Origin of the sequence: Chryseobacterium caseinilyticum, assembly GCF_014837145.1 — a bacterium.
In the GTDB taxonomy this organism is placed as follows: Bacteria; Bacteroidota; Bacteroidia; order Flavobacteriales; family Weeksellaceae; genus Chryseobacterium; species Chryseobacterium caseinilyticum.
Genome location: NZ_JACYFS010000004.1, coordinates 346029 through 403699 on the forward strand (window position 1 = coordinate 346029; position 57671 = coordinate 403699).

The following is a 57671-nucleotide window of genomic DNA, read 5'->3' on the forward strand; positions in this document are numbered from 1 at the left end:
CTGCAGGTGTGAAAGCTAAATTTTTGAAAGAAATTATTCTTGGTGAATCCGCAGTTGCAGAAATCACTCCAACTTATGCTTTTGAATTGCTGTCTCACATGAAAGGTGGACCTTCAATCGGGGTTTTACTTGATTTGGCTTTAGGAAATGACGAAGCAACTGCAAAACAAGCTGCTGAAGTTCTTAAAACTCAGGTTTATCTTTACGATGCTGACACAGCCCGTTTAAAAGAAGCTTTCGATGCTGGAAATGTAATCGCCAAAGATATTTTGGAAAGCTATGCAAAGGCAGAGTTTTTCACCAAACTTCCTGAAGTTGCAGAAGAAATTAAAGTGGTAACGTTTATCGCCGGTGAAGGTGATATCTCGACCGATTTACTTTCTCCCGGAAACCAGGCTCACTCGCGTTCAGACAGAGAACTTCACGGAAAATGCATGATCACTCCTGAAGCTCAGGAAGAAATCAAGGCTTTACAGGCTCAGCATCCTGATGCAAGTGTAATGCTGATCGCAGAAAAAGGAACAATGGGTGTTGGTTCTTCCCGTATGTCTGGTGTAAACAACGTTGCGCTTTGGACAGGTAAACAGGCAAGTCCTTACGTACCTTTCGTCAACATCGCTCCAATTGTGGCGGGGACAAACGGTATTTCTCCAATTTTTCTTACCACAGTTGACGTAACAGGAGGTATCGGAATCGACCTTCAGAACTGGGTTAAAAAAACAGACGAAAACGGAAATCCTGTACGTAATGAGAACGGTGACATTATTTTAGAAGAAAAATATTCTGTCGCTACAGGAACTGTTTTGACCATCAATACAAAAGAAAAGAAATTATACAACGGAGAAACTGAACTGAAAGATATTTCAAAATCATTCACTCCTCAAAAATTAGAGTTTATCAAGGCTGGTGGTTCTTACGCTATCGTATTCGGTAAAAAAATCCAGACTTTCGCTGCTAAAACTTTAGGAATTACAGCTCCAACGGTTTTTGCTCCTTCAAAAGAAATTTCAATCGAAGGACAAGGTCTGACTGCTGTTGAAAAAATCTTCAACAGAAATGCAGTTGGGGTTACTGAAGGTAAATTATTGCACGCAGGTTCAGACGTTCGTGTAGAAGTAAACATTGTTGGTTCTCAGGATACAACAGGTTTGATGACTGCACAGGAATTGGAGTCAATGGCAGCAACAGTGATCTCTCCAATCGTAGACGGAGCTTATCAGTCGGGTTGTCACACAGCTTCAGTTTGGGATAAAAAAGCACAGGCCAATATCCCTAAATTAATGAAATTCATGAACGAATTCGGTGTCATCACAGCACGCGACCCGAAAGGTGAATACCACGCGATGACAGACGTTATTCACAAAGTTCTAAATGATATTACGGTTGACGAATGGGCAATCATCATCGGAGGTGACTCTCACACAAGAATGTCTAAAGGTGTTGCTTTCGGAGCTGATTCCGGAACTGTAGCGTTGGCTTTGGCAACAGGTGAAGCATCAATGCCGATTCCTGAATCTGTGAAAGTGACTTTCAAAGGAGACATGAAAGAGCACATGGATTTCCGTGATGTTGTACACGCAACTCAGGCTCAGATGTTAAAGCAGTTCGACGGAGAAAATGTTTTCCAGGGTAGAATTATTGAGGTTCATATCGGAACCCTTCCTGCTGACCAGGCATTTACATTCACTGACTGGACTGCAGAAATGAAGGCAAAAGCCTCTATCTGTATTTCTGAAGACGATACTTTGATCGAGTCACTGGAAATTGCGAAAAGCAGAATTCAGATTATGATCGACAAAGGAATGGATAATCACAATCAGGTTCTTCAGGGCTTAATCGATAAAGCAAACAAGAGAATCGAGGAAATCAGAACGGGTGACAAACCAGCTTTGACTCCGGATTCCAATGCAAAATATTACGCAGAAGTTGTGGTTGACCTGGACATCATCGTTGAGCCAATGATTGCTGACCCGGATGTAAACAACGACGACGTTTCCAAAAGATATACGCACGACACCATCAGAGACCTTACTTTCTACGGAGGTGAGAAAAAAGTGGATCTTGGTTTTGTAGGTTCATGTATGGTTCACAAAGGTGACCTTAAAATCGTTTCTCAGATGTTGAAAAATATCGAAAAGAAAAACGGTAAAGTGGAATTCAACGCGCCATTAGTTGTAGCAGCGCCTACTTACAACATCATCGACGAGTTAAAAGCTGAAGGAGACTGGGAATTTTTAGAAAAATATTCAGGTTTTGAATTCAACGACAATGCTCCAAAAGGTGAAGCACGTACTCAGTATGAAAACATGATGTACCTTGAGCGTCCAGGCTGTAACCTTTGTATGGGTAACCAAGAAAAAGCTGAAAAAGGAGACACAGTTTTGGCAACTTCTACAAGACTTTTCCAGGGAAGAGTGGTTGAAGATTCAGAACGTAAAAAAGGTGAATCTTTATTAGCTTCGACTCCTGTGGTTGTATTGTCTGCGATCATCGGAAGAATTCCAAGCATTGAAGAATACAAAGCAGCAGTTGCAGGTATTGATTTAACGACTTTTGTTCCTTCTATCAAGGAATTGGTGACTGTTGGTCATTAATAGATTTTACATTAAAGTCGAAAAATCCTTTAATTTTAATAAAAAAAGAAAGATTCTAGCCCTTCAGGACTAGAATCTTTCTTTTTTTATAGAATCAATCATATTAGCAAGATCTGGCAATAAATTATTTTCTATTCTTTTATCAATTTGATATTTGATGTTCCTTTTTCAGACTGAACCGTAACAATGTATACGCCCGTACCCGAGGAGCTAACTTCAGTTTGGTTTTTTCCTTTTCCAGAGCCTACTTTCACACCTAACATGTTATGAATGGCATAAGTAAACACTCCTTCAGCCTTAATTGTGAAAGTTTGACCAGCAGGATTCGGATAAATCACAGCATCAGCTGATTGCACATTCTGAGATGAGTTTGCTCCCGCAGTAACTACATTTGGCTTTGTTTGTGCTGCCATATCAACTCCTAAGTAAAAACTTGGATGTGGAGGCTGATTGTAAGCCGAATTTTGCCAGGCAATTGCCAGTCTATATTGGGGATCATGCATCAAAGTATATAATTTATGGGTAGTAGGTATATTGGTTGTATAAATCCTGATGGAAGTATTGTCATTTTTACGAAATATCACCTCTTCTCTCCAATCTCCAAAAAGATCAGCACTTAAACATGGGGTAGCTTTTGTGGTGTTGTTTGATGAATATCCTGTAGCAGTAAGTATATTAACGGTTTTCCCATTAATATAATCCCATTTATCTATTTTATTCGAATCTAATAATTCACGGTTCAAATCTCCATCCCACCAGATAGAAAAATTTTGTGTCGGTTTTTTATTGCTGATTAGATTTCCTTTACAATCCATTAAATAGTTTACGCCATTTGCACTTCCAAAACATTCATAACCTTTGTAACGTGGGTCAATATCTGCAGCATTACAACGTCCTATGTCCCCAGTTGAAGGTATTCCCCATAATGTAGCTCCTGTTTTTGCATCTAAAAAAACCAAACCTTTCGTTTTATATTTAGCAGGTTCTTCTAAACACTGCCATATTTCCATTCCAGGACGATCCGGATCCATGTCAGTCATATGTAAAGCATCCCCATGACCTAAAGTATTAGCAAATAACAAGGTACCATCATCATCAATAGCACTTGAACCGTTAATTATTTCGTCTTTGCCATCACCATCAACATCGCCTACAGTCATTTGATGATTCCCCATGCCTGCTGCTGCAGAATTTCCAGACGTACTGCTGTCAAAAATCCATCGTTGCGAAAGCTTACCGTTTTTCCAGTCCCACGCCACACGTACGAGTCTTGTGTAATAACCACGTCCCATTATTAGACTGGGTTTAGATCCGTCAAGATAAGCGACAGCGGCAAGAAAACGTTCAGAACGGCCTCCATAACTATCTCCCCAAGAAGGTACGCTTCCGCGTACAGGCAAATAATCGGTTGTAGCCATTGCTTTTCCTGTTTCACCATTAAAAATAGTTAGAAATTCAGGACCTGATATAACTGCACCATAAGTACTTGTTGATGTTGTACTTCCGTTTGGATTTCTGTAATCTGCTGCTGCATTTCCAATAACCACTCCAGTTCCATCTATGGTTCCGTCCGATGTCCTGCAAGCCAATTCTGCTTTTCCATCCGAATCCAAATCATACACCATAAACTGGGTATAATGAGCACCAGCACGGATGTTTTTTCCTAAATCGATTCTCCATAAACGTGTTCCGTCTAAGCGATAGCAGTCAATATAAACGTTGCCCGTAAAACCGGGCTGTGAATTGTCTTTTGAATTGGTTGGATCCCATTTAACGAAAATTTCGTACTGTCCATCTCCGTCTACGTCACCCACACTGCAGTCATTTATTTCATAAGTATAAGACCCACTTACAGTAGTTCCTCCGGGAGGAATCTGCATTGCAATGTCTAAATATGGATTTGCCCATACAGTAGCAGGCTCTGAAGCTGGTTGTTCTACACCATTAATAATGGCACGAACGGTGTAAATTCCGTTGGTCGTAATATCGTGATTAAAATTTGTAATGGTTGTAAAAGGGCTTCCCGTTACTTTTACATTATTAAAATACAGGTTATAGCTTGTATTTGTTTCTTCGGTTCCCAACATTCTCCAACCTACATAAACCTGATTAGCGTTTAATCGCATTGCAACTAAACCTCGATTGAGTTTTTCAACTGTGCGTTGTGCGTTCATTTGTGAGGTAAGTCCGAAGAGTAATAAAAATAAGATGCCCGATTTCCTGATTATATCGGCCAAAGCAATTCTAAGATTGACATACAGTTTTAGTTTTTCTTTGTTCATGATTTTAATATTTGTTGGTTGATTTTAGTGAAAATAGATTAAAGCCAATTCAATTCATTAATAAGTGATTACAATGGTATGTAAAGCTACTTCAAAAATTATTTTTATTTACAATTAAAAAACAAAAAAATTAACAAAAAATATAATTATATTACAATAATTAACAGCTTATCATTGAATTATCATCAATAAAAAGAAGAAAACAACAATATTTACATATGAGCAAAACAGCCACAATAAAAGACTTTTACAGTTTAAAATACCTATCTAAAATATCTTTCATGTCATTCTTTATCTTAAAAAATGACATGAAAGATATATCTTAATTACTAGGAAAGTTTTCTTTTTTTAGAACGGTTCTATTTAAGCTTATCAAGAATTATTTTGATATAAATCAACGAGTAAGGTTTAATTTTTTCTTAACTTGATTGTTACAAATAATTACAATCATTCATCCTATTTTATGCCTTTAATTAGATTGAAGGAACAGAATTTGTTACTATTATTTGGAATGATTTTCTGCATTATCATTAAGAAAATGGCAGAAAATAATTATTGAAAATAAAAAAATTAAAATAGATATGACATTCGACATTGACATGATCAAAAAAGTGTACGAACGCTATCCTGAAAGAATTGCAGCAGCAAGACAGATTACAGGAAAGCCATTGACACTTTCAGAAAAAATTCTTTACACCCACCTGTGGGAAGGAAACGCAACAAAAGAACATGAAAGAGGAAATTCTTACGTGGATTTCGCTCCAGATAGAGTGGCCATGCAGGATGCAACGGCTCAGATGGCTCTTTTACAGTTTATGCAGGCAGGAAAAGCCAAAGTTGCCGTGCCTTCAACTGCTCACGCAGATCACCTGATTCAGGCGAGAGTGGGTGCAGAATCAGATTTACAAGAAGGAATCAATAAAAACTCTGAGGTTTTCAACTTTCTGGGTTCCGTCTGTGATAAATACGGAATTGGTTTCTGGAAACCTGGAGCCGGAATTATTCACCAAGTCGTTTTAGAAAACTATGCATTCCCTGGAGGAATGATGATTGGAACCGACTCTCATACGGTTAACGCAGGAGGATTAGGAATGGTTGCCATCGGAGTTGGTGGTGCAGATGCTGTTGATGTAATGGCGGGAATGGCTTGGGAATTAAAAATGCCAAAATTAATCGGTGTAAAATTAACCGGTAAAATGTCTGGCTGGACTTCCGCAAAAGACGTTATCCTAAAAGTTGCCGGAATTCTTACCGTAAAAGGTGGAACCGGATGCATCGTAGAATATTTCGGTGATGGTGCAATTTCTTTATCTGCGACAGGGAAAGGAACAATCTGTAACATGGGTGCTGAAATCGGTGCCACTACTTCGACTTTCGGATATGATGATTCGATGAGAAGATATTTGGCTTCTACCGGAAGACAGGATGTTGTAGACGCTGCAGATCAAGTAGCAGAACATTTAACGGGTGATGCTGAAGTTTATGCAAACCCTGAACAGTATTTCGATCAGGTGATTGAAATTAACCTTTCTGAATTGGCTCCTCATTTGAACGGACCGTTTACACCAGATTTGGCAACACCGGTTTCTGAATTTAAAGCTAAAGCAGAAGCGAACGGATGGCCAATTGAAGTGGAATGGGCATTGATTGGATCGTGTACCAACTCTTCATACGAAGATTTGTCAAGGGCAGCTTCAATCGTTGAAGATGCAGTGGCAAAAGGTGTAAAACCAAAAGCTATTTTAGGAATCAACCCAGGTTCTGAGCAGGTGAAATTTACCGCAGAAAGAGACGGATTTCTTGATTCTTTCAGAAAATTTGAAAATGCCAGAATCTTTACCAATGCCTGTGGACCTTGTATCGGACAGTGGGACAGAGAGGGTGCTGATAAAGGTGAGAAAAACTCAATCATTCACTCTTTCAACAGAAATTTTGCCAAAAGAGCCGACGGAAACCCAAACACCCACGCATTCGTAGCTTCACCGGAAATGGTAGCAGCTATAGCAATTTCGGGAAGATTAGATTTCAATCCAATTACTGATACATTAACTGCTGAAAACGGTGAACAGATAAAATTAAATGAGCCAAGCGGTTCGGAATTGCCTTCAAAAGGTTTTGCCGTTGATGACAATGGTTACCAGGCGCCTTCAGAAGATGGTTCTACTGTTGAAGTAAAGGTTAGTCCAACTTCAGACAGACTTCAGTTGCTGGAAGAATTCCCTGCGTGGGACGGTAAAAACATTACCGGAGCGAGAGTTTTAATCAAAGCTTTCGGAAAATGTACGACTGACCATATTTCCATGGCCGGACCGTGGTTGAAATACAGAGGACATCTTGATAATATCTCAAACAACATGTTGATCGGCGCTGTAAATGCGTTTAACATGGAAACCAACAAAGTAAAAAACCAGTTGGATGGTGCTTACGGCGAAGTTCCTGCTGTACAGAGAGCGTACAAAGCTGCAGGAATTCCTTCGATTGTCGTGGGAGATCAAAACTATGGTGAAGGTTCTTCAAGAGAGCACGCAGCGATGGAGCCGCGACATCTTGGTGTAAAAGCTGTTCTGGTAAAATCATTTGCAAGGATCCATGAAACCAATCTGAAAAAACAGGGAATGTTGGGATTAACTTTTGCGGATGAAGCAGACTACGATAAAATTCAGGAAGACGACGTGGTTAACTTCTTAGATTTGGACCAGTTTGCTCCGGGAAAACAGTTAACTTTAGAGTTTATTCACACCGATGGAACTAAAGATACTGTTATGGCGAATCATACGTATAATGACCAGCAGATTGATTGGTTTAAGGCAGGTTCTGCTTTGAATTTGATTAAGCAACAGGAAAATTAAAATTTCTTTTAAGATAATGAAAGCAACTTCAAAACTGGAGTTGCTTTTTTATTTCAGTTTTTCCAAAAGATTAGATTTATAAAGATCACCGATAGGAACTTCATGTCCGGAATTGAGAATAATCTTTTTTGAACCTACACTTTTTATCTCATTTAAATTTAAAATAAACGATTTGTGAATCCTTGTAAAATTTGCAGGAAGTTGATTTTCAAGAGATTTTAAAGTATCCAAAACTATATATTCCTGAGTCTCAGTTTTGATGTTCACATAATCTTTGATGCTTTCTACATAAAGAATTTCATCAAAATTGATCCGGTGTTTTTGACCAGATGATTTTACAAAGAAGTGACTGACTTCTTTAGCTGCATCCAAAGGAAAACGTTCCTGAACTTTCAGAATACTTTGATTAAAACGGCCGAAAGAAATCGGTTTTAAAAGATAGTCGACGACATTGTGTTCATACCCTTCCAAAGCATATTCTGAATACGCAGTGGTGAGAATGTATTTCATTTTGTCACCGACAATTTTCATAAAGTTGATTCCGTTGAGTTCGGGCATTTGAATATCCAAAAACACAAGATCAACTTCGTTTTTCTGAATAAATTCTAAAGCTTCAACAGGATTCTCTGACGAGAAAACAAGGTCTAAAAAAGGAATTTTCTCAACGTAACTCCCAAGAAGAGCAACGGCAAGCGGCTCATCATCAACGATAATGCATTTAATTTTTTTCATTCAAATCAATCTTTAAATCTACTATAAAATCAATATCTGTTTCTGTAATTTTCAGCTCATATTTTTTGGGATACAATATTTCGAGACGCTTTTTTACATTTTCAATTCCGATTCCGGAAATCTCATCTTTTATTTTTTCACTTTTGAAGTTGAAGAGATAGAAATGCAGAATTTTATTTTCATCCGAAATTTTCATTTCAAAACCTTTATTTCTAAAATCTCCATGCTTGAAAGCATTTTCAACAAACGGAACTAAAATCATCGGTGAAATTTTGAGTTCCGGATCATTCAGTTTTTTTTCAACACTCAATAATTCAGGATTTTTAATTCTCAATTTTTCAAGTTCAATCAAACTGTCGAGGTAGCCAATTTCCCTATCTAAAGTAATGAAATCATTTTCAATATCTTTGGTTGTGTATCTTAACAATTGCCCCAGCTGCTCAATTGCCGGCAATGCTTTCTCTGAATTCTGATAAACCAAAGCATAGATATTATTCAGAGAATTAAATATAAAATGCGGATTAATCTGTGTTTTTAAAGCCTGTAATTCTGCAGTTTTCTTCGCTTCAGTCAATTCCGATTTTTCTTTTTCCGCATTGATAAAATATTTAAAAAACCAAAATGCTGTACTGATAAAAATCGTCGTGCTGCTGTAGAAAACATTATCGAAAAAATAATAGAAAATATTGGTGTCCGCCGGATAATTTCTGATATTAAAAATTGCAGGGAAAAGCCACTGTTCAATAGAATACCGTATCCCGACAAAGCAACTTACGCTGATAAAAAAAGCAAAAACAGAACGGTAAATTTTATCGGCATGGAAAAACGTTGGAACCACAAGGAAATAATTTACATAAAAACATGCAAAGCTCGCCACGAAAAACGTAATATCGAGAATGACAGAGCTGATTCCATAGGCGATTCCGGGAAGGACGACAGAACCAATGAGGTAAATTACCCAGAAAAATATATGCAGATAAATAAATTTTTCAATTTTCATAAAACAAATTTAAAATTTCATTTAAAACTGCCACTCCCGATTCTACAAACCCATCGGTTTTTCGGATGAAATTTATTTTAACTGAATAAATTGACTCTTCATCTAAAAACTGTTTCATAAAAAATAAATGACCATTAGTTTTGAATAAATTTAAAATTAAAACTCATGAATTTCAACAAACTTCTTATCCCGTTATTACTTTTGTTGGCTGCGAAAATATTTGCTCAGAAAACGCCGTACGACAAACTTACTATTTATAAAACAAAATTTGATGATGCTGTTCCCGTACTAAATGTCGCCACCTTTCACATGGGACAAACTCCGGATGCAAACAGCACCGAATTTAATGAACATGATTTAAAAAACCAGCTCGAAATAAAGGAAGTTGCGAAACTTGTGGCTGAGTTTAAACCGACAATTATTGTGATCGAAGATTTACCGCAAAATGACAGCCTGAGAAATATGTATTATCAGGAATATGTAAAAAATCCAAAACTGAAGTTTGAAAATCCTGATGAACGCGAACTTTTGGCTTATGAAGTTGGAAGATTGAGTGGCTCAAAAAAGATTTTTGGAATTGATTTTAAAGAAAATTACAACTATAAAATCGGGTATTTCGTTCCCAATAAGATGGATAAAAATACAAATGATGCGTACTGGAAATTATCAGCAGAAAACGACAGAAAAAATCCTGAGGATGGAATCCCTTTCTATGATTTGTTTAAGCTCAATAATCATCCGCAATATTTGGAAAGTTTAATTAATCTCAACGCAGACATGCTGACGTATGTTTCAACCAAGGGAAAATCTGAAGGTGCTGATGAAGCCGCAAAATTCTATCACAGAAACCTTGTAATGTTTTCTAATTTAAACCAAATTCCAATCGATAAAAACGACAGAATATTTATTTTAATGGGTGGAGCGCACACTGCATTCTTTATGGATTTTTTGAAGAGAAGTCCGAAATACAAACTGGAAAATACATTTGATTACTTAAAATAAGCGGTCTATTCCAATTCATCAAACAGCGTATTTAAAGATTCCGAATACGTGGGATGCGAAAAAATGAAAGTCTGTAAATCTTTAGCAGGAATATTTCCGGTCATCGCCATTTGAATGACAGATGCCATTTCCCCTCCTTCGGTGCCGATGATTGCCGCTCCTAAAATATTACCGCTGTCCTGATCTACGATTGCTTTCCAAATACCTTGAGTTTCTGCAGATTCCAGTCCACGTGTAATTCTTTTACCTTCAATTTTGATGACCGAAAAATTTAGTTTCTTCTCTGTTGCCTCTTTTTCAGACAAACCTACTCTGCCGACCTGCGGATCTGTAAAAACCGTGTAGGGAATAATTCGTCCTTCTGTAGAACCTGTTTTTTCATCCAAAATATTATCGCTTACGATCACGTAATCATTGTAAGCGATATGGGTAAACTGCGGACCGCCTTTAATGTCTCCGAGTGCGTAAACCCCATCAATATTGGTTTCCAGTTTAGAATTTACTTTGATGAATCCTTTTTCGTCTGCTTTTATGCCGGCATTTTCGAGCTTCAAACTGTCTGCATTGGATTTTCTGCCGGGGACAATCAACAAATGTGTTCCTTTGATCTTTTCTTCTTTATGATTTTTTAAAAAACTTAAGGTAATTTCTTGACCGTGCTGCTCCACTTTTTCAATCTCAGCATTCAGGTGAAACTTCAGTCCTTCCTCTTCCAGTATTTTCTGCAGACTGGTTGCAATATCTTCATCTTCGTTAGACATGATCTGACTTGCTTTATCAACGATAATTACTTCACTTCCGAAACGGCTGTACATCTGACCCAATTCCAGACCGATGTAGCCACTGCCAATCACAATCAATTTTTCCGGAATTTTACGAAGCTCCAATATTCCTGTAGAATCGTACCATTTTACATTGTTTAAGCCATCAATTTCAAGAGTTGCGGGTCTGCATCCGGCGTTAATGAAGATGTGAGGTGCTGTAAATTCAACAGTTTCGCCATTTTCCTGTTGCACAGAAATTGTTTTTTCTCCGCTGAAAGATGCCGTTCCAAATATCAGGTCAAGATTCTCGGCTTCCTCTAAATTTTTCTTCACGCCTTTTCTGGAATCTTCTACAATTTTTTCTTTCCTTTTCTGAGTGGCATCAAAATCTATTGATACTTCGGGAACTGCAATCCCATGTTTTTCTGACGTCTTTATCGTGTGCATTACTTTAGCCGAGGCGATTAAGATTTTACTTGGCGTGCATCCCACATTTACGCAGACACCACCCAGCATTTTTTCAGACTTTTCTATTAAAACTGTTTTCCAGCCGGCTGCAGATAATTTTATAGCAAGAGGATTTCCTGCCTGTCCGGAACCGATAATGATGGCGTCTTTTTGTATCATTTTAATTGATATTTTATTTTTAAATATTGGGATATTCTTAATCGGTTTCAATTTCTATTCCTTTGTTTACGAAATGACAAAATTTGAGGAGCTATTTATTTAAATTAAAAACTTAGCTATCAAAAAATTTAGTTATTCAACCATCAGAATGATTTAATCTGAAGCGATCTTTTAAATCTCATTCTCAAAATGATTAGATAGAACAAAATTTTCCTTTTCCAAAACGCATTTTGTAACATATCTTGTTTTTTTGCGTCTAACCAGATATTATAAAAACATCCATGAAAAAAACGCTTATTACCCTCTCATTTTTAGGAAGTATCTTTGCTTTTGCCCAGGAAAAACCGACAGAGGCTCCCAAGGAAAAACAGATCGACGGCGTAACCATCACCAAAACAAAAAAGGCAATTGAGCAGAAAGCCGACCGTACGATTTTCGATTTTTCTGAACAGGCGCATCTCAACAACGGATCTGTAATGGAAGGCGTAAAAAAACTTCCCGGTCTTGTGGCTTCTGAAATGGTAGGAATGATGTATCAGGGAAAACCGCTTGAAGTCTATATGGACGGAAGACCGCTGAACATTTCAAGCAACGAACTGACCGCTTTTCTTGAAGGAATGCCCGCAAATTCAGTAGACAGAATTGAAGTGATTACACAGCCTGGAGCAGAGTTTCCTGCAACTTCAGGTGGAGCAATTATGAATATCATCACCAGCAAATCTGCAAAAAATTATCTGACTGCCGTCTACAACGGAGGTTACCGTTTTTCAAATTATGACAGATACAGAAGCAGATTTAACAATTCGATTGCTTTAAACTCGAGAAACAAATGGTTCGGATGGCAGGTGAATCTCGGACAGTATTACCGTGAAAGCCTTTCAGATTCACAATTTGATGTGCTTACGAAAAATCACAGCAGCTCTGTAGGAAGAACATATTATGTGAATTCTGCCTTCACCTTTGAGCTTGGAAAAGACAGATTACTGGTCAACTACGACGTGAGCCACAACAATAATAATTCAGACATCAGAACAGATGTTTTTCTGAACGGAATCAATACTACAGATTATTTAAGCAATTCTGAAGGTTTGAGACAGGAAGTTTCAGCAACATATCAGAAAAAATTTGACGATAAAAACAAAAAACTTGATTTTAAATTCACTTTCAACGACAGCGATTCTGAATTCAGTCAGAGAAACGCTGGCAATTTATCATTTTTAGATCTTGAAAACTCTTCACAGTTTAATCTTTATAATTTTAAAGTAGATTATTCTCAGCCACTCAAAATTTTAGATGAAGGAAAAGTGAGTTTTGGAGGATTATATGATCAGCAGAATTTTGAAACCCAAAACAGAAATATCGTCAATCTCGATTACACAAGACAGACACTTGCAGGATATCTGGAATTTCAGGCGACTTTGAAAAAATTTGATTTCATTGCAGGAGCAAGAGCCGAAAACTACGACATCAGTGGAATTACGAGAGCTTTTGACAATCAGAATACTTTGATTCAGAAAGATCTGACTCCATTTAAAAAGTTTAAAGTTTTTCCGAATGCGAGTATTCAGTATAATTTAATGAAGCAGCTGTTTGTGAATTTGAATTACAATAAAAAAATTACGCTTCCGAGTGTTTCTGTTTTAAATCCTAACAACACCACTTTAGGAACAAGTGTGGTAACAAGCAGCGGAAACCCTGATTTGCAGCCAACAATCTATGACAATGCTGAATTTAAAATCAGCGCCTTCGATTATGCTTTCATCAGCTACAACACGAGTTGGGTGAAAGATCAGATTGTGCAGAGAATTACGCGTACCAACAATTTGATCAGCAACGAGCAGGTACAGATCAATGGTCTGAGAACGCACAGTTTTAATTTTGGAATGCCAATTCCGTTTATGCTTTTCAATACGCCTTTCAGCGAGTTGATGAAATTTAATGTAAATCCTGATAAGATGAACCTGCTTTACCTGTATGCCGGCTATCAGATTCAGGAGATTCCTGATTTTAAGACAAGGGGTTTCTGGGTTTATAGTGTGATGGGACAGTTTATTCTTCCAAAAGACATCAGACTGCAGGCGAACTACAATATTCTGACTCCAAAAGGGAATTTCTATTATTTCGAAATTGCAAAACCTCTGAATAACGCATTTGATATCACCGTTTCAAAAAAATTCATGAGCGACCGTCTTAATCTTTCGGTATACGCAAGGGATATTTTCAACCAGAATAAAAGTGTAATTCTTGCCCGCTCGGCAGGAGGAACAGTTTTAACTTCCAATAAATTTGACAGCAGAAGTTTCGGAATCACGGTAAATTATAAAATACCTACCAAAAACAAACTGGCAAAAGAAGATCCCAACATGATCAAAAATACCAGCCAGGGCGAAAGCAATGGCGGAATTTTGCAGCAGGGACAGTGAGATGAGTGATGAGTACGTTTTTTTCCAGATAACAGTGATCAATAAATTTATAAAACCGGATCTTAAAACAAGAACCGGTTTTTTGTTTTGGAATAAGTCTCAGCATTGATTTTCAGACATAAAAAAACCGGAGAAGATTTCCCCGGCTTTTTATGAAATTTTAATATTCAAATTACTTTTTAATCGTCTTAATGGTCTGTACTGTACCATCATTCATTTCGAGAACTAAAATATACATTCCTGAAGGCAGTTCTGATAATCTAAGTTCAGCTTCCGGTTTTGAAATAGTACGCAAAACTTTACCTGAAACATCAGAAACCTTCACGTTTTTCACCTTTGAAGCATCTGACAGGTAAATTACATCTGAAAAAGGATTAGGGTAAACTTTTAATTTATTTTCAGCATTAGTTTCTGATGTTGAAAGACATCCACCATCTACGGTAGCCATCACTTCAGTTCTAGGCGATTCACAAGTAGTAGTTACTTGCCAATCATAAAAATAATAGTATGAAGTGGAGGTGGTATTACCAGAACAGCAATTGCCATTGGTAATAGAGAATTTACCCGGCATTGTAAGCGGATAAGCTCCCCATGATGCACCAGACTCTCTGATAAGCCCTGTCACACCACCAGATTTTGTTAGCATCATTAATTTATAGTTTGTACCTGGTGTAATAGCGAAATTTAGTGGTACATAAGTTTTCACATAAGGTGATGCAGTACCGGTTAAGTTCACAGTAATACTCTGAATGGTAGTTGCGGGTGATACACCTCCATTCTGCAGAGCAATTGTAACTGTGCCAGCGCCTGTTCCAGTTGGATATACGTATACGCCTGCAATTGTAAATGAAGATACAGCATCAAAAAACAATCCAGCTTCCAATGTGTAACCATCATTAGAAATAGCATCGGGAAGTGCAGCACCCACAACAATTGGTGTAGATGATCCAACATAGAATGCAGTTGATGTAGATAATTGCGGTGTAGTATAAGAATTACCCGTTCCCACTACATTACCCCCATTCATCGCATCATACCATGTAAGAGTGGCTCCTGATTCGGTGCTTGCAGTAAGTACAGCAGAGTTATTGGAGCATACAGTCGCTGCTGTTGTCGATAATATCGCTGCCGGCTGACAGAGTGTTCTGAAGAATACAATCTGAGTAGACCATGCACTAAAATCTGTAGCAGAACATCTTGACCGTACCCATACATAATATTTTGTGAGCGGTAGCAAAGCGCCAGTAGGTGTACTTAAAGTGGAAATACCAGTTAAAGAAGGTGGCGTTGAAGCCGTAGGCATCACATCAGAGGTACTGTAATAAATATCGTAGCCCGCAGCAGGTGGCGTAACAGAAGCTGCCCACCCTATAACTGCTGATGAAGGACCAACATTACTAACACTGATTCCTGAAGGGCCAATACATGTGGGTTTAGCTTCCCAATAGAAATCATCTAAAAAATGACCAGCCGTAGAAACCCCTCCATTTCTAATAGCCAATCTTGCGTTTGCAGGTACAGAATTTGAGACGATTACTTTATACTCTGCATCCTGAGCTAAGTAGCTAGTGCTTGTTATATTTACAGTCTGAATGTTTACAAAAGTAGAAGCATCGGTAGCACTTGTAACATATCCAATGTCTAATGATCCAGAAGTTGTTGTTGCCCTTGCTTTGAATCTCAACCAATGTGTTCCAGCATTAACGTTACTAAATTCTGGCAAAACAGCAATTGTTGTATTTGCTGCGCTTGAAGTTATCTGATAAAGGTTTCTGGTTCCCGAAGCCGGAGTTGTAGAACTAATCGTCTGTGCAGTGTTGGAGCTTCCAACTATTCTTGCCCAGCAATCAGGAACGATACTTCCTGTTGGATAAGTGTCAAAATTTTCATGCCAATCTGTAATTGGTGCACAAATGGTTTTTGCAGTACCTGCTGTAGACCATTCACTTTTATCACTTGCACTACAAACTGACCTTACCCAAACAAAATAAGCTGAAGATGCGTTCAGTGATGGTATCGTTACAGAAGTAGAAGTAATATTTGAAATCGATGCTGCTGTGGATGCAGTAGGTGCAGTACCTGTCATGTTATAATATAGCTCATAACCATTTGATGGAGCCACTACAGGTGCCACCCACTGTATGTCAGCAGTATTAGCTGTACTTGCTGGATTTGAAACACTTCCAGGTCTCAAACAACTTGGAGGGATCCATACGTAGGAAAGACCAGCGGAGGGCATACCTGGAGTAGACGCTGAAGTATTAAATGACTGCGTATTTGCAACTGCTGTACCTTGTGTAGACGCATCAAATAGAATAGTTGTATCATTTAGCCTGTTATTAAAATCGGAAGTGTTAGCTCCTCTTAAACCAATTTGTACAGTACCGGAAATCGCAGTTGATCCTACCAGAAAACTTCCCGAATTATAGATTACACTCACAACATTTGAAGTTTCTTTTAATCTTACTTGAAAAGAAAATGAGTAAACATTTGTAACGGCTGTTGAACTATTCGGTCTGAAATTCTTCCATTGAATCACCAATTCTCTATTTGGCGCTGTACCAATGGTTTCGTAGCTTATTAATCCAGATGATCCTGAAACATCAAAATAACTGCTTATATCCCTTCCGAAGGCTGAAACTGCACCTTCGTAAGTAGCAGTATTGGAAATCGGAGTCGTATTTGTTGTAGCTGGTGCCGTACTACCAAAGGTAATAAATCCGTTGGTTGAGACGTTGGCATTTGTATAAATTATCCCATTAAATATAAAATTAAATGGAATAGTTACGGGATATACAGCAGAATTTAAATTTGTTGCAGATGTGTTTCCTGTCGCTGGTGCTAAGGTAGTTCCGGTAATTTCAGTGTAAGTTCCGTTGTTTTGCGAAAAAGTGTAAGAATTCACCTGAGCAGTTACTTTCTGCAAAAATACGAGAAAGAGCAGTAAGAGGGTGTAATATCCTTTCTGTCTTTTACCAAAGAGATTGTAGAAGTTTTTCATTTTTAGTGGTTTTAGAATTACCACTAATATAACAAAATTCCTATGTAATGTATTATGATTTAAATAATATTTAAAATTATTAACTATTATTCAATAAAAATTGGAAATATATAAAAACTTAATCATTCTTCGCAAGCCCTCCAAATCGCATCATTCTGCGGAACCGGAGCAATAATTTCAACCGCTTCTTTGGTGACAGGATGCATAAAATTTAACTTCCTTGCGTGAAGATTGATTCCTCCGTCTGGATTTGAACGTGGAGCTCCATATTTCAGATCTCCCTTGATAGGCACCCCTGTTTTTGAAAGCTGGGCACGGATTTGATGATGCCTTCCCGTTTCCAAATCAATTTCCAGCAGAAGATAATTATCTAAAGTTTTGATGATATTGTAAGTGAGAATTGCTTCTTTAGCACCTTCAGTAGCTTTCGGAAAAACAATAGCTTTGTTGTTTTTCTCGTTTTTCTGTAAATAATGAACCAATCTCTGGCTTTGTGGAATCATCTCTTTAGCCACGACTGCCCAGTAAGTTTTTTTGACTTCCCGGTTTTTAACCATTTGTGTCAATCTTGATAAAGCTTTCGATGTTTTAGCATAAATCACTAAACCTGATGTAGGCCTGTCGATACGGTGAACCAGACCCAGAAAAACATTTCCGGGTTTGTTATCTCTTTTTTTAATAAAATTTTTTATTAATTCCAGCAAAGACAAATCACCAGTTTTATCACCCTGTACGAGCTGTCCCACTTTTTTATTGATGACCAGAAGATGGTTGTCTTCGTAAACAATCTGCTCCTCCATAAATTACCTTCCCTGATAAGATCTGTTTGAAAAACTGATGATAATTCCTGCAAGCAAACCTATTGTTTTTATATAATTGAAAGATGAATCATAAGGCAAAAACGCACCGACAATGCACAAACCTGCTGCCGCATACATTGGATAAACAAAATTCCTGTTGCCCACAAATGGTGCCTGAAGAATAAAACTGATCCCTACCAAAACGTAAAAAAGCCTTTTAGAAAGAAAAAGATTGATGTTTTCCGGGAAAATATGAAACCAGCCCACAAGCAGGCAGAGCAACGCTACGATTGATAAAACGCCCTGAGCCGTCTGAAGATTATTACCTCTCATTAATAACTTTCATTTTGGTTAGGAAAATCTGCAGACTTCACATCTTTCACATACTGCGAAACCGCACCCGTAATTTCAGTGTACAAATCAAGATATCTTCTGAGGAATTTTGGTGAAAAACCTTTGTTCATTCCTACCATATCGTGATAAACAAGAACCTGCCCGTCACAGTAAGGCCCTGCACCGATTCCAATAGTTGGAATTGAAATGCTTTCTGTTACTCTTTTAGCCAAATCCGCAGGAATTTTTTCAAGCACGACACCGAAGCAACCTAATTCTTCCAACAATTTTGCATCACTGATCAGCTTTTCAGCTTCTTCCTCTTCTTTAGCTCTCACTTTATAAGTTCCGAACTGATATATCGACTGTGGAGTTAATCCCAAATGTCCCATAATCGGAATTCCGGCATTGATGATTTTCTTAATTGATTTGGAAATTTCCTTTCCACCTTCAATTTTTATGGCGTGTGCACCACCTTCTTTCATCATTCTTACAGCAGATTCCAAAGCCAGGTCGGGATTACTTTGGTATGTTCCGAAAGGTAAATCCGCAATCACCAAAGCCCTCTCAACTCCTCTCACCACACTTTGGGTGTGATAAATCATGTGATCTAAGGTAATAGGAAGCGTAGTTTCAAAACCCGCCATCACGTTGGCTGCAGAGTCACCGATAAGGATGGTATCTACTCCACCGGCATCTACCATTTTAGCAGTGGTAAAATCATACGCAGTGAGCATTGTAATTTTTTCCTTATCGAATTTCATTTTTCGCAAGGTTTCCGTCGTAACTCTTTTAATTTCAGAATGAACAGACATAAATGGTGTGATTATTTAAAGTTAAAAAAGTCGGCTGAAGCCGACTTGTGTTTGGTATTTTCTATAAAACTACGTGCCCGAGTTTCATGAGTTTGTCGTGATTGAGAATTTTTATATTCCTGCCATCTACTTCGATGAGCTGATCTCCTTTAAATTCGGAAATCAATCTGATGGCACTTTCTGTTGCGGTACCGATGATGTTGGCGATCTCTTCTCTCGTTAATGAGATTTTGATAAAACCTTCAGGATCTGTTCCTAATTTCTGTTCAAGTAAAATTAGAATTTCCGCAAGTCTTTCTCTCACGGTCTTCTGGGCTAAAAAAGTAATAGTGTTTGAAGACTCTCCCAATTCGTAGGAGATTTTCTGAAGCATTACAAAAGATAACTGTGAGTCAACTTCCAAAAGATGCATAAAAACATCAGATGGAAGAAAAGTACATTCAATATCTGTCATGGCTTCTGCTTTTGCCTGAAAATTTTCACCACAAAGCAAAGCACGGTAACCGATAAGGTCACCTTCTTTAATAAATCTTAAAATCTGATCTTTTCCGAAAGCTCCGGATTTTGATAATTTTGCGGCACCACTTTCGATGACGTAAATACCTTTAGGAATTTCTCCGTCCTCAAAAATGATATCGTGTTTTTGAAATGTAAATTTCTTTTTGGCATTGAAATATTTCTCGTAATCTTTCTCTGAAAGCCTTTCTTTAAAAGACTGATCATTAAAAACTTTGGCAAACCTTTCTTCAATGACAACTTGTTGTTCCTGCGACATTCTAATATGACATTTATCACAAAAATAGAACTTTTTAAATCGATAAACAAAAAAAATTGTTATAATTTTGTAAGCCAATAATTTATGAAGGTGAGCGACAACTGTTTTCATTGTGGTCAGGAGATAGAAAAGGAGCGTATTTTATTCAACGAAAAGCTCTTTTGCTGTGCAGGATGCAAGTCTGTTTTTGAAATTCTGAACACCAACAATCTCGGTAATTTTTACGAACTCAATAAGAAAGCAGGAATCAGACCTGATGAAAATTCATCTCAGTTCGATTATCTTGATACACCTGAAATTTTTGAAAGAGTAGCTGATTTTTCTGAGGGAAACACAAGCCTTGTCACATTCAGAATTCCTGTTATTCACTGCTCTTCATGCATCTGGCTTTTGGAAAGCCTTCATACACTCAACAAAGACATTCATTATTCTCAGGTCAATTTCACGAGGAAGACCCTGCAGGTTTCATTCAATCATAACGAATTAAAATTAAGTGATTTAGCTAAATTTTTAACGAATTTGGGTTACAAACCCGCCATCAATCTCGAAACTGCCGAAAAAAACGAAGATCATTTAGATAAATCATTACTTGTAAAACTGGCAATTGCCGGATTCGCCTTCGGAAATGGAATGTTTTTAGCCTTCCCGGAATATATCGGCGGCGAAGATTACTGGATGGATCATTACAAAGGATTATTCAGATTTTTAATGTTCCTGCTTTCCATTCCTGTTGTATTTTATTCAGCTTCAGATTATTACAAATCAGCATGGTATGGTTTAAAAAATAAAATCGTCAACATTGATGTTCCGATTGTGTTGGGAATTTTTGTTTTGTTCGGACGAAGTGTTTACGAAGTAGCTACCGACTACGGACCGGGATATTTTGACACCTTATGCGGACTTCTTTTCTTCATGCTTTTAGGTAAAATTTTCCAGAAAAGAACATACAGCTCCCTTTCCTACGACAGAGATTACAAATCTTTCTATCCCATTGCAGTTACCAAAGTGGATTTCAATGGGAAGCAGGATAATATCTTACTTTCTGAAATAAAAATCGGCGACAGAATTCTCGTAAGAAATCACGAAATCATTCCCGTTGATGCCATCCTGATCAGTGGAAACGGAAATATAGACAATAGTTTTATCACCGGCGAAAGTGAAAGCATCAGCAAAAATCCCGGCGACAAAATTTTTGCAGGAGGAAAACAAATCGGATCTTCTCTTGAGCTTGAAGTGATTAAAAATGTAGATCAAAGTTACCTCACACAGCTTTGGAACAAGGAAGCTTTCAAAAAACATGAAACAGGGCTTGATACTTTAATCAACAACATCAGTAAATATTTTACTTTCATCATCTTAGGAATTGCATTGGTTGCCGGAATTTACTGGTATTTTATTGATCTTGAGACGATGTTTCAGGTAATTTCAGCTGTCTTGATTATTGCCTGTCCATGTGCACTGGCACTCTCTTCCCCATTTACTTTTGGGCACATTATGAGAATTTTAGGCAGAAATAAATTCTACGTAAAAGATACCTTGACAATTGAGAAAATCGCAAAAGTCAACACTTTGGTTTTTGATAAAACAGGAACCATTACCCACAGAAAAAAATCAAACATAAAATACGAAGGTTCTGAAATTCCTGAATTTGATTTACTCAATATCAAGAGTTTGGTTAAAAATTCAAATCACCCACTTTCAAAATCACTGTATGAATTTCTGACCATTCAGGATGAGTATTTCCCTGTTGAAAATTTTGAAGAAATTTCCGGAAAAGGATACGAAGCAGATATCAGAAGCAATACGTACAGAATTGGTTCTGCAAAATATAATAATCAGGAGTCTAAAAATCTTGAAACCGCGGTTTACATCAGCAGGAACGGTCAGTATCTCGGAAAATTTATTTTTAAAAATGAATACCGTGAAAACCTGACTCATCTGTTCAAAAAACTGTTTAATTATAAGATTTTTATTCTGAGCGGAGACAATTCGTCTGAAGAAAAACAGCTTCAGGAAATCATCCCGAATTACAGTTCGATGGCATTCAATCAGAATCCGGAAGACAAGCTGAATTACATTAAAAACCTTCAGGATAAGGGCTTAAAAGTAATCATGCTTGGTGATGGTTTAAATGATGCAGGAGCTCTTAAACAAAGCAATGTTGGAATTGCGATATCCGACGACAGCAACAGCTTTACACCCTCTTCGGATGTGATTATGAACGGTGAAAAAGTTTCTCAGTTAGACAATTTTCTGAATGTCTGTAAAGGCTCAATCACGATTGTAAAACTGACTTTTCTGATAAGCTTTCTGTATAATGTTGTGGGATTATCTTTTGCGGTAACCGGAAATATGAGTCCGCTTTTTGCAGCTTTAATTATGCCGGCGAGTTCCATTACCGTGATTTCATTTACGACAATTTCGACATGGATTCTGGGAAGAAAATACTTTAAAAAACAGGCTTAAAAAGGCTTATTTAGATTGGTTTTAAATTAGCGAAAGCCCGTATTTCGTGATTAATCTCATTATTTTTCCTTAAATTTGAACCCCGAAAAAGGGTTAAATTTGTAGCAAATGGATATTCTGTATTTAATGATCCTTTGCAGTGTTTCTTTGGCTGCAGTTTTCCTGGTAGTTTTTATCATATACGCCAGAAAAGGACAGTTTGAGGATGACGAATCGCCCGCTGTAAGAATTCTTTTTGATTCAGGAGAAATCAAGGATAAAAAGGATGCTCAGGACGAAAAAAAAGAGAAAGAGGAAATTAAAAGTAAATTTGAAGATAAAAGTGAATAGTTAATATGGAGACACAAAAGTTTAGTTATGACAACAATATTGTCCGTGCATTCCTTTACGCAACCATAGTTTTTGGAATTATTGGTTTTACGTTTGGATTAACGGCAGCATTGATGCTTTTCTATCCTGAGCTTCCTGAGTTTTTGTTTGGTACTGATGATACAACCATCAACAGTCTGGCGTCAGGAAATATTCAGGGTTTAATGAATACGCAGGGTGCATTTGGTTTTGGAAGAATCAGAATGCTGCACACCACCACGGTGATCTTTGCCTTTGTCTGTAACATTGTTTATGTAGGGGTTTATTACTCTACTCAGAGATTATTAAAGACAAGAATGTACAGCGACACGCTTTCATGGATTCATTTCTGGACGTGGCAGCTGATGATTGTAGCAGCTTTTATCACATTCTTTATGGGGATCAACACTTCAAAAGAATATGCTGAACATGAGTGGCCTATTGACATTCTTACAGGAATTTCATGGCTTATCTTCGGGGTCAATATGATTATGACCATCAAAAAAAGAAGAGTACGTCACCTTTATGTAGCAATATGGTTCTATCTGGGAACATGGATTGCTGTTCTTATGCTCCACATCTTCAATAATCTTGAAGTTCCTTTATCTTTTTCAGGATGGAAATCCTACTCTGCTTATGCAGGGGTGAAAGATGCTATCGTGCAGTGGTGGTATGGTCACAACGCGGTTGCATTTATCCTTACAACGCCTGTACTTGGTTTGATGTATTACTTCTTACCAAAAGCAGCAGACAGACCTGTATTCTCGTATAAACTTTCGATTATTCACTTCTGGTCACTGATTTTCGTATATATCTGGGCTGGTCCTCACCACCTTCAGTATACAGCATTACCGGCTTGGGCACAGGCAGTGGGAACAGGTTTCTCTATTATGCTTATTGCACCGTCTTGGGGAGGAATGCTGAACGGTCTTCTTACACTGAGAGGAGCGTGGGATAAAGTAAGAGAAAACCCTATACTTAAATTCTTTGTAGTTGCAGTTACATGCTACGGTATGGCAACTTTCGAAGGACCTTTACTGGCAACAAAAAATATCAATAAAATCGGTCACTTTACCGACTGGGTAATTGGTCACGTTCACTTAGGAGCATTGGGATGGAATGGTTTCATGGCATTCGGTGTAATCTACTATTTGGTACCAATCCTTTGGAGAACTAAAATGTACTCTGTAAAAATGGCCAACTGGCATTTCTGGTTAGGTACTTTGGGTATTATTTTCTATGCTGTACCTATGTATATCGCTGGATTTACACAAGGTTTAATGTGGAAGCAGTTCAATCCGGACGGAACTTTACTGTGGAAAAACTGGTTAGATACCGTTACCGCAATTATCCCTTATTACAAATTAAGATTCTTAGGAGGTTTGTTCTATCTTTCAGGTGGTCTGTTGATGGTTGTGAATGTTTACATGACTGTAAAAAAAGGATCTTTCCAGAAAGAAGTTCCTGCAGAAGCTCCGGCTTTGGCAAATATCAGCAACAAGAGAAAAGAAGGAGAAGGTTTCCACCTTTGGTTGGAAAGAATGCCGATGTTACTTACAGTATTGTCATTGGTTACTATTTCAATCGGTAGTATGATAGAAATTATTCCTACTTTATCACTTAAAAAAAGTGTACCGACAATTTCTGCGGTGAAACCTTATTCACCACTTGAACTTGAAGGTAGAGATTTATACATCCGTGAAGGTTGTAATGCATGTCACTCGCAGATGGTAAGACCATTCAGAGATGAGATTGTAAGATTTAACGGTAAAAACGGACAGTATTCAAAAGCAGGGGAATTCGTTTACGACAGACCTTTCCTTTGGGGATCAAAAAGAACAGGACCGGATTTGCACAGAGAAGGTGGTAAAAACCCAAGTTCTTGGCACTACAAACACATGTACAACCCAAGATCTACATCAGCAGGTTCTATTATGCCGCGTTACCCTTGGTTGATTTCAAACAATTTAGACAGATCTAAAATGGTTGATAAAATCAGATTTATGAAAGGTACTTACGATGTTCCTTATACAAAAGCTCAGATTGACTCTGCAGATAAATGGGCAGACAACCAGGCAGCAAAAATAGTAAGCGACATCTTTGTAGAAGCTCCGGATTTGAAGGAAGCCTATGCAAAAAGACCAAAAGGTGAGCTTGAGAAAAAAGAAATCGTTGCTTTAATCTCTTATTTACAGAGATTGGGTACTGATATCAAAACGACAGAAGTAAAAACAGCAAGTAATAACTAAACATTAAAATTTAAGATGATTCCTCAGAATTTTAAAGACATCTTATCCAACACGGACAACGTGGGTCTATACCAGACTTTGGCTTTGATCCTTTTTATTCTGTTTTTCGTTTCTCTGATTATTTACGTTTTCAGTAAACCTAAAAAATACTACAGAGAAGAAGAGCATGCACCGCTTGAGGATGACGATGATGATTTTAATCTAAAAAATTAAACAATTTATTATGAAACAAAGAACGCCAGTTTTTGTAAATATTGCTATAATAATCGGCCTGCTTATTATCTTCTATTATCTGTTCGTTCAGAGTTATGCTTTCTTTAAGTCGCCGTATTTCTGGGGTACTGTAGTGATTGGATCTATCATGGCTTACATCCACAGTGCGATTGGTGATTTGGTAGAAAACAATAAGTTTAAGAAACTTTCAAACGAAGAAAAAGCAGCGTACCTTGCTGAAAAAAAGGTTCCTTACTTCCAGAGATTATATGCAGCTGCATTCAAAAAGCAGTCTGACACTCAGGAGAAAGACATTCTTATCGACCACGGTTTCGACGGAATTATGGAGCTCGATAATCAGTTACCAAAATGGTGGGTAGGTTTATTCTGGTTTGGAACTGCATTTATGATTCTTTACATTTCGGCTTATGCATTTACAGATTTTGCAAGCCCGCTAAAAGAATATGAAGTGGAATACAGAGAGCAGGAAGCTAGCATTGCAAAATTTATGGCAGATCAGCCACCAATTACGATAGAAAGCGCAGAATTTTCTGAAGACAACATTGCAGCAGGAGAAGAGGTTTTCAAAACCAACTGTGTATCTTGTCACTCTGAAGGAGGTAAAGGAGGTATCGGACCTAACTTAACTGACAACTTCTGGCATAACCAACCTGAGAAAACATTATTCAAAAACGTATTTCACGTAGTTGAAAACGGTGTTACCGGTACTGCGATGCAGGCGTGGGGTAAAAATGGTGTTCTTTCAGGAAACGAAATCCAGAATGTTGCTGCTTACGTATATTCTATTAACCAAATGAAAAAGCCTATTACTCCGGCAGAAGGTGGTGCACCTCCTTACGGTGATGAAGCTAAATGGGAAAAGAAATAGAAGCAGAAGTTAACCGAAAAATATAAAATGAAACATAATTTGTTATTAATTTAAAACTTAAATAAAATAGCAAATTATGTTTTTCTTTTTTTAAAATACAAAGCAAATGTCAGATACAGAAGATATAGACGTACGCGGCGGACAGGGGCAGGTAGTTGATCCCGAAACTTACAGGGACTCCATTGGAACGATGGAACAGTCCGGAAAAAGAAAATGGGTCTTTCCCCGAAAGCCAAAAGGAAAATATACCAATTACAGAAATTTTGTAAGCTATCTTTTACTGGTAATCTATTTTGCAGTTCCGTTCATCAAAATCAACGGGAATCCTTTTTTGCTTTTTAACGTCATCGACAGAGAATTCTACATCGTTGGTCAGCCGTTTTTCCCTCAGGATTTTTTCATCCTTACACTTGGAGCTATTGTCTCGCTTATTTTCATTATCATTTTTACCATAGCATTCGGAAGAATTTTCTGCGGGTGGATTTGCCCTCAGACAATTTTTATGGAATCTGTTTTCCGTAAAATTGAATATTGGATCGAAGGAGACAGAAACAGGCAGATGAAGCTCGACAGACAGGAGTGGAACAGCGAAAAAATCATGAAGCGAAGCCTGAAATGGTCGGTTTATGTTGTCATTTCTCTTATCATCACGCACATCATGTTTATGTACATTGTGGGCTACGAGGAAGTTTTGGATATCGTCTCTCAGGGACCATTTACACATCTGACGAATTTCGTGGTGATGATTCTTTTCACAGCCGCTTTCTATTTCGTTTTCGCATGGTTCAGAGAGCAGGTCTGTACACTCGTCTGTCCTTACGGAAGATTGCAGGGAGTTTTGATCGATAAAGATACCATCAATGTTTTTTACGATTTTAAAAGAGGTGAAAACCGCGCAAAGTGGAGAAAAGGTGAAGACCGCAAGGCAGCAGGTAAAGGCGACTGTATCGATTGCCACCAGTGTGTTGTAGTTTGTCCTACAGGAATCGACATCCGTGATGGGCAGCAGCTGGAATGTGTAAACTGTACAGCCTGTATCGATGCCTGCGATGAAGTGATGGAAAAAGTAGGTCTTCCAAAAGGCCTTATCCGATACGCCTCTGAAAATGAGATTGAAAATAATACGGAATTTAAATTCACCGGCAGAATGAAAGGTTTTGCCATCGTTCTGGTGCTTTTAGTAGGCTTTCTTGGATTCCTGCTGTATAACCGCGGTGAAATGGAAGCTAAATTCATCAAACCTGCAGGCAGCACTTTTTTCGTAAGAGACGGAAAGATCAGCAATACTTACAACTATACCTTTCTCAACAAAACCAATGATAAAAAGATTGTTACGATAAAAGTAATTGATCCTGCGCATGCAGAAATCACTTTCAGCGTGTCACAGAAAATCACTGTCGACAGAGACAAAATATCTAAGGGTACCATCAATATCAGCTTCCCTGAAAATGAGATGAAACTTTCTAAACAGAACATCACGATCGGTGTTTATGATATGAAAGGAAATTTAATCGATTCATATCAGACTTATTTCGAGGGACCATTTAAATTACAGTTTTAAAAATTAAAAAATGAAAAATCTAAGTTGGGGACACGGCGTAATGATCGCACTTCTCGCATTTATAATATTCATACTTTCGATGCTTTTCTTATTTCCAAACGGGCAGCAGAATTCTGAAATGGTTTCAGACAACTATTATGAAGAAGAACTGCTGTATCAGCAGGTTATTGATGCCAAAGGAAGAGCAGACAAACTCGTTAACAAACCGGTTTACAGCCAAAACTCAAACGGTATCACGATCAAATTTCCTGCAGACTACAGCAACGGAAATGCAAGAATAAAATATGTCTTAAACAGAACTGACGATAAAAATCTTGACGTAAAAAAAGATGCGGTTTTAGATGAGAATAAATCATTTACAATTCCTGCGAATCTGTTGAAATTTGGAAGTTACACCCTGCGTTTAACATGGGTGAAAAATAAAACAGAATACAGAATCGATTACGATGTAGCATGGAAATAGCATTAATCATATCAGCTTTGGGACTCGGCTTTGCGTCAGGCTTTCACTGCATTGGTATGTGCGGCCCGATTGCACTTTCTATGGGGCTTACGAAAAAACAGGCGACCAATTATTACCTTCAGAATCTCACCTATCAGTTTGGAAGAATATTTACGTATTCTCTTTTAGGCGCGTTGTTGGGAATCATCGGTCAGGGATTTGAATTTGCCGGATTTCAGAAGTATCTTACAATCGCAGTTGGAATTATACTGATCATCATGGCGTTATTTTCCTTTGGCGGAAAAGATTTTGCTTCAAAAATTCCTTTTATTTCTAAATTTCTTTACAGGGTTAAATTTAATTTAGGAAAACTTCTTCAGAAAGCAGACTACCGCTCCAGATTCACGACGGGATTACTGAACGGTCTTCTTCCCTGTGGAATGGTCTACATGGCGCTTACTGCAAGCCTTGCAAGTGGCGGAATCTGGCAGAGTGCAACCTTTATGGCCATCTTTGGTTTGGGTACACTCCCTTTTATGTTCACGGTTGTTTTGGTCGGAAACTTAATGAACCAGAGTTTCAGACTGAAGGTTCTGAAAATTATTCCGGTTGTGATGATTGTTCTCGGTGGATTATTTATTCTCCGTGGATTGGAATTGGGCATACCTTACATCTCCCCTCCCGCTGAAGCGATGAAGGTATCACCCGATCACGACATCAACTGTCACAACACAGATCCTAATCACAGGCACAATCCTGCGACCTGTCATTAAATTAAATACTCGCATTAGGATGAATCACCGTTCTGCCTCTTTTTTTCTGTTTTTTTTAATTAAAAATCACTTTGCAGAAAGGTGAAACACTGTTGTTTTAATTCAAAATCATTTTACATTTAGTCCGAACAGAGGTGTTTCAATTCAAAATCAATTTACATTCAGTCCAAACAGGTGTGTTTCAATTAAAAATCATTTTACAGAGAGGTGAAACACTGTTGTTTTAACTCAAAATCATTTTACATTTAGTTCAGACAAGGTTGTTCGTGATTAAATGCAGGCGAATCTTAACCAAAACAGATTTGTCTGAATCTGAAGCAGGTCAGATTTAGTAAAATTGGAGTGATTTATTTTTTCTGATTCAGTTTAAATTAAATTTAAATATCACTTTTAAGCTAACGCTACATCAGAAGTCTTTCTGAAGGAATCTCAATATTGAATATTCAGAATTTATAATTTCTCCAGAACAACAGAAATACAGTTGAAACCAAGTTATGATCTGTAACGGATATTTAATCTCATAAAAAGCATTGGAGAAAAATTGTCTAAATAAATTTTAAGCGAAAGGAAATTTTATTCAGAGGAAATTGAAATTTTATTAAAACAAAACTACAGTTTCTACAATTTTATTTATTTTTGTCGCCTAAGAAAATAAAACACATGTTACGCAAAATTATTTCAGCATCTGCAATCTGCAGTATGTCATTCATTACCGCACAGGTGGGGATTAACAATTCAGACCCTAAATCTACATTAGACATTTCAAAAAGTACAGTTTCAGCTGTTAACGGATTACTGATTCCAAGACTGACCAGCGCAGAAGTTTTGGCGATGCCGGTTTCAGCAGCACAGAACAGCATGATGGTCTATCTTACCACCACTGTACCGTCGGCAAACCGAACGGGAGCTTATATCAACATGGATGCTCCGGCGCATTATTATTACAGCAGCACAGGGAATGTCTGGTTAAAATTTATAGATACCAATACAAAACCTACGGGTCTGGAAAGAATTTCTGCATCAGCAACCAGTTTCGGATGGAGACTGATCGGTGCAACCCCGGCCAACTACGGAAGATTAGGTAATTACGCTACAGACCTCTCCTGGAATCCTACCAATTTGGCAGAAACTTTTCCATATGTAGGAACCTATGCTGCTGCCTTAGCCTCAACCTCACTTACGTCAGCCGATATGGGAGCTTTGGGACAGGGTTCATTTGTGACAGGCGCATTCAATTCAGCTAAAGGTGGTTTTTCCACATTATTGGGTGCATCAAACAAGTCTTCAACCAATGCACATTTTGCGGTGGCTTTGGGTGGTTTAAACACAGTTACAGGATTAGGATCTGTGAGCATTGGTTCTCAGAATCTTTCTACCAATACCTCAGCTATTTCTATAGGATTAAACAACACTGCATCCGGTGAATCAAGTATAGCGATGGGAATTGCTTCTGAGGCGACCAATCAAAACGCTATAGCATTGGGTCAGGGAGCCAAATCTTCAGGTACAGGATCTGTAGCAATTGGTTCTGCTTCAAATTCTTCGGGCACCAATTCTTTTGCTTTAGGAGCCGATACCAAAGCCAGCGGAAATTATTCTTTTGCCATGGGAAATAACAGTGAAGCCACAAATACATCTTCACTCGCGATAGGTTATCAAAACAAAGCTACAGGAGAATATGCTACCGCACTGGGACTGGGCACAACTGCCGGGAACCAGGGCAATACGGTAATCGGTGAATTTAATGCCGGCGACGCAAGCCCTGAGCCCAACTCATCGCTCGACCGAAACAAAAAACTCTTTGTTGTGGGTAACGGGACAAGCAACACCAACAGATCAGATGCTTTTTCAGTACTCCGAAACGGAAAAGTCGGAGTTAATGCTTCTGATTTTCACATCTTATCTCAGGCCAGTGATGCCGTCTTACAGGTAAACGGAAATACAAAAACAAAAGGTTTTGTAGCCAATTTCAGATTCGGAAATACCATCAATGCAGATGATTATACTGTAGTTTTAAGCGGTAATGTCACCCTTCCTACTTCAAATGCTGCGAATGCAGGAAGAATACTTAATATCTGCAGTGACGGAAATTCCCGGACACTGAGTGGAACCATTCAGGATTCCAGTGGCTCATACTCTTCGGTAGGTTTAGGAACTGGCGGCGGCGGAAGATGTTTTACGTTACAGTCTGTGGGCGACGGAAGATGGTGGATTATTGGAAGAAATTAATTTTACTGTTTTTCTATCACTTTTTCAAACAAAAAATGCCGTTCCAGATTTTTGAAACGGCATTTTTTCTTATTTCAATTTAAGAAAACTTCTTAAAAACCAGCGTTGCATTGTGCCCACCAAAACCAAAAGCATTGCTCAGCGCAAAATTAATATCTTTCTCTTTAGCTTCCCCAAAAATAATGTTCACATCGGTAGGGATATTTTCATCAATTTTATGAAGATTAATTGTCGGTGGAATAATTCCGTTCTCAATTGCTTTGATGGAAAGAATGGCTTCTGCCGCTCCGGCTGCTCCTAATAAATGACCAGTCATCGATTTTGTAGCACTGACATCCAGATTTTTACTTCCTTTAAATAACTTACTGATCGCTTTTAATTCAAGCAAATCTCCCATAGGAGTTGATGTTGCATGTGGATTTAAATAATCAATATCTTCCACGTTGGCACCTGCTTCGGCTATTGCAAGTTGCATTGCCTTTATCGCTCCAACACCGTCCGGATGTGGTGCTGTCATGTGATAGGCATCAGCTGTCATCGCTGCTCCGGCTAATTCTGCATAGATTTTTGCACCTCTTGCTTTGGCGTGTTCATACTCTTCCAGAACCAAGGCTCCGGCACCCTCTCCCATTACAAAACCATCACGGTCGGCATCGTAAGGCCGGCTCGCGGTAGCAAAATCATCATTTCTTGTAGACATCGCCTTCATTATAGAAAAACCTCCAACAGATGCAGGAGTAATGGCTGCCTCAGAACCGCCACTGATAATCGCTTTAGCTTTTCCCAGACGGATGTAGTTAAATGCATCCATGATCGCAGTATTTCCCGTTGCACAGGCAGAGATGGTTGTATAATTGATTCCCTGAAGTCCAAATTTCATGGAAATCATTCCTGAAGCCATATTGGCGATAAACTTAGGAACAAAGAACGGATTGAAACGCGGTGTTCCGTCGCCTTTTGTGAATTCCATTACTTCGCTTTCGAAAGTCCACATGCCGCCCTGTCCGGTTCCCCAGATCACGCCGGTGTCGAAAGGATCCATTTTTTCCAGCTCCAGACCTGAATCTTTGATGGCTTCAGCTGATGAATACATGGCATATTGCGAAAAGAGATCGCTTCTTTTTATTTCGTTATGATTTAAATAAACTTTCGGATCAAAATTCTTAACCTCACAGGCAAAATTCAGTTTAAATTTTTCGGTATCGAAGTGTGTGATTCTGTTGGCTCCGCTCACTCCGTTGACGCTGTTTTCCCAGAATTCGGCTACATTATTTCCCAATGGCGTTACTGCGCCCAATCCTGTAATGACAACTCTTTTCATATCTTGAATAGTAATTTTTTATTTTTTTAATATCAGATTGAATTTTTAGGCTGATATTTTATTTTTAACTGTTGATTTTAAACAAATTAGAAGTTCCTCTGGCAATCAATCTTGTTTTGTCCTGATTCCAGACCTCGCATTCTGCGTTGACGAACTGTTTTCCTCTTTTAATGATTTTCGTTTCGGCTACAATAATATCATTTTCTTTCGCAGTGGAAAAATAATCGATGCTGTTATTGATGGTGACGATGAAGTTTTTCTCGTTCAGAGAAAACATTGTCGCTCCAATAATGTCGTCAATAATGGCCGCTGTAATTCCACCGTGCATATTGCCCATAGGATTCAGCCACTCTTCTCTCACGGTATATTGAAATTCTATTTTACCAACTTCCGCAGAGACAACTACAGGATTCAGCCAGCGCATAAAAGGTGATGGTGACGCCGTAAATTCTTTCCCTACAAATGATTGTAATGCCTTTAATTTGTCCATAAAATAACTGTTTTTATAAAGGATTCAGTTTGATTTCTCTGTTAATAATCTCTAAAATTCTGTCTAAAGCAAGATTTAAATATTTTTCATCTCCTGTCGTTTTAGACAATAAAATCCCACCTTCGGTAAGCATAATGATGAGGGATGAATATTCTTCCGCATTAATTTCTTTTCTGAATTCATTGCTTTCCTGTCCTGCTTTAATTAGGTCAGAAACAGTTTCGGCCCAAAGCTCAAATGATAATTTAACCTGATTTTTTAATGCCGGAAAAGTATCGTCCGATTCGGTTGCAGCATTCATGAGGGGACATCCGCCATTTTTAAAGACAGAAAGCCAGTTTTTTTTGTAAAAGGACACAAAAGCACATAACTTATCCGTCATCGATGGAAATTCTTCGCTGAAAGATCTTAATAAATTTTTTCTCTGGACGCCGGAATTGTATTTATAAACCTCAAGTGCAACCTCATCTTTATTTTCAAAATTTCCGTAAATGCTACCTTTGGTTAAACCTGTCGCATCGGTAATGTCAGATAGAGACGTGGAGATATAGCCCTTGGTATTAAACAAAGTGGCTGTTTTCTCGATGATAAACTGTCTGGTTTTTTCCGCTTTTGACATGATAGAATCAAATTCTAAAGCAAAGATAGTAAAAATATACCGATTGGTATATTTAAATTTAAAATTACCGTTGGCAGAAATTATGTTTTGGCTAAAGCCGATTGGCTTATTAAAAAAGAAAAACGGGCTAAAGCCCGTTCCAATTGATATAAATACATTAATTTTTAATATCCTAATTGCTTAAAGTCGCGTTCAAAGTAATTTCAAAGCTGAAAGCCTGACTTACAGGACATCCCTCTTCCGCAATCTTCGCATATTTCTGAAAATCTTCTTCAGAAATTCCGGGAACTTTTGCGGTTAAAGTCAATTCTGATTTTGTAATTTTTCCGGCTGCAGGGTCCAGAGTGATAACAGATTTCGTAGTCAGTTCATCTGGAGTAAAACCTGCCTGTGTCAATTCTGCGCTGAGTTTCATGGTGAAACATCCTGCGTGAGCGGCTGCCAGTAATTCTTCAGGATTCGTACCCACACCCTCCTCAAAACGGCTTCCAAAAGAGTATTGCGTCTGGTTTAAGGTGGTGCTTTGCGTTGTGATGTGACCTTTTCCTTCTTTTACTGTACCGTTCCAAACGGCTGTTGCGTTTCTTTTCATATTAAAATATTTGATGTTAAAAATTTGATTAAAGATACAAAATTGAAACCATGAATTTACTACCTGGTTTAAAACTTAGAAAAGAATTATTTAACGCATAAGTTACAAAGTTTTCATTTTAACTGTTTGAGAATATCTTAGAATACATTAGTTTGAAAATCAAAGATTTTCAAAGTGAATAATCATTCTGAGAGTTTGGCAAATAGAAAAACGGGCAATTATAAATTACCCGTTTCAATTTTTATGTTTGGAAACATTAGAAGCTTACATCAAACCCAACGTAAAAATTGGCTTTCATAATCGGCGCGTAAACCATTCCGCCATCAAAATAATTTCCAAAAGGATTTCTAAAATCCACAATCGCATTTTTCTGATGATAAGAAGTCAGGTTTTCTCCGCCCAGATAGGCTCTTATATTTTTATTGAAATTTCTAGAAATCTGTGCATTTAAAATAGCATAAGATTCTGAGAATTGAGGAATTTGAAATTCTGCTGGATTTGTCAATGTATTTGGAAGTCTTTGTTTTCCAACGAGATTCAGTGTCGTATCAAAACTCCAGAATCCTTCGTTTTTATTTTTATTGGTAGCGTACGCCAGATTCACAAAACCTCTGTGCTTTGCCATAAACGGAACCTGTCTTCTGCCGTAAAGGTAATCTGCCTGAACATCATAGTATTTGTACGCCAGTCTTACATCAAAGTTTTTGAAAGGCATAAAATCCCACTGCGTCTGGAAAGAATTGGCGAAGGATTTTCCATTTAAATTATAGAAAACTAATTGCTGAGGCGACCTGTCAAGATCTACCAAAACCTGATCCTGAAAATCTGTTCTGAAAAAATCTGCAACAATTGTTGATTTCTTGCCGAAAAGTTTAAATTCCTGCTGAAGACTCGCTCCGTAGTTCCAGGCGATTTCAGGCTTTAAACCGTAAATATTTCCGCCATTTTGCATGATCTGAACACTTCTGTTAGAAGCAAAATACTGCTGATTTTCTGCGAATACAGAAGCTGTTCTGAAACCCCTTCCTGCAGATAATCTTAAAATCGTTTTCGGAGTAAAATCATATTTAAAATTTAATCTCGGTGTGAACTGAGTTCCGGCCAGATTATGAAAATCAACACGCGCTCCGGCAACTAAGGTGTATTTTGTACCTGTCAGTGTATATTCACCGAATGCTCCGGGCACAATTTCGTTTCTTTTAAAATCATCAGTCAGATAATTTTCTCTGTAACCGTCATACATAAAACTTGCTCCCGCTTTGTATTTGTGATTGGTATTTCCAATAATACTCTCAAAAATTAAATTGGAATAGTATGTCTGTTGCTGACCGGAATAATTTCTAAGTCCAAAAAAACTGTCCTGCTGGTGATAGACGTATTGGTTCATCCATCCTAAACTTTGGTAAGGTTTTCCTTCAAAAACATAACCCGTTTTATTCCAAACCTGAAATCTTGAGATATCGATTCCCACACCGTACAGCGACTGCTGATTTTGTGGAAGTTTCTTATCAAATCCAATCTGTCCGGCAGTTCTTTCATCCCGAACAAAGTTAATTCCGAAGTGAGATCCAAAACCCGAGTGACCTAAATCATTATAGTTGAGCAAATAAGCCGCGTTGATCTGTGTTCCTTTCGGCCGGTCCAGAAATGTATCTTCATTCATGTCGGTATCTCCGAAGGTTCCGTTACCGTGAAGAAGAAAAGTCTGCGTCCAGTGTTCGTTGATCGGTTCTACATGCGTGATATTTGCTTCAGCTCTTCCATTGAAATCGGCAAAAAGATTGAGTGCTGTTTCAGATTTTTCAGAATGCTTGATCAGTTCGGTATTGATCTGTCCGGTAATGCTTTCGTAGCCGTTGGTCACCGTACTTCCGCCTTTGGTGAGCTGAATACTTTCAATCCATCTTCCGGGAATCAGATTTAAGCCGTAAGCAGATGCAATTCCACGGATTTCGGGCAGTAATTCTTTGGTTAAACTGGTATATTTCTGGTCTAAACCCAGCATTTTCAGCTGTTTTGTTCCTGTTACAGCATTGCTGAAGGATACATCAACGGTAGCATTGGTTTCAAAACTTTCGGATAAATTACAGCAGGCAGCTTTCAAAAGTTCCTTAGAGTCGATATTAAAAGTGAGTCCTGCTTCCTTTTTACTTAAAGAAGTTGCTGCTTTTGTAGCTGTAACCGTAACTCCATCGATTGTTTTTTCATTGTGAGCGTGACCGTCGTGTTCGTCATTTGCCGCATCTGTGTGCTGACCTTTCTTCTCACCTTCATCAGTATGCACTTTAGGATTGGCCTCACCAAAAGGAATTTCTCGGTCGTAAAGACAGCAAGACGGTAATTTGCTGTACACGTTTTCAGTAGTTTTGTACCTCTCGTTGTCATGACCCACCTCAGCAATCTTCATCAGAATTTTGTCAGCGGATGTTTTTTTATCATTAAACTGAAGCTGAACAGTTTGTTTTTCAGCGTTCCATTCAGCAGAATCGGCACCGGCATCCTTTGCTGCTTTTTCAATTCGCGCTTTACATGATCCACAGTTTCCTTTCACGAAAAACTCATTTTCATTTTTAGAATGTCCGTGATCTTCCACCAAAGCAGAAGTTGATTTTGAATCTCTCTGATAATGACAACAGCCGGGAAGGTTTTTGTAGGAATCGTCTGTGGCTTTGTATTTTTCATTGTCGTGACCCGCTTCAGCTACTTTGAGTAAAATTTGATCAGATGAAATATTTTCATTCGTTTCAAAAGTCAAAATCTGTGAATCGATAGAATAAACCGCTGTTTTAGCTCCGGCTTTTTTGGCTGTAGATTCTATTCTCTCTTTGCACATTTCGCAGTTTCCTTTGACCTGAAACTGGTTTTTAGAAAGATTTTGAGCTGAAAGGAAAGTTGTAAATAATATGAATGCGCCAAGGATTACCCTGGTAATATATAATTTCATTTGTTTAAAATTTAGATAATTTAATTAATGTAACAATTAGCAATGTAACAGTGTAACAATCAACTAAAGACTGATAGACAGATCATTGCTTCATTTAAAAAAATTATCCAAGTTTTGGCGGTTGCCAGATTTCTTCTAAACTGTTTGAAATAAAAGGATCAGAGTATTGAAACTGAATTTTTTGAATCGTTGAAAATGTAGGAATATCCCAAAAATTATTTTTCGCAAATGAATTTTCTACGAAAGTGTGACAGGTCATACAGAACGAACAGCAATCGTCATTGCAGGACTGATTGTCTTCTTTATTGTCTTTGGAATCGTGAGCATCGTGATTTTTATCACAACATGATTCGGTTTTAGACTCTGTTTTGCAACAGTTTTCCTGTGAAGCCTGCGCATAAAAATTATCTTTAGGAATCAGAAAAATTCCTAAGCAAAAGATAATTAATAGTAATTGTGGCAGTTTCACGGCAACAAAGTTACGAAATTGTTATTGATACAGGTCATTCTCTGAAATTAATTCGGGCTTTTTGATTTTTTTTCTCAAAACCATCTTCATCTTCATCTCCAAAATAGCAGACAAAATAAGGTTTTCCTACATGAATTTTTTTAAAATCATCCTGATGTTTCATCCAATCTGAATAGTTTTTCAGTTTAATAATTTGACCATTTTGTAAGATCATCTCAGAACCAAATATTTCAATGATATCTTCCAGATTTTTATTACAAGGAACTTCATAAAATCCGTCTTCTGAACCACGAAAGTTTTCACAGTTTCCATCATTAAATTCCGCAAGAAAATAATGAGTAGGATGAAATTCTAATTTCTTTCTAAATCTATCCGGCATTGAATACAGACATTTTTCAATTTTCGAAATATCGGAAAGTGAGATTGTATTCTGATGAAGCAATCTTCTTAGGACAATTTTATTCACCTCATCCTGAGACATCTGTCTTCTGCTTGTGATCCCTGAAAAAATAACCTTATGCAGACTATCATATTCAAACTGTATGGCTTTTCCAGCGTGTCTGAAAGCAACACAGGGAAGAAAGGTTCCGTCACTAAGTGTCACGGATACATTATATTCCAGACCATAGAAATCCTGATAAGTTGGAACGACATGTTTATCTAAGACAAACATCAAAAAATCTTCACTTATAGACTCTCCTTTATTCCTATCTACTTCGTAAAGTGTCACTTTTTAAAAGCTTTAAAGTGGCGCACCTACTTGCTTAGCACAGTCATGCCAAGGCTGACCGTGAGCTGGATTGGTAGCTGGTTTTGGACCTGTATTAGCCACGACTGGCTGAGGAGCCGGAGCCGGTTGTGGTGCCTGAACCGGTGCGGTATTCTGTGACGTAGGGGCAGCGGCTGGTTTTGAACTTAATGGTTGACCAACCGGAATATCGCATCTGTGACCCGGCTGACCATGAGGAGGATTCATACCTGGAGCGGTTTTGGCAACTTTCCCGTTATTGTCAATAGCAATTTTACCCGGACTTACAGAATTCGGATCGATGTTGATCGCCTGTCCTGCATTTACATTGATATTCTGACCTGAAGGCGCAGCGTTTTGAGCCGGAGCTGAGTTTAAAGGCTGACCGACAGGAATTTCACAACGGTGACCTGGCTGACCGTGCTCAGGATTCAACATACCGGGAGGCGCAGATACCTGCTGCATACCCTGGGGAACAGCGGAATTGCTGGCTATTCCTGCCTGATTCATTAGCGAAGCTTTAGGTGCGTTATTCAGTCCAGCTGTTGGTTGCTGTACCCCGTTTTCGTCCTTGATGTATGTCGGCTTCTCATCTTTTTTGCACGAAACAGCCAAAAATGTTACTGAAAATAATGCTAAAAATATATTTTTCATAATCAGATATCTATTGTTTAGAAGATTAAGATTCAAATCCTCTGAAAAACAAAATTAGCAAAACATTTCGAAATGCTTTGCCAATTTAATTTTAAAGTTATCTAAAAATCTCTTAGTTCTTTACCAAAAGTCTGAAACCTTCACCGTGAACATTGATAATTTCTAAACCATCGTCATCTTTCAGAAGTTTACGAAGTTTAGCAATGTAAACATCCATACTTCTTGCTGTAAAGTAGTTTTCTTTTTTCCAGATTTTTCTTAAAGCCAAATCTCTCGGCATAAAGTCGTTTCTGTGAAGACAAAGTAATTTTAAAAGTTCGTTTTCTTTTGGAGAAAGCTTGTATTCGTTATCGCCAACTCTTAATTGTCTCAACATAGAATCGAAGAAGATATTGCTGATCTTAAACTGCTCCTGTTCTTCATTTTCGAGCGTAGAACTTCTCTGCAGAATCGCTTTAATTTTATACAAAAGCAATTCAGTATCAAATGGTTTTGTAATATAATCGTCTGCTCCCAATTGGTAACCTTTCAGAATATCCTCACGCATATTTCTTGCCGTCAGGAAAATAATCGGTGTGTTTTTGTCGATCTTCTTCACGTCTTCGGCCAATGAGAAACCATCTTTTTTAGGCATCATCACGTCGAAAATACAGATATCGAATTCGTTTTCTGTAAATTCTTTTAAACCTTGCTCACCATCGATTGCCAAAGTTACCTCGAAGTTGTTGATGGTAAGATAATCTTTCAGTACAGCGCCAAAACTCTGGTCGTCTTCTACTAATAATATTCGGTTGCTCATATTTTATTTTTTGTTTATTTTAAATTTTAGAATTAAGCCATTGGAAGTTTGATAATAAATGTACTTCCCTCGCCTTTATGTGAATCTACAATGACCTGACCTTTGTGAAGCTCAACTATCTTTTTCACATAGGAAAGTCCAAGACCCTGCCCTTTTACATTGTGAATATTTCCGGTTTCTTCACGGAAAAATTTCTCAAATATTTTTAATTTATTCTGCGTTTCCATTCCCATTCCTTTATCTGATATTTCAATAACGTACAGATTGCCTTCGTTTCTTGTTTTCACAAAGATTTCAGGAGTGCCCGGAGAATATTTATTGGCATTATCCAGGAGATTGACAAGCATATTTGAAATGTGAAATTCATCAATTTTAAAAATATATTTAGTCGCATTAAACTCCTGCTGTAAGCTTCCGTTTCGCTGCGAAACGATCAGATTGAATGATTCCGTAGTTGCTTTGATCAGTTCCCTCACATTGGTTTCTTTCAGGAAAAGTTTCACTTCATTCCGCTCCAGTTTAGACATGTTTAAAACATTCTCTACCTGTTTTTTCATCCTGAGATTCTCCTGCTTTATCAGTGAAGAATAGTACCTCACTTTTTCAGGGTTGGTGGCAATTTTATCGTTCGCCAGCGAATCTGTAGCTACAGAAATAGTAGCCAATGGTGTTTTAAACTCATGCGACATGTTGTTGATGAAATCAGTTTTTACCTCGGCGAGTTTTTTCTGACGCATCATGTAATTAATGGAGATAATATAAATCCCTAAAATAGTAAGAAGCGACAGGAAAGTTCCCAAAAGCATCGGCCAGTTGTTCATCGCAAGAGATACTTCTTTCTTCGGGAAGACCAAAGCTAATGTATAAAGCGTTCTGTCGTCATTATCTGTAAATAAAGGATAGGAATAGCTGTTGCTTTCTTTCTTATCTTTAAAAATCTGCGTCTCAAGTTTCGTCGGCTTATTGTTTTTATCCATCACACCAAATCCATATTCGGCGGTGATGCCTTTCATTTTAAGTTCCTTTGAAATTACGGAATCGAGCGTTTTCTGATCTACTCTTTTGTTGATAGGAAGATTATTGCCCTTTACCTTCACAAATTCCTTCATTTTGTAATCGCCGTTTTCAATATCCTGATTGATGTCGGCCGTGAGTGCTTCTCTTTTTGAAGTGTCTCTTTTAATTCTATACGCAGCATCATCGCTGTATAATTTCGTAAGATTCAGTGTGTCACCTTTTTTCGAGAGCGGGAACTGTACTTTTTCGACCAGTGTTTTGGAATAAATAATCTGTCTTTGGCTCCCGGAGTCTTCCACCTGCTGAATCGTCGTTAAAGTAGGCTGATCTTTATTTGCTAAGACATTGTCTCTAAACCCTTTGTAATCTTCATTTAAAATTTTATCTACCTCAAGGTCAGAAACAGTTTTTGCTGAATTCTCTAATACAGCATATACTTTATTTGAAAAATCCTGTTCCAACGCAGTGTAATACCTCTTCAGCCAGTAGAACTGAAGGGTAACAAAGACGATAAGGGAAATGGTCATGAAGACCGAAATAATGGGAATAAATTTATTATTCATTGCATAGCAGCGTTAAGAATGTTAAAAGTAAACATTTTAAGACTTTATAAACAAAATACAAGCCATTATATTGTATAATTTATCTTAAAATTATAAGTTTTAACATTTAATTATAAATCTCAGATTAAAATAAGATTAAAAAGTGGTAAGAAAGTTGGTGTTTATTCTCAGTTAAAAAATTAAAACGATGAGTACTGATATTATTTTTAATAAAGATTTTGACGAGAAAACAGTGTATGTATCAAAAATCTACGATGCCGATGTAAAAACCGTGTGGAATCATTTTACAAAAGGTGAATTACTGGATATCTGGTGGGCACCAAAACCATGGAAATGTGAAACGAAAAGTCAGGAGTTTAAAGAAGGAGGAATATGGCTGTACTCGATGGTTGGCCCTGAGGGTGAAAGGCATTATTCGCAGGTAAAGTACGGTGAGATCACAGAAAACCGGAGCTTCGACGGTCTGGATTCTTTTTGCGATGAAAATGGAATCCTGAATCCCGATTTTCCTGAAGCGAAATGGCTCATCGGTTTTACGGGAGTGGAAGAAGGTACGAAAGTGACCGTCAACATTCATTTTCCCTCCGAAGAAGATATGAAAAAACAGGTAGAAATGGGTTTTGAGGAAGGATTTAAAACAGGATTGAATCAGCTCGAAGAAATTCTTTCAGTTTAGAAATTTGAAAATGAGATAATTTGAAAATAAAAAATGGAGCGTAATTTTTACCCTCCATTTTTTTTGCCTGCGAAATTTTCAAATTAAAACAATATCAAATTTCAAATCAACTCCTCATCCTGAAAATACTGAATAATCGCTTTTTTCATTAAAAGCTGCTGTTCATTGGCTCTCAGTTCGGGAAGAGGTTCCAGCTCCTCCCAGTGCGGATATCCGTCGTCATCGTAATGCGAAAATTTATAGTATCCGAAAGGCTCCAAAAGTCTGCAGACTGCAATATGAATGAGATTTACTTTGTCATCCTTCGTATATTTCTGCTGTCCGCTTCCCAGTTCCTGCAAACCGATGAGAAATAAGTAAGTTTCTATGGGTGCATCTTTTTCGGTATCAAAAGTTTCTACAAAAAACTGCTGTATTTTACTCCAATATTCTGCTTCGTTCACCATCTTATCTGTTTTCTAATTTTAAAATAAAAGCATATTCCAGTGCATCTTCTTTAAGTGACTCAAATCTTCCGCTTGCGCCGCCGTGGCCTGCACTCATATCTGTTTTGAAGACCAGAATATTTTCATCAGTCTTTAACTCTCTTAATTTCGCTGTCCATTTCGCAGGTTCCCAGTACTGAACCTGAGAATCGTGAAAACCTGTGGTAATCAACATATTCGGATAAGATTTAGCTTCCACATTATCGTATGGCGAATATTCTTTCATATAATGATAATACTCTTCATCATTAGGATTTCCCCATTCATCATATTCTCCCGTGGTTAAAGGTATTGTTTCATCCAACATCGTCGTAACCACGTCCACAAATGGCACCTGTGCTACAATTCCATTGAATAAAGTTGGTTCATAATTAATTACAGCACCCACCAAAAGTCCACCGGCGCTTCCACCCATCGCATACAAATGTTTGGATGAAGTATAATTTTCCTGAATCAAATGCTTCGCAGCATCGATAAAATCGAAAAATGTATTCTTCTTCTCAAGCATCTTTCCTTCTTCATACCACTCCCGTCCTAAATACTCGCCACCACGGATGTGAGCAATGGCATAAATAAATCCACGATCCAGAATCGATAATCTTACGTTGGAAAAACTGGCATCCACGGTGTGCCCATAACTTCCGTAACCATATAAAAGCACCGGTGTATCGGCAGACTTTTTCGTGTCTTTATGATAAACCAAAGAAATCGGAACCTCCGCTTCTCCGTCCCTGGAAGCTGCCCAGATTCTCTCGGAAATATAATTTTCAGGGTTAAATTTCCCTCCCAAAACCTCCTGTTGCTTCAGAAGCACAGTAGTTTTTTCCTTCATATTGTATTCATACGTTGAGCTGGGTTGTGTAAGAGAAGTGTAGCCATAACGTAAAACTTCGGTTTCAAATTCAAGATTTGTCCCGATATAAGCGGTATAAGTTGGATCTGAAAATGACAGATAATAATATTCCTGAGTCTTTTCGTCAATAATTTTAATCTGTAAAAGTCCTTCTTCACGTTCTTCAATGACAAGATAGTTTTTAAAAATCTCAAAACCTTCAAGCAAAACTTCCGGACGGTGCGGGATGACATCAACCCAGTTTTCCATGCTGCAATTGTCAATTTTTGTTTTAACAATTTTAAAATTGGTAGCGTCATCTGCGTTGGTAATAATGTAAAATTCATCTTCATAATGCTCTACAGAATATTCCAGATCATCGATTCTTGGCTGAATAATAATCCAGTCTGCAAAAACGTCATTTGAAGGTATGAATCTGTGCTCATCCGAAATCGTACTCGAGCTTGCAAGGAAAATGTATTCTAAAGATTTGGTTTTAAAAACATTCACATCAAAAGTTTCATCTTCCTCATGAAAAATCAACACGTCTTCTGAAGAATCAGTTCCCAATTCATGTCTGTAAACCTGAAAAGCTCTTAAGCTTTCATCTTTTCTGATGTAAAAAACATGCTTATTATCGTTTGCCCAAACTGCTTTTCCCGTAGTATTTTCAATTTTATCGGGAAGAATTTCTCCGGTTTTTAAATTTTTAAAATTGATGGTATAAATTCGTCGGCTAACGTTGTCACTCGAAAAAGAAGTCAATTCGTTATTTGGAGAAACAGCAACACTTCCTACTTCGAAATAATCATGTCCTTCCGCCAAAACATTCACATCCAAAAGAATTTCTTCCGGATTGTCTAAACTCTTTTCTCTTCTGCAAAAAATTGGATATTCCTTCCCTTCCTCATAACGGACGATATACCAATATCCATTAAATAAATACGGCAAAGACTCATCATCTTTTTTGTAGCGCGCCTTCATTTCTTCAAAAAGCTCTTCCTGAAAGTCCTCCGTATCTTTCATCACAAAGTCTGCGTAGGCATTTTCCTCTTCAAGATATTGTACAACTTCAGGGTTTTCTCTTTCGTTCATCCAAAAATAATTATCGACTCTTCTGTCGCCGTGTATTTCCAGTATTTTTTCTATTTTTTTTGCCTGTGGAGCTTTCATTTTGAATTTTTAAATGTGATTTAATATGAAAATTTCCAATATTAAATTCCGTTCAAATTTAATTAAAAAAAAGCCATCTTTCTATTGCTTGAAAGACGGCCGTGTTATTTTTTTAGACTTCGTTTTTTACTTGTGAAGCGCTTTTATATATTTTTCTAGAGCCATCGTCATTGATGGGTTTTCTTTTGTAGGAGCCATAAGATCAATTTTCAAACCTGCTTCTTCAGCTGCGGCCGAAGTGGTAGGGCCAAAAACGCCGATTTTAGTATCTTCCTGCTTGAAATCCGGGAAATTTTGTTGAAGAGACTTGATACCCTGAGGACTGAAGAAAATCAACATATCATAATTTGCAATGTTGATATCCGTAAGATCGCTACACACTGTTCTGTACATTACCGCTCTTGTCCAGTTGATATTTGCTGCATCTAAAGTTTTAGGAATTTCAGGTCCCAGAACATCCGATGAAGGCAAAAGATACTTTTCTGAAGGGAATTTCTTGAAAAGTGGTGCAAGATCTGCGAAATTCTTTTCACCAAAACTGATTTTTCTCTTTCTGTACACAATATGTTTCTGAAGATAGTTGGCAATTGCCTCAGACTGGCAGATGTAACGCATTGTATCAGGTACACTGAATCTTAATTCCTCAGCTAATCTGAAATAATGATCTATGGCATTTTTACTGGTAAAAATGATCCCTGTGTATTGAGTAAGATCAATTTTCTGCGTTCTTAACTCTTTGTTATCTACTCCTGCGACGTGGATGAAAGGACGAAAATCAATCTTAATCTTTTCCTTTTTCGCAATTTCCAAATACGGAGAAGACTCGCTGGGCGCTGGTTGAGAAACCAATATAGACTTTATTCTCATCTTGTAGTTTTATTAGAAAAATAAAAGTTTCCATAGCATCAAAAGAGGTGCTATTTGGAGGGTGCAAATATACAAAAATTTATAATACCATTTCTGCGGAAGTATATTATTTTTATGAAACATATAAAACAACACCTTGAAAATGAACACAAAAGAAAATGCTACCACATAAATTTCAAACATCTTATTCTTCTCTACGGGAAAATAATAATGCATGATACAAAGCATCATCAGAAGGATACTGATCACAAACTGCATTTTGGTGGAAGTAAAATAAAAAATATTCCACTTTTTACCGTCTCCGATACTGTGGTAAAAAAGAAAACTCAAACTTGTTCTTGCAAAATAAAAAAGAGAAACTACAGCCAGAGTATATCCGAATTTGTTTAAATGATACCCGAAAATCTGATTTTCAGTGATCAGTCTTGGGATTACCGGAACGTATTGGGATATTAAAGCCGACATTACAAATACAAAAACCACCGAAGTAATGATCCAGTTCGGAAGATTATTGCTGGAGTCGAAATATTTCTGAAAAAGAAAATCTTTCAGATTAGCCTCCCTTTCAATTACATTCATCATAAATATATACAGAAAGATGCAGCCGATCAATATAAAAATCACCCAATCATTATTCTCAGGAATTCTTACAGGGTCGTTAAATGTCTTTGATAGTGGCAAAGGATATTTTTTTGCAAAATTATAGATTATTTTGTATAAAATAGAAAGTCTAAAAAAACTATCTTTGCAAACTGAAATGAAAAAACTCGTTATCATCCCAACATACAACGAAAAGGAAAATATTGAAAAGATAATTTCCGCTGTTTTTGCGTTGGAAGATGAGTTTCATGTTTTGGTGGTAGACGATTCCTCACCCGACGGTACCGCTGATATTGTAAAAGAATTGCAGAAAAAATTTCCGCATACACTTCATATATCTGTCAGAAAAGTGAAGGACGGTTTGGGAAAAGCCTATATTCACGGTTTCAAATGGGCAATCCAGAATCAGTATGACTATATTTTTGAGATGGATGCCGATTTCTCTCATAATCCTGAAGATTTGCCTAAACTTTTCGAAGCCTGCAAAAATGCAGATATGGCCATCGGTTCACGCTATTCCAAAGGGGTCAATGTGGTGAACTGGCCGATGGGAAGAGTGCTTCTGTCTTACTTTGCATCAAAATACGTGCGTTTCGTTTTAGGTTTGCCAATTCATGATACGACAGCTGGATTTGTCTGTTTTTCAAGAAAAGTTTTGGAAGATATCGGTTTGGATAACGTAAAACTGAAAGGATATGGCTTTCAGATCGAAATGAAATTCAGAACTTTGACGAAAGGTTTTAAAATTGTTGAAGTTCCTATTATCTTCACCAACAGAATTCTGGGAGAAAGTAAAATGAATGGCGGAATCATTCACGAGGCAGTTTTCGGAGTTTTAAATTTAAAATGGAAATCCATCATCGGCAGATTATGAAATTGCCATGATAAAACCTGTTTCACAAACACGACTGAACATCTGGCAATAACATGGACCATCAAAAAAATTAAATCTACACATGAAAAAAATATTTTGTTTTTTAATTTTTCTCGTTCTCTTTTCATGTAAAGAATATCTCGACAGGCCTAAAAACCTGATCGACAAAGACACGATGGCAGAAGTGATGGCAGAGATGGCAATCAACGATCAGGTAAGTTTTATGTATCAGGGGAAAAATCTTGAGAGCGGAACCCGCTTTATCCTTAAAAATTACAATATAAAAGCTGATGATTTTGTGGAAAGCTACAAATATTATGTAGTCAGCCAAAAAATGAAAGGCATTATAGAAGACGCACAAAAAATCTTACTTGAAAAAGATCCGAAAGCTGAAAAACATGTACAGGATAAACTCAAATCCAATCAGAACGTTCCTTCTTTCGCAAGATGATTTCACGAAATTTCACATTTCATTCTTCAAAATTATTTAGATTTAAAAAATATAAATGAGTTTCTTTAGTATAGAAAAAACCTCTCAGGGAAAAGCAAGAGCAGGCGAACTGAATACCGCACACGGAAAGGTTCAGACTCCTATTTTTATGCCGGTAGGAACTGTTGCCAGCGTAAAAACAGTGCATCAGAGAGAATTAAAAGAAGATATAAAAGCACAGATCATCCTCGGAAATACCTATCACCTTTATCTCCGCCCGGGAATGGAAGTGATGCAGGAAGCCGGTGGTCTACACAAATTTATGAACTGGGATCTTCCTATTCTTACGGATTCAGGTGGGTTTCAGGTTTTTTCGCTTTCGGGGACACGAAAAATGTCAGAAGAAGGCGTAAAATTCAAATCTCACATTGACGGAAGCGTTCATCTGTTCACTCCCGAAAAATCTATGGAGATCCAGAGACAGATCGGAGCAGATATTTTTATGGCTTTCGACGAATGCGTTGCGTATCCTGAAGAATACAATCAGGTGAAACAATCCATGGAAATGACGCACCGCTGGCTGAAAAGGTGCATGGACTGGAATGAAAAAAATCCCGAACTGTACGGTCATAAACAGACATTTTTCCCTATCGTTCAGGGTTCAACATTTTCTGATTTAAGAAAAATTTCTGCGGAAGTGATTTCAGAAGCCGGAGCTGAAGGAAATGCCATCGGCGGACTTTCAGTTGGCGAGCCGGAAGAAGAAATGTACAGAATTACCGATGAGGTAACCGATATTTTACCGAAAGAAAAACCGAGATACCTGATGGGCGTCGGCACACCATGGAATATTTTGGAATCTATCGGTTTGGGAATTGACATGATGGACTGCGTAATGCCAACCAGAAATGCCAGAAACGCAATGCTTTTCACATGGCAAGGCGTTATGAATATGAAAAACGAAAAGTGGAAGAAAGATTTTTCTCCGCTCGACGAGTTTGGGACAAGTTTTGTTGATCGTGAGTATTCTAAAGCTTACGTGAGACATCTATTTGTTTCAAAAGAATATCTTGCAAAGCAGATTGCATCTGTTCACAACCTTGCGTTTTATCTGGATTTGGTAAAAGTGGCGAGAGAACATATTTTAGCAGGTGATTTCTATGAGTGGAAAAATTCTGTAATGCCTGTTTTAAGACAAAGACTTTAAAAATTATAATTGATGCTGAAAATTGTAGACAGATATATCGTCAGAAAATACCTTGGGACATTCAGTTTCATGCTTATTTTGCTGTCTATAGTTGTTTTAGTTATTGATGTACAGCAAAAAATCCCAAGAATTGAAAACGCGACGGCAATTGATCCGAAACTGAACCTCACCTACTTTCTGATTCATTTTTACCCATTCTGGATCATCAATCTTGTGGTGACATTCCTTGCAATCCTTGTTTTTATCTCAGTAATTTATTTTACTTCAAGGATGGCCAACAACACAGAAATTGTTGCCATCATCAGCAGTGGAGCAAGTTTCCACAGGTTTGCAAAGCCTTATCTTCTCACCTCTTTATTCATTGCACTTATATCGCTTACGGTAAATCATCTCGTTTTACCTTGGGCCAATATGAAGAAAAATGAGCTGGAAGCATACACCTATAATGCCGCAAAAAAAGATAAAATCCTGGGTACAGCTCCGGTTTCAGCGCAGTTGAGTACAACAGAATATATTTTCGTGAATTCCTGGAATAAGAAAGACAACCGCGGCTATGGCTTTGCCTATCAAAAATTCGATAAAAACAGGAAACTTCTTTATGAACTGAAATCCAATGACGTGCTTTGGGACGTCAAAAAGAAACAGTTTGTACTGAACAATTACATGGAGAAAACCATCAATAAAAACGACACTCAGAAACTTGCCAATGGCTATGAAATAAGAAAAAATTATGGCCAGGCTCCCGAAGAACTTTTCCCGAATCAGCTTTTGGGACAAAATAAACCCACTCCGGAACTTTTAGATTTCATCAACCGTGAAAAGCAGAAAGGAAACAGCAACTTAAATTCCCATTTAAACGAGCTTCATCAAAGAACTTCGATGCCGGTGGCTATTGTTCTGCTTACGTTTTTAGCGTTGTCCTTAGCTTCACAAAAGAAAAGAGGTGGTTTGGGGATCAACCTTGCCATCGGGATTTCTCTGGCATTCGTTTTTGTATTTTCATTTGAGGCCTTAAAGGTTGTTTCAGAAAATAAAGCCATTTCTCCGGCATTGGCGATGTGGCTTCCTAATATTGCTTTTTTCCCGCTGACACTTTATTTGTATTTAAAACGCGCAAATCAGTAAAGAAGTTTTATTTCTTTGTGATAAAAAGTCTTCATTCCTTCTTCAAATTCAATATGAATCTCACCATTTTCATCGGCAGAACGGATGATGCCATTTTGTCTGAATCCATCTTTTTCAAAAACTGAAATTTCATCTTTTTTAAAAAGATTTTCATTGAATCTTTTTAAAATTTCAACCTCAGAAGGAATAGATCTCAGATTTTGAGTCATAAAAAAATGGAAATCCTCAGCAAATTTCTTAAGCTCAAACTGAACCGTGGTTTGCGTCAGAAGTGAACCTGCATTGGAAATCTCATCAAATTTATCCTGCAAAACATTGATCCCGATACCGATTATAAAATATTGATTTTCATTAATTTTCTTTTTTTCCAGAAGAATACCGGAAACTTTTTTGTTGTGAAGGATGATATCGTTCGGCCACTTTATTTTAGCTGCCTGATCAGTCAGTTTGGCAATAAACTCCCGAACCAGAACTGCGGTATAATAATTGAATAAAAAATGAGAGACTTTTACAGAGTCACAATCAACTGCAAGACTGTAAGCCAGATTTTTTCCGGCCACCGATTCCCAGAGATTCCCATACTGCCCGCGACCTTTCGTTTGATTAAAAGTGTGCACGGCAATAAAATTTGAATCAGGATAAAGTAAAAATGAAGCTACTTCGTCATTAGTAGAAGAGCAGTGATCGAGATAAATGAGGTCGTCCATTTAAGAAAAATTTATGACTAATTGGACGGCTAAAGTAAGTCTAAAGTAAAAGAAAAACAATAAATTTGCAGATTATAGTATTTTTTAATGAGCAACACGACAGAAAAACAACAATTAATAGATAAAATAGTAGAAGCTATTCAGGATGTGAAAGGAGAGGATGTAATGATCTTTGACCTCACAAAAATCGAGAACTCGGTAGCGGAAACTTTTATTATATGCAGCGGAAATTCCAACACTCAGGTATCGGCTTTAGCAGGATCCATCGAGAAAAAAGTTCGTAACGACCTCCAAGACAGACCTTGGCACGTGGAAGGTACAGAAAACGCAATGTGGGTTTTGGTAGACTACGTGAGTGTAGTAGTACATATTTTCCAGAAAGAAACCCGTGAATATTACGATATCGAAGAACTTTGGGGAGACGCTGTGATTACCAGAGTTGAAAACGCAATCTAAATTTTTAAAAGCAATAAATGAATAATAAAGGATTTAACTGGTTTTTTCCTATAGCCATTATCGCGCTTTTGCTGTTCTTTGCTTCCAATTTTTTATCGGAAGGAAACAGCAAAACCATCAACGAAGACACGTTCTTCAGAGAGATGCAGGCAGGGAAAGTTCAGAAAGTTGAAATTAACAAACAGACTGAAAAGGCTGATGTATTTTTAACCAAAGAAGCAAAAACACAGACGGTAGAAAAGAAAGACAACAACCCATTCTCAAGCCCTTTGGGAATGTCTGCAAAACCGGATTATGTTGTAAAATATGGAGATTTAAAGCTGTTCCTTGAGAAATTTGACGCGTTAAAAGGTCAGAATCCAGCATTAAAAACCACTAAGGATTACGCTGAAGGCGAAAGCCCGTTTGCGGGAATTCTGATCAACGTTTTGATTTGGGTAACTGTTTTAGGTTTATTTTACTTCATTCTTTTCAGAAAGATGGGTGGCGGAGGCGGCCCTGGCGGACAGATTTTTTCTATCGGGAAATCAAGAGCCAAGCTTTTTGACGAGAAAGAAAAAATTCAGACTACATTTAAAGATGTGGCAGGTCTTGAAGGAGCCAAAGAAGAAGTACAGGAAGTGGTAGATTTCCTTAAAAATTCTGAAAAGTATACAAAACTGGGAGGTAAAATACCTAAAGGTGTTCTTTTGGTTGGCCCTCCGGGAACCGGTAAAACATTATTGGCAAAAGCCGTTGCGGGTGAAGCCAAAGTACCTTTCTTCTCACTGTCAGGTTCAGATTTCGTGGAAATGTTTGTAGGAGTTGGTGCCTCAAGAGTAAGAGACCTTTTTGCTCAGGCGAAAGCCAAATCTCCGGCGATTATCTTCATTGATGAGATTGATGCCATCGGTAGAGCAAGAGGCAAAAATAACTTCTCCGGCGGAAACGACGAAAGAGAAAATACACTGAACCAGCTTTTAACTGAAATGGATGGTTTTGGAACAGACGTGAACGTTATCGTAATGGCTGCAACCAACAGAGCTGATATTTTAGATAAAGCTTTAATGAGAGCAGGACGTTTTGACCGTTCAGTTTACGTTGATCTTCCTGAACTGCATGAAAGAAAAGAGATTTTTGATGTGCATTTAAGTAAAATTAAACTGGATGAAAATGTAGACCGAGAATTTTTGGCAAAACAAACACCTGGTTTCAGTGGGGCAGATATTGCCAACGTTTGTAATGAAGCAGCATTAATTGCAGCAAGAAACAGCCACACTTCAGTTACGAAACAGGATTTCCTGGATGCTGTAGACAGAATTATTGGCGGTCTTGAGAAGAAAAACATGGCCATCAAGCCATCTGAAAAAAGAAGAGTAGCTTATCACGAAGCCGGCCACGCAACGATCTCATGGTTGGTAGAACACGCTTCACCGCTTTTAAAAGTAACCATTGTTCCAAGAGGAAGATCTTTAGGCGCCGCATGGTATCTACCTGAAGAAAGACAGTTGACGACAACCGAGCAGATGCTTGACGAAATGTGTGCTACCCTTGGAGGAAGAGCTGCCGAGCAGGTAATATTCAACAATATTTCTACCGGTGCACTTTCTGACCTTGAAACAGTAACGAAAAGAGCTCAGGCGATGGTAACCATCTACGGATTGAGCCCGAATATCGGTAATATTTCTTACTATGACAGCACAGGTCAGTCTGAATACAGTTTTGGGAAACCATATTCTGAGCAGACAGCAAGTAAAATTGATCACGAGATAAAATCAATTATCGAAAATCAATATGACAGAGCGGTGCAGATTCTTACAGACAATAAAGACAAACTGGACGCTTTGGCCAACAAACTTCTGGAAAAAGAAGTGATTTTCAGAGAAGATCTTGAGGATGTTTTCGGAAAAAGAGCGTGGGATCCGGAACTGACTGAGAAACCGGTAACGAATACCATCGCAAATGCGAAAGAACCTTCAGAAGAAATTCTGATCAAAGATAAAGAGGAAGACAGTGAAACTCAGGCACCTGAAAGCCCGACACAGCTGTAAGATTCTTTTAAATAAATTTTATGAAAACCCGGCAGTTCAAAACTGCTGGGTTTTTTAACATTTATGCGTATATTTCTCATTAGTTCTATATTAATTTTTTACTTTTGTACTAAGTTGACTAAAAATAAATTAAGTTGAGTTTATTCAAGAAAATTGTAAGCAAACTTACCAATCAGCCTGAAAATGATGAAAAGCAGAGTTTGGAAAAACTTGGAGATTCGCTGAAAAATGCAGATCTCGATTACAAGTTTGCACAGCTTTTCACTCACTCGGGTGGATTTTTCAATTATTGCGCAGACGAAGCCGAAGCATTACAGACTCTTAATCAGATTGTGAAGATTGAGGGAGTCAACAATATTTTCTGTTGTGACAAAGACCTTCAAAATTTCCTCAATGTAGTAAAGACCAACTTTACTCCGGAATTACAGCACGCCAACGATGCCGCTTTTATTACCTGCGAATACCTGATTGCTTTCGACGGCAGAATCATGCTTTCTGCAAACAACATCCTCCATTATCATTCTTCCAAACTTCCGGAGAAAATCATCATCATGGCCAATGTATCGCAGATCGTGAGCAATCTGAATGACGCCATGGGAAAAATCAAAAGAAACGGAAACATAAAAAACCTCACCTCCATCAGCGGTGGTCAGAATAAACTGGATGCAACCGCTCCAAACAATAAACTTTTCCTGCTTCTTCTGGAAGACTAAGCAGAACTGTAAACTCAGAAAATTTTGGACAAAAACCTTATTCAGAGAACCCTCTCGGGTATTATTTATATCGCAATCATTATTTTGTGTACCACGCCTTTAGGTGCACAGCTCATCAACCGCATTTCTCCTGAACTTGTAAAGCAACATTATCTGTACTACGGTTTAATCACTTTACTTTTAACTGTCGGAACCTGGGAATGCATCAAAATCATGAAATTTGGAAACGGCTACGAAAAGTGGATTGTTTTTCCTGTAGTCGCTGTTATCTATTATATCTTTTCTAAAAGATATTTCCAGCACGGCTTTTATTTTGATTTCCGGATTCAGGATATTCTTGCTGTTGCGGCAGTAGGAATTGCAGCCCTGACCCTGTTTAAATTTGCAACCGAACTCTATATTGACAGCGGAAAACTGATCTTTACTGTTATCTACGTTGCCTTACCATTTTCTCTTGCACTCGGACTTCCCAAATATTCTAGTTACGATCAGACTTTTTCGCTGGAAGTGATCTTTCTCTTTATCCTCATCTGGAGCAGTGATACCTTTGCATACATCGCAGGAAGGCTTTTCGGAAAACATAAAATGGCTCCCAAAATATCACCAAAGAAAACATGGGAAGGCTATATCGGCGGAGTGGTTTTAACTTTGATACTCTCCTATTTCGTTGAACAGTATCAGCCAGAATTGAGAGGAAACTGGATGGTTGTCGGTTTTCTGGTGGCTCTTTTTGCTCCGCTCGGAGATTTGGTTGAAAGCCAGCTTAAAAGAACATTCGGTGTGAAAGACAGCGGAAATATCATTCCCGGTCATGGAGGAGTATTAGACAGACTCGACAGTTTTTTAATCTGCGCGCCTGTTGTATATTTGTACTTTATTATTGAAAAATTTATTTAAAACTAAACCTTCGCCATTGAGCTTACAAAGCCTGGCGATTTTTTAAAAATCTGAATATGAAATTACATAAGGAATCCAAAGGCACAATCGCAGTAGCCAGTATCTTATTTATTGCTGTGGCGAGTGTTTCGATATACTTTCTTGAAATGTGGTCTTTGATGATCATCGTACCTCTTCTGATTATTTATGGACTGGTATTTTGGTTTTTCAGAGTTCCGAACCGTGATATTCAGGATCATGTGGAAAATGTGATCGCCCCTGTAGACGGTAAAGTGGTGATGATCAAAGAAGTGGTAGAGACAGAGTTTATCAAAGAAGCCTCTATTCAGATTTCTATATTTATGTCGCCTCTAAATGTACACATCTGCCGTTACCCGGTTTCCGGAAATGTAATTTATAAGAAATACCATCCGGGAAAATATTTGGTGGCGTGGCACGAAAAATCTTCAACTGAAAATGAAAGAACAACCGTTGCCGTGGAAAGTTTAACAAAACATAAAGTAGTTTTCAGACAGATTGCAGGATATGTTGCGAGAAGAATTGTTTTCTACTGTAACGAAGGCGATCAGGCAAAAGCAGGACATGAATTTGGTTTCATTAAATTCGGTTCAAGAATGGATATTTTCCTTCCCTTAGACACTGAAATCATCTGCAAAATCGGTGACAAAACAAAAGGAGGAATTGATGTCATTGCGAAGATGAGAGATTAGGAAATGATTGATGAATGATGATTGATGAATGATTTAGAAATCATTTTATATAAATAAAAATCAGGGTTTTCGGACTCTGATTTTTTGCTTTAAAGTAAAGATTATTATTTCCATTTAGATAATATTCAAATTAAACTTACTAAATAAATATTGATTTATTAATTTTTAATTATTTTGATTAATATATTGCTATTTTAATACTCATTCAATACTTAATGTAACAATTATTTCATTTAAAATCGTAGTTTTGATTTCAAATCAAAAATCTGATAATTAATGAAAAAACTTCTACTCGCTTTTCTGGCTTTCGCCGGAATTTCTCAAACCCATGCTCAAACCACAATCAATGTCTTCTCATCTATTGTTTTTTATGATGGTTACGCTGCAAATGTTTCCAACGCGGTTCCTGCCAATACCATCCGTCTCGCCAATTACAGATACGCCCGAAAACTTTCAGATACAGAACTGAATACTTTCCAGAATAAAATTCAGATGAACGTAAGCATCGGTGCACTCTGCGATAATTACGACAGAATCGGGGGCGTTCATATTGCTTTCGTCCCGAAAAATCAGGCCACCTATACCCTGAGCGATACGGGAGTGAAACGTTTTGAAATCGGGAGATACATCACTCCGTTTATGAACAAAAACATTTCCCCGACTTCCGTTCCGTACACTTACGAAGTCGATAATCTTTACACCGTTTTCAGCGATCTTAATTTGAGAGCTGCCTATGATATTTATGTGGAACTCGACGTTTTTGGTGTTCCATACGCTGCCAATACTCAGGTTGCCGGTTGTGCCAACAGGAACGACGTGTTCGCAGGAACGCTCAACTTCGTGACATCCAACAGTCCTTCCACCATAAATACCTACAACAATATTCTTCCTCTGCTGGATTCTAATGAACTCAACAATTACAACAATACAGACCAGCCAGGGCAAACGGTAAGACTGGTTAATTTTAACCTCAACCAAGCTACTAATAATGCAAAGTTTTTCATTATCACTTCTCCTCACGGAGCAGGCAATAATGGAGAAGAATATATCAGAAGACAGAATTTTGTTTCACTTGATAACGCACAGGTGCTCACCTTCACTCCAGGAGGAAAATCCTGCGAACCCTACAGACAGTACAACACGCAAGGGAATGGCATCTATGGAACAAGCGTACAGTCCACATCCTGGTGGACAAGCTGGAACAACTGGTGCCCGGGAGATGCTGTGCCGATCAGAAGTTTTACCACTCCTACCCTCTCTGCGGGAAGTCATACCTTGAAATATGAAGTTCCCACAGCTGTTTTTTACGGACAAGACGGCAGAATTGTGCTTTCAATTTATATGCAAAGTACCAATCAGATATTATCTGTAAAAGAAGTTTCTACAGTAGATGTTTCAATCTATCCAAACCCAACGGCTGATTATGTGAATATAAAATCTGAAAAGAAAGTGAAAAATATTTCCATCTATTCTTTAGACGGAAGAAAACTGAATGAAACAGGAGATTCCAAAGTCGATCTTACACCCTATTCTTCAGGAACGTATTTGCTGGATATTTCTTTAGAAGACGGAACTCAGTTTAAGCATAAGGTAATCAGGAAGTAGATGTGTGGTGATGGATTTCAGGCGCTGGGTGTTGGCTGAGTAGGTGATTGATGTTTAATGCTATGTTCTGACAAAACAAACAAAAAATCAGAGTTTTGAGGCTCTGATTTTTTTATGCTTTTTCATATGGTTTGTATTTATGTGTAAAAGGATTTTTGCTGAAACTAATAAATCAAATGTAAAAAATTTTTAATGAGGTTGAGGAAAAATTTTAATTAAAGAAAAAAATTTGAGCACCCGTAATGGCTATAATTTCTTAAAATCACTTAAGTGGGGAAATTTTTACTATTTTCATTAGCTGAAATTTGCTGCTGTTGAATATTTACTTATTTTTAATGCATTATAGTTTGGATTGACGCAATGCGTAAATCCGACGGCTTTGCGCAATGCGTGAAGATGAAAGTTATCTGCAATTTTCTAAAGACTGCATCCATGAAAAATATTTGCAAGCTAATTTTAGTGTTTATTTTACCAATTTTATTTGGATGTAAAGACGAGCAAAAATTACAAAGAAAAGAATTTCTAAAAACTGCAAAAATTTATTTTAGCGAAGAGTTAAAAAATAATGCAGATTATAAATCCTTAGACTCTTTGAGAATATTAAAAATTGACACATTGTCTGATAAAGATGAATTATATCTATATATATGTCAATTGTATAGATATAAAAACCATTTATTATCACAATCAAAATCGCCGAAAGATTTGTACGAATTAAAATATGGAACTGATGATTTTGGTTCGCAAATGTATGAAGACTACGTAAATAAGTTAGAATATAAGTCTGTAAAGGAAAAAGAAGCAAAAATTAATGTTCTGAGGGATTCTATTGACATTATTAAAAAACAAATAAAACATTATGAACAAATATTAGTCAAAAGAGATAGTTTAAATTTATGTA

The 57671-nt window shown here is 37.7% G+C and carries 49 protein-coding genes (2 of these 49 cut by a window edge); 25 read left to right on the top strand and 24 right to left on the bottom strand.

Translation table 11 applies throughout. The features are described 5' to 3' along the window. Positions 1 to 2594, top strand: partial view of a bifunctional aconitate hydratase 2/2-methylisocitrate dehydratase gene (locus tag IC610_RS14530; protein WP_191737495.1) — the 3' portion only. Its footprint begins 187 nt before the window's first position; only the last 2594 of its 2781 coding nucleotides appear in the window; the start codon falls outside the window, past its left edge; its stop codon occupies positions 2592 to 2594. 131 nt (positions 2595 to 2725) lie between these two features. Here IC610_RS14530 and IC610_RS14535 read toward each other — a convergent pair whose 3' ends face one another. Next, positions 2726 to 4876 (bottom strand): rhamnogalacturonan lyase family protein, encoded by a 2151-nt coding sequence (locus IC610_RS14535; RefSeq protein ID WP_191737496.1) that lies wholly within the window; start codon positions 4874 to 4876, stop codon positions 2726 to 2728. A gap of 581 nt (positions 4877 to 5457) precedes the next feature. Between IC610_RS14535 and IC610_RS14540 the strand changes: the two genes are divergently transcribed. Further along, entirely contained in the window at positions 5458 to 7725 is a 2268-nt protein-coding gene (locus IC610_RS14540) for an aconitate hydratase (protein ID WP_191737497.1), read from the top strand. A gap of 48 nt (positions 7726 to 7773) precedes the next feature. On the opposite strand, the gene IC610_RS14545 is transcribed toward IC610_RS14540, so the two are convergent. Continuing rightward, positions 7774 to 8457 carry a LytR/AlgR family response regulator transcription factor gene (locus tag IC610_RS14545; protein WP_191737498.1) on the bottom strand — a complete coding sequence of 228 codons (684 nt, stop codon included), beginning with the start codon at positions 8455 to 8457 and terminating at the stop codon, positions 7774 to 7776. After that, entirely contained in the window at positions 8444 to 9457 is a 1014-nt protein-coding gene (locus IC610_RS14550; RefSeq protein ID WP_191737499.1) for a sensor histidine kinase, read from the bottom strand. Before IC610_RS14550 ends, IC610_RS14545 begins: the two co-directional genes overlap by 14 nt. Before the next feature lie 165 nt (positions 9458 to 9622). Between IC610_RS14550 and IC610_RS14555 the strand changes: the two genes are divergently transcribed. After that, positions 9623 to 10459 (top strand): DUF5694 domain-containing protein, encoded by an 837-nt coding sequence (locus IC610_RS14555; RefSeq protein ID WP_191737500.1) that lies wholly within the window; start codon positions 9623 to 9625, stop codon positions 10457 to 10459. Positions 10460 to 10464: 5 nt separating this feature from the next. Here IC610_RS14555 and IC610_RS14560 read toward each other — a convergent pair whose 3' ends face one another. Further along, entirely contained in the window at positions 10465 to 11850 is a 1386-nt protein-coding gene (locus tag IC610_RS14560; RefSeq protein WP_191737501.1) for a mercuric reductase, read from the bottom strand. 281 nt (positions 11851 to 12131) lie between these two features. Here IC610_RS14560 and IC610_RS14565 point away from each other — a divergent pair, with 281 nt between their 5' ends. After that, a complete protein-coding gene (locus IC610_RS14565; protein ID WP_191737502.1) occupies positions 12132 to 14273 on the top strand; it encodes an outer membrane beta-barrel family protein in 2142 nt (713 codons plus the stop codon). Positions 14274 to 14445: 172 nt separating this feature from the next. Here IC610_RS14565 and IC610_RS14570 read toward each other — a convergent pair whose 3' ends face one another. The 5 genes from IC610_RS14570 to IC610_RS14590 all read right to left on the bottom strand — a co-directional run bounded on the left by IC610_RS14570 (position 14446) and on the right by IC610_RS14590 (position 19997). Continuing rightward, positions 14446 to 17274 carry an Ig-like domain-containing protein gene (locus IC610_RS14570; protein ID WP_191737503.1) on the bottom strand — a complete coding sequence of 943 codons (2829 nt, stop codon included), beginning with the start codon at positions 17272 to 17274 and terminating at the stop codon, positions 14446 to 14448. Between the two features lie 122 nt (positions 17275 to 17396). After that, positions 17397 to 18074 (bottom strand): RluA family pseudouridine synthase, encoded by a 678-nt coding sequence (locus IC610_RS14575; protein WP_191737504.1) that lies wholly within the window; start codon positions 18072 to 18074, stop codon positions 17397 to 17399. Between the two features lie 3 nt (positions 18075 to 18077). Next, positions 18078 to 18407 (bottom strand): hypothetical protein, encoded by a 330-nt coding sequence (locus IC610_RS14580; protein WP_191737505.1) that lies wholly within the window; start codon positions 18405 to 18407, stop codon positions 18078 to 18080. Beyond that, the gene (gene panB / locus IC610_RS14585) at positions 18407 to 19222 is read right to left on the bottom strand and encodes a 3-methyl-2-oxobutanoate hydroxymethyltransferase (RefSeq protein ID WP_191737506.1); all 816 of its coding nucleotides are present in this window, start codon (positions 19220 to 19222) and stop codon (positions 18407 to 18409) included. Before panB ends, IC610_RS14580 begins: the two co-directional genes overlap by 1 nt. A 61-nt stretch (positions 19223 to 19283) precedes the next feature. Further along, on the bottom strand, positions 19284 to 19997 hold the full coding sequence (locus IC610_RS14590) for a Crp/Fnr family transcriptional regulator (protein ID WP_056075659.1): 714 nt from the start codon (positions 19995 to 19997) through the stop codon (positions 19284 to 19286). A 90-nt stretch (positions 19998 to 20087) separates the two neighbouring features. Here IC610_RS14590 and IC610_RS14595 point away from each other — a divergent pair, with 90 nt between their 5' ends. The 9 genes from IC610_RS14595 (at position 20088) to IC610_RS14635 (ending at position 31167) form a co-directional block, all read left to right on the top strand. Beyond that, entirely contained in the window at positions 20088 to 22463 is a 2376-nt protein-coding gene (locus tag IC610_RS14595; protein WP_191737507.1) for a heavy metal translocating P-type ATPase, read from the top strand. A 108-nt stretch (positions 22464 to 22571) separates the two neighbouring features. Further along, on the top strand, positions 22572 to 22793 hold the full coding sequence (gene ccoS / locus IC610_RS14600; RefSeq protein WP_191737508.1) for a cbb3-type cytochrome oxidase assembly protein CcoS: 222 nt from the start codon (positions 22572 to 22574) through the stop codon (positions 22791 to 22793). Positions 22794 to 22798: 5 nt separating this feature from the next. Further along, the gene (gene ccoN / locus IC610_RS14605) at positions 22799 to 25060 is read left to right on the top strand and encodes a cytochrome-c oxidase, cbb3-type subunit I (RefSeq protein ID WP_056075654.1); all 2262 of its coding nucleotides are present in this window, start codon (positions 22799 to 22801) and stop codon (positions 25058 to 25060) included. Between the two features lie 15 nt (positions 25061 to 25075). Beyond that, positions 25076 to 25273 (top strand): cbb3-type cytochrome oxidase subunit 3, encoded by a 198-nt coding sequence (locus IC610_RS14610; protein ID WP_056075651.1) that lies wholly within the window; start codon positions 25076 to 25078, stop codon positions 25271 to 25273. Positions 25274 to 25283: 10 nt separating this feature from the next. Then, positions 25284 to 26162: a c-type cytochrome gene (locus IC610_RS14615; protein WP_191737509.1), complete on the top strand. Its 879-nt coding sequence runs from the start codon at positions 25284 to 25286 to the stop codon at positions 26160 to 26162. A 106-nt stretch (positions 26163 to 26268) separates the two neighbouring features. Beyond that, positions 26269 to 27723 carry a cytochrome c oxidase accessory protein CcoG gene (ccoG, locus tag IC610_RS14620; RefSeq protein ID WP_191737510.1) on the top strand — a complete coding sequence of 485 codons (1455 nt, stop codon included), beginning with the start codon at positions 26269 to 26271 and terminating at the stop codon, positions 27721 to 27723. 10 nt (positions 27724 to 27733) lie between these two features. Beyond that, positions 27734 to 28186 (top strand): FixH family protein, encoded by a 453-nt coding sequence (locus IC610_RS14625; protein WP_056075642.1) that lies wholly within the window; start codon positions 27734 to 27736, stop codon positions 28184 to 28186. Then, positions 28177 to 28938, top strand: coding sequence for a sulfite exporter TauE/SafE family protein (locus tag IC610_RS14630; RefSeq protein WP_191737511.1), 762 nt, complete (start codon positions 28177 to 28179; stop codon positions 28936 to 28938). The genes IC610_RS14625 and IC610_RS14630 overlap by 10 nt, the downstream gene beginning before the upstream one ends. Before the next feature lie 699 nt (positions 28939 to 29637). Next, the gene (locus tag IC610_RS14635; protein ID WP_191737512.1) at positions 29638 to 31167 is read left to right on the top strand and encodes a hypothetical protein; all 1530 of its coding nucleotides are present in this window, start codon (positions 29638 to 29640) and stop codon (positions 31165 to 31167) included. Between the two features lie 79 nt (positions 31168 to 31246). Here the strand turns inward: IC610_RS14635 and fabF are convergent, their stop codons facing one another. The 10 genes from fabF to IC610_RS14685 form a co-directional block, all read right to left on the bottom strand. Beyond that, a complete protein-coding gene (fabF, locus tag IC610_RS14640; RefSeq protein WP_191737513.1) occupies positions 31247 to 32488 on the bottom strand; it encodes a beta-ketoacyl-ACP synthase II in 1242 nt (413 codons plus the stop codon). Between the two features lie 64 nt (positions 32489 to 32552). Next, on the bottom strand, positions 32553 to 32978 hold the full coding sequence (locus tag IC610_RS14645) for a PaaI family thioesterase (protein WP_191737514.1): 426 nt from the start codon (positions 32976 to 32978) through the stop codon (positions 32553 to 32555). 13 nt (positions 32979 to 32991) lie between these two features. After that, on the bottom strand, positions 32992 to 33597 hold the full coding sequence (locus tag IC610_RS14650) for a TetR/AcrR family transcriptional regulator (RefSeq protein ID WP_191737515.1): 606 nt from the start codon (positions 33595 to 33597) through the stop codon (positions 32992 to 32994). A gap of 172 nt (positions 33598 to 33769) precedes the next feature. Further along, the gene (locus IC610_RS14655; RefSeq protein WP_056075624.1) at positions 33770 to 34189 is read right to left on the bottom strand and encodes an OsmC family protein; all 420 of its coding nucleotides are present in this window, start codon (positions 34187 to 34189) and stop codon (positions 33770 to 33772) included. 256 nt (positions 34190 to 34445) lie between these two features. After that, on the bottom strand, positions 34446 to 37133 hold the full coding sequence (locus IC610_RS14660; RefSeq protein ID WP_191737516.1) for a TonB-dependent receptor domain-containing protein: 2688 nt from the start codon (positions 37131 to 37133) through the stop codon (positions 34446 to 34448). Between the two features lie 103 nt (positions 37134 to 37236). Then, entirely contained in the window at positions 37237 to 37602 is a 366-nt protein-coding gene (locus tag IC610_RS14665) for a hypothetical protein (protein WP_191737517.1), read from the bottom strand. Positions 37603 to 37636: 34 nt separating this feature from the next. Then, positions 37637 to 38332, bottom strand: coding sequence for a hypothetical protein (locus IC610_RS14670; protein WP_191737518.1), 696 nt, complete (start codon positions 38330 to 38332; stop codon positions 37637 to 37639). 12 nt (positions 38333 to 38344) lie between these two features. After that, complete coding sequence (locus IC610_RS14675) at positions 38345 to 39004, bottom strand: hypothetical protein (protein WP_191737519.1); 660 nt, start codon at positions 39002 to 39004, stop codon at positions 38345 to 38347. A 112-nt stretch (positions 39005 to 39116) separates the two neighbouring features. Then, positions 39117 to 39803 (bottom strand): response regulator transcription factor, encoded by a 687-nt coding sequence (locus tag IC610_RS14680; RefSeq protein WP_056075610.1) that lies wholly within the window; start codon positions 39801 to 39803, stop codon positions 39117 to 39119. A 32-nt stretch (positions 39804 to 39835) separates the two neighbouring features. Beyond that, a complete protein-coding gene (locus IC610_RS14685) occupies positions 39836 to 41383 on the bottom strand; it encodes a sensor histidine kinase (RefSeq protein ID WP_191737520.1) in 1548 nt (515 codons plus the stop codon). Positions 41384 to 41570: 187 nt separating this feature from the next. Between IC610_RS14685 and IC610_RS14690 the strand changes: the two genes are divergently transcribed. Continuing rightward, entirely contained in the window at positions 41571 to 42059 is a 489-nt protein-coding gene (locus IC610_RS14690) for an SRPBCC family protein (RefSeq protein WP_191737521.1), read from the top strand. Between the two features lie 101 nt (positions 42060 to 42160). On the opposite strand, the gene IC610_RS14695 is transcribed toward IC610_RS14690, so the two are convergent. From IC610_RS14695 to IC610_RS14710, 4 genes are all read right to left on the bottom strand, one after another. Further along, the gene (locus IC610_RS14695; protein ID WP_191737522.1) at positions 42161 to 42505 is read right to left on the bottom strand and encodes a hypothetical protein; all 345 of its coding nucleotides are present in this window, start codon (positions 42503 to 42505) and stop codon (positions 42161 to 42163) included. Between the two features lies 1 nt (position 42506). Continuing rightward, entirely contained in the window at positions 42507 to 44549 is a 2043-nt protein-coding gene (locus tag IC610_RS14700) for a S9 family peptidase (protein WP_191737523.1), read from the bottom strand. Positions 44550 to 44675: 126 nt separating this feature from the next. Then, positions 44676 to 45416, bottom strand: a complete 741-nt coding sequence (locus IC610_RS14705) for a uroporphyrinogen-III synthase (protein ID WP_191737524.1) — start codon at positions 45414 to 45416, stop codon at positions 44676 to 44678. A gap of 12 nt (positions 45417 to 45428) precedes the next feature. Beyond that, positions 45429 to 46097, bottom strand: coding sequence for a DUF4271 domain-containing protein (locus tag IC610_RS14710; protein WP_228462934.1), 669 nt, complete (start codon positions 46095 to 46097; stop codon positions 45429 to 45431). A gap of 76 nt (positions 46098 to 46173) precedes the next feature. Between IC610_RS14710 and IC610_RS14715 the strand changes: the two genes are divergently transcribed. The 4 genes from IC610_RS14715 to IC610_RS14730 all read left to right on the top strand — a co-directional run bounded on the left by IC610_RS14715 (position 46174) and on the right by IC610_RS14730 (position 49652). Further along, entirely contained in the window at positions 46174 to 46890 is a 717-nt protein-coding gene (locus IC610_RS14715; RefSeq protein ID WP_191737526.1) for a polyprenol monophosphomannose synthase, read from the top strand. Between the two features lie 82 nt (positions 46891 to 46972). Continuing rightward, entirely contained in the window at positions 46973 to 47341 is a 369-nt protein-coding gene (locus IC610_RS14720; RefSeq protein ID WP_191737527.1) for a DUF4296 domain-containing protein, read from the top strand. A 55-nt stretch (positions 47342 to 47396) separates the two neighbouring features. Next, positions 47397 to 48527 carry a tRNA guanosine(34) transglycosylase Tgt gene (gene tgt / locus IC610_RS14725; protein WP_056075581.1) on the top strand — a complete coding sequence of 377 codons (1131 nt, stop codon included), beginning with the start codon at positions 47397 to 47399 and terminating at the stop codon, positions 48525 to 48527. 15 nt (positions 48528 to 48542) lie between these two features. After that, positions 48543 to 49652 (top strand): LptF/LptG family permease, encoded by a 1110-nt coding sequence (locus IC610_RS14730; RefSeq protein WP_191737544.1) that lies wholly within the window; start codon positions 48543 to 48545, stop codon positions 49650 to 49652. On the opposite strand, the gene IC610_RS14735 is transcribed toward IC610_RS14730, so the two are convergent. Next, a complete protein-coding gene (locus tag IC610_RS14735) occupies positions 49646 to 50359 on the bottom strand; it encodes a biotin--[acetyl-CoA-carboxylase] ligase (protein WP_191737528.1) in 714 nt (237 codons plus the stop codon). The genes IC610_RS14730 and IC610_RS14735 overlap by 7 nt on opposite strands. An 87-nt stretch (positions 50360 to 50446) precedes the next feature. Between IC610_RS14735 and rsfS the strand changes: the two genes are divergently transcribed. From rsfS to IC610_RS14770, 7 genes are all read left to right on the top strand, one after another. After that, the gene (gene rsfS, locus IC610_RS14740; protein WP_056075575.1) at positions 50447 to 50815 is read left to right on the top strand and encodes a ribosome silencing factor; all 369 of its coding nucleotides are present in this window, start codon (positions 50447 to 50449) and stop codon (positions 50813 to 50815) included. A 17-nt stretch (positions 50816 to 50832) separates the two neighbouring features. Continuing rightward, positions 50833 to 52845 (top strand): ATP-dependent zinc metalloprotease FtsH, encoded by a 2013-nt coding sequence (gene ftsH, locus IC610_RS14745; RefSeq protein ID WP_056075572.1) that lies wholly within the window; start codon positions 50833 to 50835, stop codon positions 52843 to 52845. Positions 52846 to 52979: 134 nt separating this feature from the next. Continuing rightward, the gene (locus IC610_RS14750; RefSeq protein WP_056075569.1) at positions 52980 to 53558 is read left to right on the top strand and encodes an LUD domain-containing protein; all 579 of its coding nucleotides are present in this window, start codon (positions 52980 to 52982) and stop codon (positions 53556 to 53558) included. Positions 53559 to 53582: 24 nt separating this feature from the next. Continuing rightward, a complete protein-coding gene (locus IC610_RS14755) occupies positions 53583 to 54455 on the top strand; it encodes a phosphatidate cytidylyltransferase (protein WP_191737529.1) in 873 nt (290 codons plus the stop codon). Positions 54456 to 54511: 56 nt separating this feature from the next. Next, positions 54512 to 55165, top strand: a complete 654-nt coding sequence (locus IC610_RS14760) for a phosphatidylserine decarboxylase family protein (protein WP_191737530.1) — start codon at positions 54512 to 54514, stop codon at positions 55163 to 55165. Positions 55166 to 55441: 276 nt separating this feature from the next. After that, a complete protein-coding gene (locus IC610_RS14765; protein ID WP_191737531.1) occupies positions 55442 to 56770 on the top strand; it encodes a peptide-N-glycosidase F-related protein in 1329 nt (442 codons plus the stop codon). A gap of 432 nt (positions 56771 to 57202) precedes the next feature. Next, on the top strand, positions 57203 to 57671 hold the 5' portion of the coding sequence (locus tag IC610_RS14770) for a hypothetical protein (protein WP_191737532.1). The gene runs 164 nt beyond the window's last position; the window shows 469 of its 633 coding nt (coding positions 1-469); it begins with the start codon at positions 57203 to 57205; its stop codon lies beyond the right edge, outside the window.

What these genes read in the sequence shown, in the direction of transcription:
- IC610_RS14700 (WP_191737523.1), bottom strand. Translation starts at nt 44,549, where the DNA reads ATGAAAGCTCCACAGGCAAAAAAAATAGAAAAAATACTGGAAATACAC.
- IC610_RS14660 (WP_191737516.1), bottom strand. Translation starts at nt 37,133, where the DNA reads ATGAAATTATATATTACCAGGGTAATCCTTGGCGCATTCATATTATTT.
- IC610_RS14555 (WP_191737500.1), top strand. Translation starts at nt 9,623, where the DNA reads ATGAATTTCAACAAACTTCTTATCCCGTTATTACTTTTGTTGGCTGCG.
- IC610_RS14680 (WP_056075610.1), bottom strand. Translation starts at nt 39,803, where the DNA reads ATGAGCAACCGAATATTATTAGTAGAAGACGACCAGAGTTTTGGCGCT.
- IC610_RS14655 (WP_056075624.1), bottom strand. Translation starts at nt 34,189, where the DNA reads ATGAAAAGAAACGCAACAGCCGTTTGGAACGGTACAGTAAAAGAAGGA.
- IC610_RS14535 (WP_191737496.1), bottom strand. Translation starts at nt 4,876, where the DNA reads ATGAACAAAGAAAAACTAAAACTGTATGTCAATCTTAGAATTGCTTTG.
- IC610_RS14645 (WP_191737514.1), bottom strand. Translation starts at nt 32,978, where the DNA reads ATGGACAAATTAAAGGCATTACAATCATTTGTAGGGAAAGAATTTACG.
- IC610_RS14560 (WP_191737501.1), bottom strand. Translation starts at nt 11,850, where the DNA reads ATGATACAAAAAGACGCCATCATTATCGGTTCCGGACAGGCAGGAAAT.
- IC610_RS14575 (WP_191737504.1), bottom strand. Translation starts at nt 18,074, where the DNA reads ATGGAGGAGCAGATTGTTTACGAAGACAACCATCTTCTGGTCATCAAT.
- IC610_RS14695 (WP_191737522.1), bottom strand. Translation starts at nt 42,505, where the DNA reads ATGGTGAACGAAGCAGAATATTGGAGTAAAATACAGCAGTTTTTTGTA.
- IC610_RS14570 (WP_191737503.1), bottom strand. Translation starts at nt 17,274, where the DNA reads ATGAAAAACTTCTACAATCTCTTTGGTAAAAGACAGAAAGGATATTAC.
- ccoN (WP_056075654.1), top strand. Translation starts at nt 22,799, where the DNA reads ATGGAGACACAAAAGTTTAGTTATGACAACAATATTGTCCGTGCATTC.
- IC610_RS14760 (WP_191737530.1), top strand. Translation starts at nt 54,512, where the DNA reads ATGAAATTACATAAGGAATCCAAAGGCACAATCGCAGTAGCCAGTATC.
- rsfS (WP_056075575.1), top strand. Translation starts at nt 50,447, where the DNA reads ATGAGCAACACGACAGAAAAACAACAATTAATAGATAAAATAGTAGAA.
- tgt (WP_056075581.1), top strand. Translation starts at nt 47,397, where the DNA reads ATGAGTTTCTTTAGTATAGAAAAAACCTCTCAGGGAAAAGCAAGAGCA.
- ccoG (WP_191737510.1), top strand. Translation starts at nt 26,269, where the DNA reads ATGTCAGATACAGAAGATATAGACGTACGCGGCGGACAGGGGCAGGTA.
- panB (WP_191737506.1), bottom strand. Translation starts at nt 19,222, where the DNA reads ATGTCTGTTCATTCTGAAATTAAAAGAGTTACGACGGAAACCTTGCGA.
- IC610_RS14615 (WP_191737509.1), top strand. Translation starts at nt 25,284, where the DNA reads ATGAAACAAAGAACGCCAGTTTTTGTAAATATTGCTATAATAATCGGC.
- IC610_RS14610 (WP_056075651.1), top strand. Translation starts at nt 25,076, where the DNA reads ATGATTCCTCAGAATTTTAAAGACATCTTATCCAACACGGACAACGTG.
- IC610_RS14720 (WP_191737527.1), top strand. Translation starts at nt 46,973, where the DNA reads ATGAAAAAAATATTTTGTTTTTTAATTTTTCTCGTTCTCTTTTCATGT.
- IC610_RS14540 (WP_191737497.1), top strand. Translation starts at nt 5,458, where the DNA reads ATGACATTCGACATTGACATGATCAAAAAAGTGTACGAACGCTATCCT.
- IC610_RS14630 (WP_191737511.1), top strand. Translation starts at nt 28,177, where the DNA reads ATGGAAATAGCATTAATCATATCAGCTTTGGGACTCGGCTTTGCGTCA.
- ccoS (WP_191737508.1), top strand. Translation starts at nt 22,572, where the DNA reads ATGGATATTCTGTATTTAATGATCCTTTGCAGTGTTTCTTTGGCTGCA.
- IC610_RS14685 (WP_191737520.1), bottom strand. Translation starts at nt 41,383, where the DNA reads ATGAATAATAAATTTATTCCCATTATTTCGGTCTTCATGACCATTTCC.
- IC610_RS14580 (WP_191737505.1), bottom strand. Translation starts at nt 18,407, where the DNA reads ATGAGAGGTAATAATCTTCAGACGGCTCAGGGCGTTTTATCAATCGTA.
- IC610_RS14705 (WP_191737524.1), bottom strand. Translation starts at nt 45,416, where the DNA reads ATGAGAATAAAGTCTATATTGGTTTCTCAACCAGCGCCCAGCGAGTCT.
- IC610_RS14690 (WP_191737521.1), top strand. Translation starts at nt 41,571, where the DNA reads ATGAGTACTGATATTATTTTTAATAAAGATTTTGACGAGAAAACAGTG.
- IC610_RS14650 (WP_191737515.1), bottom strand. Translation starts at nt 33,597, where the DNA reads ATGTCAAAAGCGGAAAAAACCAGACAGTTTATCATCGAGAAAACAGCC.
- IC610_RS14765 (WP_191737531.1), top strand. Translation starts at nt 55,442, where the DNA reads ATGAAAAAACTTCTACTCGCTTTTCTGGCTTTCGCCGGAATTTCTCAA.
- IC610_RS14635 (WP_191737512.1), top strand. Translation starts at nt 29,638, where the DNA reads ATGTCATTCATTACCGCACAGGTGGGGATTAACAATTCAGACCCTAAA.
- IC610_RS14675 (WP_191737519.1), bottom strand. Translation starts at nt 39,004, where the DNA reads ATGAAAAATATATTTTTAGCATTATTTTCAGTAACATTTTTGGCTGTT.
- fabF (WP_191737513.1), bottom strand. Translation starts at nt 32,488, where the DNA reads ATGAAAAGAGTTGTCATTACAGGATTGGGCGCAGTAACGCCATTGGGA.
- IC610_RS14590 (WP_056075659.1), bottom strand. Translation starts at nt 19,997, where the DNA reads ATGTCGCAGGAACAACAAGTTGTCATTGAAGAAAGGTTTGCCAAAGTT.
- ftsH (WP_056075572.1), top strand. Translation starts at nt 50,833, where the DNA reads ATGAATAATAAAGGATTTAACTGGTTTTTTCCTATAGCCATTATCGCG.
- IC610_RS14625 (WP_056075642.1), top strand. Translation starts at nt 27,734, where the DNA reads ATGAAAAATCTAAGTTGGGGACACGGCGTAATGATCGCACTTCTCGCA.
- IC610_RS14545 (WP_191737498.1), bottom strand. Translation starts at nt 8,457, where the DNA reads ATGAAAAAAATTAAATGCATTATCGTTGATGATGAGCCGCTTGCCGTT.
- IC610_RS14735 (WP_191737528.1), bottom strand. Translation starts at nt 50,359, where the DNA reads ATGGACGACCTCATTTATCTCGATCACTGCTCTTCTACTAATGACGAA.
- IC610_RS14565 (WP_191737502.1), top strand. Translation starts at nt 12,132, where the DNA reads ATGAAAAAAACGCTTATTACCCTCTCATTTTTAGGAAGTATCTTTGCT.
- IC610_RS14550 (WP_191737499.1), bottom strand. Translation starts at nt 9,457, where the DNA reads ATGAAAATTGAAAAATTTATTTATCTGCATATATTTTTCTGGGTAATT.
- IC610_RS14715 (WP_191737526.1), top strand. Translation starts at nt 46,174, where the DNA reads ATGAAAAAACTCGTTATCATCCCAACATACAACGAAAAGGAAAATATT.